Origin of the sequence: Acetivibrio ethanolgignens (genome assembly GCF_001461035.1) — a bacterium.
In the GTDB taxonomy this organism is placed as follows: domain Bacteria; phylum Bacillota; class Clostridia; order Lachnospirales; family Lachnospiraceae; genus Velocimicrobium; species Velocimicrobium ethanolgignens.
In genome coordinates this window covers 1-56,273 of the sequence record NZ_LNAM01000101.1, presented here as the reverse complement: position 1 = coordinate 56,273, position 56,273 = coordinate 1, and the positions used below count along the sequence as shown (strand labels likewise).

The window sequence follows — 56,273 nt, the reverse complement described above, 5'->3', positions numbered from 1 at the left end:
TGTCCGCTCACTTCCACTTCTGGCTACATTACTGTCATAAATAGCCTTCTGTCTGTCATAGGAACGGTAGCCTGATACTGCAAACAGCGACAGCTGAGCCTCCTCGGACGCTTTAAAAAGCTCCTCTAAAGCCTTCGCCGCATCCTCTCTCAAAAGCTTCTTTTCCTTGTAACCGGAAAAGCTAAAGGGTACTGAAGGTACTACAAGATTCTCAGGTACATAATCCGCCGGCAAGGCAAATTCTTTATTTATCAGTACGGTTGTACTGTCCTTCGTTGTATCAACAAAAGCACCCCCTGCCTTTTGTTCTGATGACACACTGCTATCTATCATGCCTTCTATTCTCTCCCAATCATCCTCATTATAATAATATTCCTCATTCTCAGGATTATTACTTGCATGAGACTGGGTGGCGTAGGTTCCATAGGCAACAATGCTCAGCATACACAGGGAAGCCATAATTACAATAGCCCTCTTCATCTTATGTTCTCCACATTTTCCACATATTGTAATACACTGCTTTAAGTATACCATATATAGGAAAAAAATCCAGAGAAATTTCACATTTTTTTAAATACCTGTAAAATTTTTGTATTAACAGGTCTAGCAACCTATTTATAATTACTTAAAAGGGTATGTTTCATATCCCATAGCTTTTGGGAAAGATCCACATAAACCTCCTGCGGATTTACCAGACGACGCGTCTCATCCCAAAGAGTATTCAATTCTTCCTGACAATAGCTACGGATTTCCATTACATCCGGTTCCTCATACACACACTGTCCACTTTTAAATACCGGCTTAAGAATTTCTCTCACCTCAAAGCCTCCTGCAGGAAGCAACGTCTTTTTCCAGGTAGCAATTGGGTCAAACAAAAGCAGCTCTTCTGATTCAGAAATTTCTTCCCCAACCAGAGAAATTAAATCTGCCTTGATTTTCCTTGTCTCTTTATCATAGATACGGAATACCGTTTTATTTCCAGGATTAGTTATCTTCCAGGTATTCTCGGAAAGCTTAATCTTTGGAACAAACTCACCATTTCTTTCAATAGCAGCCAGCTTATACACACCGCCAAAGGACGGACAATCCTTAGAGGTAATCAGATTGGTTCCAACACCCCAGGAATTAATCGTAGCTCCCTGTGTCTTTAAGGAATCTATCAAATACTCATCTAAATCGCTAGAAGCACAAATTGACGCCTCTGCAAAACCAGCGTCATCCAGCATTTTTCTTGCCTTTTTAGAAAGGTATGCCAGGTCACCGCTATCCAGACGGATACCATACATTTTTGGCATTTTCCCTGCCTCACGAAGCTCTGTAAATACTTTAATTGCATTCGGTACACCAGACCGAAGAGTGTCATAGGTATCCACCAGTAGAGTAGTATTATTTGGATACAGCTCTGCATATTTACGGAATGCTGTCAATTCATCCTCAAAGCTCATAATCCAGCTGTGTGCATGGGTTCCCAGTGCTGGGATACCAAATTCCTTTGCACACAGTACATTGCTGGTACCGATACATCCGCCAATCACTGCCGCTCTTGCTCCCAATGTACCCGCATCCGGTCCCTGGGCACGGCGAAGCCCAAACTCCATAACCGGCTCACCCTTTGCTGCATAGCAGACCCGAGAAGCCTTCGTTGCAATCAGACTCTGGTGGTTAATGATATTTAAAATTGCAGTCTCTACCAGCTGGGCTTCCATAATCGGTGCTACCACCTTAACCAACGGTTCCATCGGGAAAACCACAGTCCCCTCTGGTATCGCATAGATATCTCCACTGAAGTGGAATCCGGCCAGATAACTCAAAAAATCCTCATCAAATATGCCAAGACCTCTCAAATAAGCTATATCATCATAATCAAAATGCAGCCCCTTAATATAAGCAATCACCTGAGACAGTCCTGCACAAATGGCATAGCCGTTGCCAGATGGATTGTTTCGGTAAAAGGCATCAAAAACTACCGTTTCATTGGTCTGGTTTTTAAAATAGCCCTGCATCATCGTAAGCTCATAAAAATCTGTTAAAAGTGTTAAATTTCCAGTCATATCCTTGTCCTCTCTTTATAAAAGCCTGTTTCGCTTTGTTTTATATCATAATGCCCCTTGACAAGACAGATGTCAAGTGAAAAATTTTTGACAATCCTTTCCTGTAAAAAGCCTTGCTTACCCCAGCTCTAAAGTGGTATACTTTCTGTATTACTTAATATGGAGGACATTATGCGTACTATATTCGTTGTCATTTATTTTATTTTTGTTATGATTGTCAGCCTGCCGCTATATCTTTTCGTTTATCTTATAGGAAAAAAAGATCCAATGAAAATGCACAAAGTAAGTCAGAGTATCGTCTCTCATTTCCTCAAAATCATTCTCTTCCTTGCCGGAGCAAAGGTTACAGTAAAGGGTTTGGAAAATGTCCCAACCCATGAGGCTGTATTATATGTGGGCAATCATCGCGGCTACTTTGATATTCTGCTCGGTTATACCACAGTCCCGACACCAACCAGCTTTGTTTCCAAAAAGGAGATGCTTCATTTCCCTTGTGTAAACCGTTGGATGAAGTTTTTAAGCTGCCTGTTCTTAGACCGCGACAATGTCCGTGAGGGACTTAAGACTATTTTGCAGGGGATTGAACAGATAAAAGCCGGCTACTCTGTCTTTATTATGCCGGAGGGCACCAGGAGCCAGGGAGCTAATCTGCTTCCATTCCATGAGGGAAGCTTTAAGCTGGCCCAGAAATCCGGTTGTGCCATTATCCCTGTTGCCATGACTCATACCGATGATCTTTGGGAAAACCAGTTTCCATGGATGCGAAGTGCAAAGGTCTCCATTACCTATGGAAAGCCTATTTATATGAAGGATTTAGAAAAAGAAGAACAGAAGTTTATCGGTGCCTATGTGCAGAAAATTGTGGAGAAGATGCTGGAGGAGGAGAATTCTGGGTTATCGCAGGAATATGTTTGTAAAAAAATGTAATGCTTGCAGTAAATACATTCCTGCAATAATCCGTTACCAGTGAAATAATAAAAAAACAAAAAGCAACAGCACCTCGCGCGCTTTTACGCACGAAACCTGTTGCTTAAAAAACTGTATGCAAATAAGACAGAACTACCTACCTGTCTGTTAAAATTGTCCTACTGTTTACGAACCAAGTCAAATTAAACATCCTTTTCCTTTTAGAAACTGCTCTATATACATACTTTTAAATATACTGCTTTATTATACACGGTAAGGGCAGAAAAGTAAACTGGCCAAAGGGATAAAATTTTTGATTTGAGAGGTTTTTTATCTAACTTACAAGATTTTTTCGGTTTTATTCTGTTTATTAACATTCAATTCATTTATTATATAAGGCATGGACGCACCAATTCGCATAACTACAATTATATATTTGCATTTTAGCAAACAGCTATTGCAGTTTATCCCATTTTGTGGTAAATACCAATGCCTGATTTGGAAAGATTTTTTAAAAGACACCATTTAGAAATAGAGGATATTCTTTATATATACCGCCGTGACAGAAAAAGTGTGATTTGCTCTGAATCCGGGGAGGAAGCATCTTCCGCTATCCCGATGCATGAATTACTGGCATTTCTGCCGGAGGGGGAATTTATATCTATTTCCAGAAACGCAATCGTGCACCGTGACAAGATTCTCAATATCAGCCATGATGGTGTTTATACCATGGCTGACGGGAAAACCTTTCAGGGCAGGACAAGATACTTAAGTACACACAGACGGCTTAGGCGGGAGATGAATTTTGATGCCCCCCTGCCCCGGGAGAATTCTCTTCCCCCATTAACCTTTTACGAAAAATGCAGTATCTTAGACGATATGCCCGTTGCGTACTGCATAATTGAGCTTGTATTTGATGAGGGCGGTCACGGCGTGGACTTTGTTTTCCGTTACTGCAACAAGCACATGGAAGTCGTGGAGGGCATCCCTGTGGAAGAAATGTTAAACCGTTCTTTTTATGAGGTGTTCAAAAATGGGGACAGAAAATGGCTGGTTTCTTACGCAGATGTAGCCCTAAACGGCTCGAAACGCACACTTTACGATTACAGCCCGGAAATCAGCAAAAACCTGACCATCTACTGCTACCAGCCACAGCCGGGGTTCTGCGCCTGTGTGCTGGTGCCGGAGTAAGCCACTTTTACTCCGCTTTATCCTTCGTATAAATTAGCGACTCAATCCTTTCAATCTATCAGTAAATAGATAAAATATCTCAAAACGAAAAAGGTGTATGGATTTGATTTTTCTTTTGCATACACCTTTTTGGTTAACATAACTGCTCTAACGCTGTTCTTTCCTATTCTGTTTTATAACAAATTATCTCTGTCCTGCTTATTATACAAGAACCTTCGCACTTCCATAATCTTATCTTTGCCCTCGTCATCAATAACTACATACCAGACAACAAAGTTTTTCACATAAATACGATAATATGAATACCGTCTTTCTTTCATTGAATGATAAGGCTCAAATGCTTCTGCCACAGGCTGTCTCTCCAATATGGCTTTTTCTACTGCATCAATCAAAGCATTTGCTGCCTTCTCATTATGCAGTTTTTCCTTAATATAGACTATCTTCTGCTCCAAATCCTCATAGAACAGAGGTAAATATCGCAGCTTATACTTTGCATCACCCATTTACCCTCCTCCGAAGATTTGAGAACACCTCCTCATGTGTATACCTTCTGTTATCTTCCATGGCTGCTCTGTCGGCCTCATCAAGTGCGTTTTCCACACCATCTGTTAATCTTGAGTATGCTTCCAGACTTAAAACAACCATGGCACCATAGCCATTCTTAGTTAAATACACCGGGTCTCCTTCTCCCACAGCCCTCTCTATATCCGGAAACTTATTTCTTAAATCTGAAACGGGTCTGATCTGTATCATAAGAGCCTCCTTATCAAAACTTTATCATAATTTTATCTGCATTTTTATTATACCCTAATATGGCTGATTTTACAATGATTATATCCTTCCCGGTAATACTCGCTTGGCAGCTCCTATTCATACTCCTTCTGCGCTTTATCCTCCATTTTCCTGCAAAAAAGCCAAATACAATGTGCTATCATATTGGAAACTAATCTGTGTTCATCTGTAATGCGTCTGCTACAGGCTTTACGGTACTTTAATGGTTCGGGCTTACCAGTTCCAATTAAAAGCCCATTGCGGTCAATATCTTTAATAAGCTCATTGATACGCTTTACCATTTTTTTAGAATTATCGCCCTTCGTAGTCCTAGCTTAAAAGCTATAATAGCAACACTCTTTTCGTTTCTTGAAAATCAAAACAAATCGATAAACCAAAATTTAAATTTTCTTCTTGGCATTTTGTCCTTTTAATGGTACAATAGATAGGCTAGAATATTTCAAGGGGGTTCATTAACCATGAATATGTATTTGCTGCCATTTATGGCATTTTCCTTAAGCCCGCTTATGATCACCTTGATTGTGATTACCGTCGTGCTTGCTGCTATTTTAGTTGCTCTGTGGTTCTACGGTAATAAGCTGCAAAAAAGACAAGCTACCGCTGAGGAGCAGATGGAAGCTGTTGCACAGACTGTTTCTATGCTGGTTATTGACAAAAAACGAATGAAGATAACAGAGGCAGGACTTCCCCAAATCGTTATCGACCAGACACCTAAGCTGTTTCGCCGCTCCAAGGTGCCGATTGTAAAAGCTAAAATCGGTCCAAAGATTACCTCCTTTATCTGTGACGAAAAGGCTTTTGACATCATTCCAGTAAAAACAGAGGTTAAAGTAGTTTTAAGCGGTATCTACATCAAGAACGTAAAAAGTGCTCGTGGCGGTCTTGAGCAACGTCCGGAGAAGCAGGGCTTCTTTAAGCGTCATTTTGGAAAAAAGAATAAATAAAACATACATCAAAAGATGGGCTGCCATACTGGTATGGTAGCCCATCTTTATTTTATTCGATAGGAAAATGCGTCCTATACGAATAAAAAACGCTCCGCTAAGGATCGCACTGCGGCGGCGTGGAAGATGTCGCTTTCGCGACCCGCCGCAGGCGGAGAGTTTGCTTTGCAAACTCTGTGTTCCTACCTCTCCACAATCTTTATCTTAATCACACACTCTGACACATGATTATAATTAACATCCAAGGTATAGCGAATATCTACTACTATGCCCTCTGGAAGCTCTGTGACCGATACTGAGTTTGTATCTATCCCAATCATCAGATTACCTACCGGTGTCTGATAGCAGGTCATCGTCTTTTTTCCTTTTTCAAAGGTCATGACCACATTGTTGAAGCCACTTTTGCGAAGCTCTACGGCATCTTCTGAAAATTTCAGGGTGTTTTTCGTGATACCACCTTTTATGCCGCCTTCATCCTCTGTAAGCTCCTCGTACAGCACATAATGCTTTCCATTTCTAAAATAATACTCACCTGGAGAAATCATCTCCAGAGCCTCATCTTCATTAATTTCAAACTGAAGACCGGCAATTGCTATTAAAACCTCTTTTTTCATCTATAGCTCCATTAGTATTTTTCAATATTAATATCCTGTGTTGTAATTACCCGGCATGGAAGTATCGTATTGGCAAAGGCCTTGAATCGCTCTGCACCGTCACTCACATAAAACTCATGCTCCGGCAGGGAAGCTTCCTCCATGGCCTCTCCGACCGTCATCCGGCTTTCGCATAGCAAGTCCTTTTCCTTCAGCACCTTTCGAAGGCTAATAGCCGTCTCATAGGCTGGATTTACGAGTGCTACGTCTTCACCAATTACCTTTTGCAGAGTATGGCGGATAAGCGGATAATGGGTACATCCAAGCACCAGTGTATCAATGCCATAGCCCTTCAGCTCACTAAAATACCGGTCAGCTACCTCTACCATAATAGAGTCATACAGCCAGCCCTCCTCGACAAGTGGCACAAAGAGCGGACATGCCTTTGAGAATACTTTAAGCTCCGGATTAATGCCCCGGATATATTCATTATAAATATTACTGTTTACAGTTCCAATCGTACCGATAATGCCAATTTTCCCATTTTTCGTCGTCTTTGCTGCCACCTTGGCTCCCGGCTTCACCACACCAATGACCGGAATATCATTTTCCCGGCTCAAGGTTTCTAGAGCAAAGGCACTGGCGGTATTACAGGCAATAACAATTGCCTTTACCTCCTTTGTCCGTAAAAACTTGGCAATCTGTCTGGAAAATCCAATAATTGTATCCTTTGACTTGCTTCCGTAAGGCACCCGGGCAGTATCTCCAAAGTAGATAATCCGCTCTCCCGGAATCTGCCGCATAATTTCTCTGGCAACCGTAAGCCCACCTACACCGGAGTCAAAAACACCAATCGGTGCATCGCTTCCCATAAAAAGTACCTCCTAACGCACAAAAGCCAGGTCAATCAGCTTATTTACCAGTTCCTTTTTACCAATTCCCTTTGCTTCCCAAAGCATCGGATACATGCTGATGGCAGTAAAACCAGGCAAGGTATTGATTTCATTAAATACAACCTCGTTTGTATCCTTTTCTACAAAAAAGTCAACTCTGGATAAACCAAAGCCATCTACTGCACGGAAAATATCAACAGCAGCCTTACGGATGGTCTCCTCAACTCCCTCTGGAAGCTCTGGAGAAATGATCGTCTTAGACTCTGTATTATTATATTTTGCATCATAATCATAAAAATCAGCTGCCGCCAGGATTTCACCTACACCGGAAGCCTTTGGCTCATAAGCACCAAGAACAGCACATTCCACCTCACGGCCTAGGATGGTTTCTTCCACCAAAATCTTTTTATCATGCTCTGCTGCCAGCTCTAATGCCTTTATAAGCTCTTTCCGGTTAGAAGCCTTAGAGACGCCACAGGAAGAGCCTGCATTGGACGGCTTTACAAATACCGGATAGCTCTGTGCTTTTTCCACCCGGGCAATCACACTGTCCATATCTCTAAGCTCATGCTTGTGCACCGGCACATATTTTGCCTGGCGGATATGTAAGGTGTCCACAATAACCTTGGTATAAAACTTGTCCATGGACACAGCAGAAGCCACTACGCCGCAGCCCACATAGGGGATACCAGCCAGTTTTAAAAGCCCCTGAACCGTACCATCCTCTCCATACAGGCCATGAAGTGCCGGAAATACCACATCCACCTTAACTACCTGAGCTTTTCCTTCCTCCATGAAAATAATACCCTTATGGGAAGCATCTGGAGAAAGCACTGCTGTTGTCTTACTGTCTCTCCAGACACCAGACTTCACATCCTCAAGACAGGCAGCCTTTAGCCATCTTCCATCCTTTGTAATACCAATCAAAATCACTTCATACTTTTCTGTATCTATATTGGAAATAATCGTTGCTGCTGATACGCAGGATACCTCATGCTCTGAGGACTGTCCTCCGAACAGCACTGCAATAGTTTTCTTATTCACGCTTAACCTCTTTTCTGCATAGCTTCCTTTTTCAGACTTTTGCCGCTACGCTGGCTTTCAAGTCTGTATTCTGATTGTACTCTTAAATAGAAAAATAATCAATAACCTTATTTAGGTATTCCACGATTTTTAACTTGAAAAATATCTGGTCTTCTTTCTTCTGGCAAAGGCTTTCATATTCCTCCTCTGTCAGAACCTCCTTAAATTTTTCCTTATTTTCTTCAGTAATCTCCTGCTTTGTCTCGTCCACAAAGCACAGAGTCGGGAACATAACACACCACCAGTTTCTCCCTTCTGCTTTACCAAGAAAAATCCGCAAGGCCTCATATTCTCCCGCCGGAAATACCAAATCACCATACTGCTTTACCGGAAATACAGCCTGTCCTAGAGATGCCGTAGCTTTGTAGGAAAAACCATTCTCCTCAATTACCTCCTGCGAAATCACCTCCAGCTCGCCCAGATTATCACCAATGATTTCTCTTGCTTCTTCTACGCTCTCTGCCCCGTCAAGCTCTCCCCGCAGCCTTTCTACTACTGCATCCTTAACCTTCAATTTAAGCTCCTGGTCACAATCCCTGTCACTGTCAGCAATGACGTGCAGGCGGATAATTTCCTCTGCAATCGCCTCCTGATAGCTCACCTGGTCTCTCCTTTCCTTATGAAAAAGTAATAAAATACCTATAATGAATGCCACAAGTAGCCAGAAAATTTTCTTTTCCTTCATTTATGTACGCCTCCTTAGCTTCTCTTTAAGGAAAATTCTTTCCAGCTATTTGCATTTTATACCCTGCTTGTGTATAATAGACTTATATTTTACGCTGAGGAGGTTTTTATGGATACTATCAAGCTTCGTGCCTATGCAAAAATCAATCTTGGACTGGATGTTGTCCACCGCCGGGAAGATGGCTATCACGAAGTCCGCATGATTATGCAGACTATCAGTCTGCATGACCGTTTAAACATCCGTGCCTGTAAAAAGGACGATATTTCCATAAAAACAAATCTTTCCTATCTTCCAACCAATGAAAATAATCTGGTGTACAAGGCCGCCCTGCTTTTAAAGGAAGAATTTGGTATTAGGGAAGGCGTTTCCATCCACCTGGACAAGCATATTCCTGTCGCAGCAGGCATGGCCGGCGGCAGTACTGATGCAGCAGCAGCCCTGGTTGGTCTAAACCAGCTGTTTCAGCTTGGTCTTACAAAAGAAGAGCTAATGGAACGTGCTGTCCGGCTGGGAGCCGATGTTCCTTACTGCATCCTTGGCGGCACCGCTCTTTCCGAGGGCATCGGTGAAGTTCTGACTCCGCTTCCTAAGCTGCCGGAGTGCTTTGTTTTGATTGCCAAACCGCCAATGCATGTATCTACCAAATTTGTATATGAAAATCTAAGCCTAGATACCCTGCCGTCCCATCCGGATATTGACGGTATGACAGAGGCTATCCAGACCGGACAGCTTGAGGGTGTTATAAGCCGGATGGAAAATGTGTTAGAATCAGTTACCATTCCAGAATATCCGGTTATCGGCCAGCTAAAGGATATTATGAAAAATGCAGGAGCAAAAAATGCATTAATGAGCGGTAGCGGCCCCACTGTGTTTGGTATTTTCACAGAAGAAGCCGCCGCAAACAATGCCCTTAAGCTATGTCGGAAACAGAATCCTTCTAACGTGGTGTTTCTTGCAACAGTGGTATAGAATCTACCTGCTTCATCAAAAGCAGCTTATCACCAGGATTTACTGCCTCTGTTTCCAGCTCATTGAGCTCCATGATACTTTCTAATGTTGTATTAAAAGCCTTTGCGATATCCCAAAGGCTTTCTTTTTCGCTTGCGATATAGCCTACCAGTCCCGGAAGCTCACTAAGCTTATCAAGAAGACTTCCCTCTTCCTTTATTTCGGTAATAATCTCTTCCTTTAACGAATCAAACACCAATGCTTCCAGCCCAAGAGAAGCCTTTACCTCCAGCTCATCTGCACTCACCATCAGCGTAGAAAGCTGCTCTACAAAAGGACGAATATCAAAGGTAGAATCCGGTTTTATATTTTTCACTTCAATTAGCTGTTCAAAAGGAATACTCTGCTTCATTGAGTTGACCGGCCGCAGGTCATCCTCTGTAATATAAAGTACCTGCACCTCCAAAACACCCTCAACCCTGATACCACTTTCCTCGATTTTCTCTTCATCCAGCTTTACACTGCCGGAGACATTGCACACCTGCAGAATCGGAAGCTGCCCCTGCTCCAGCCGAATATTCTCAGAAAGCCTTAACTTACTGGCATTTTTCATCAAAAGATTTTTATAATGTGCCTCCTTTTTTACCGGTGAAAGTATCTGGGTTGTCGAATAAAAATCCTCCAGAAGCTCTATTTCTTCCTCTTCATAAAGCTTGATATCCAGCTCCAGCACAGCTTCTATATCCAGTGTCCTCTGCTCCCCATCTTCGTCCGGCTTGACTGCAATATCCTCTGACAAAATGGAAATCCCTATATCACCAATCATATCCTCCCTGCAGCCACTGCATTCCAGCATACTGCTTACAGAGACAACAACTGTCCAATAATCCAATGGTGTCTCCTGGCTTTCTCCGGCATACAGAAGAAAAAGCTCCAAATCCCCTTTTATCGAAAGCTTGTCGCCAAGCAGACGAAGCTCCAGATTCCGCAGCTCCAGATTCCTATACAGCAAATCCTCAATATTCGGTTTTCCCAACGGCAGACTCGCCTCATCCTTTACCCGGAGAGTATCCTTCTTCACAATCGGTGCATTTGTAATATGTATTGTCTTATTCTTTGACTGGATGCCCTCCTCCCCTTCAATCCCGGTTGCTGTTTCCTCTTCGTAGCCGGTCTCAGCACAGAAGTTCAGTGTCAGAATCGCTCTTACATTTAGTTTTCTGGAATTAATCAGGGAAGCTGTCATGTCCTCTAATTCCCATTTTACAGCAATGGTTTCCCCGCCATCAATTTCATCCATATTGACAATTTCCTCAAAAGGAACCTCTCCTGTAATATGGTGTACCGGACGTTCTCTATCCTCACTGATGTATAGAAGATTAAAAACAAGCTTTCCCTTTATCTGAAAGCGACCATTCATTGGTACCACGTCTGTAATCACTACATGCCCCTGTTCCTTTACTATCCACTCGACATCCGGCTTTACATCCGGTACGTTAAAATCATCATCCAGAGTCAGCTGCACCATACTGCTGCATTTTACCTGGTTCATGTGAATACTTCTCTTTAACAGCTCCATATTATCCCTCCTGTTCCTTACACTATATTCCAAAGAACACAAAAAAAGAACCGGCACACATCTACCGGTTCTGATTTATATCCAAAGCAGCTACATCAAAGAAAGGCATACATCCTTTGTCAGCACATCCGTATAACTATAAGACACCATCTGGCTGGTCGCCTCGACGTCATTAGCTACCTCTACCAGAAAAATACTTGGATAAGTCTCTGTAATAATGCCTTCAGTCACATCAATTTTATGTCTTCCTTTGTTCGATTTAATACGCACCCTGCTCCCAATATGAGCATTTACTACTTTTCTTACCTGTCCTACGTCCAGCTGTCTCATGATATGCCTCCCTCATTCTGGTTTTACTCAGTCAACTATATCATAAGAGACAATATTTGTCAATAGAATTTTCAGAAAATTCAGCTCATTGTATTTAGTTGTGTGTAATATTATGCACAACATCCTCTTGATTTTCAGTTTCTTTTAATGCAAGATTTTGTTTTCTTAATTTTCTTTCTTTTTATTCCATAGTTGTATTGCACAATTTTCCATTTCATTTTTGTGCATATTATACAATTTTTTTTGCACTTTCAGCTTTTACGTCACAATATCTTGTCAACTTTTTGTTTGATATCCACAAAATCTTGTAGCCTATTGCGGCAAGCTGTCTAACAAACAAAGTGCCCCATAACCAAACAGTGGATTTGGGTAACCTTCCTCCTCCGGCAGCTGCCTGGCTCCGTTAATTAAATAGGCACGAATCTTTTCTCCATACAGATAAGGATCATTTCCCTGTACAATTCCCCATTCCATTAAAAGTGCCGCCGAGCCTGTCACAAAAGGTGTTGCCATAGAGGTTCCGCTTTTTACTGCATAGCCGCCGCCAGGAGCTGTAGACATAATTCCTACCCCCGGAGCTGTCAAATCCGGCTTTACCGTCCGGTTGTCCCGGGTAAAGCCACGCCCGGAAAAGGGGGCATAGCTGTTGGTTCTTCCATCGTAGGCTCCAACAGAAATCGCCCTATCTGTCGTTGAAGGTATCGTAAGGGTTGTTTCTTCTGTCGGTCGTAAAAACCGGGTATCTGCTGAAAGCTGTCCACCTGCCGGAAGCCACAAATCAAAGGTACCCTCAATTAGCCTTCGCGGAAAAAAACGAATTTTCCAGATGCCAGCATTCATCCTCTGCCTTACCGGAATAAAATCAAAATACAGCTCCTGTAAAGGATTGTAGGGAACCGGTTCTCCATAATACATAAGAATTTCCGTCTGCTCCAGTGTAAATCTCTGCGTTCCTAGAACACGACTGATTCTTCCGCTTTCCTGCCCGCCAGGGCTTACAAGCTCCACATCGTAATCATCATAAAAGTTTTTCCACAACTGCAGGTTGATGGAACTGGTTCCTTCAGCTACTGCAAATTCTACCTCGGTAATTCCTGCCTGATTTAGAAAATCCCTGCCGACCTTTCCGCTGACATGCCGCCCTGCAACTCCATCATTACCAGTTCCAATACAGATTACATTTTTCCAAATTGCTGCCATTGTATTCAAATAGGTCTCTAAAAGTGAACGTCCGCTATGGGAGCCATAACTGTTTCCAAAGCTTAAATTAATAGCGACCGGCCGACCTCGCTGGGTTGCCACTTCAATAATCCAGTTTACTGCCTCCATAAGCCTTGTAGTTCTTGGGAAAGAATCTCCCTCCGTATTTCCCAGCTTTACAACCAGAAGCTCACTTTCCGGTGCTACACCTGTATACTGCCCCCGGCTTGCCCTTCCATTGCCACCGCAGATACCGGCTACATGGGTGCCATGCCCTGACAAATCCACCGAGGGCACCAGTTCAAGAGCTGCCTGTCGGCTTCCAGCCGCTAAAGCCTCATTAATCCGTTCTTCCGTATATAAGGTACCCACCGTGTAGCCCGGCGGCGGCCCCAGTGTCTCCTGCGATATTGTCTGATCCCACAGCCCCAGTATCCGGGTGCTTCCATCCTCTCTCCGGAAATCAGGATGGCTGTAGTCAATTCCCGAATCAACCAACCCCAATATAACACCCCTTCCGGTCAACTGATAGGGCGGTCTTGTTAGCGGAACAATACAAGAGACTGCTTTTCCCTGATTCACAGCGAAAAACAGTCTCTTTGGTTTTTCAATAAAAATAATTTCTTCGTAGCCTACCAGTTCATCTATCCTATCCTCTGCGACTATCACTACTGCATAGCCACTCATCAGAGTAGTAACCTCTGCCGAAAGCTCTCTTTGAATCCTCTCAAGACTTCCCACATACCGTACAATCAACTCCCAGCGTTTCTCTTCTGGCTCAAAGCCCACCTCTAAATCCAAAGTCTTTTCTCTTTCCCGATTAGTCACATTAAGGGCCAGACTCAGCTGGTTATCAATCTTACCACTATCCATGAAGGCTCCTGTCTGTTTTCTTCTATTGTATGCATCCCTTCATATTAAAAATACCACCTACTATTCTAAACAAAATTATTTGTTATTTTTTACTACTTATAGTAGCATATTAATATATGATCTAAGTATATTCCTTTAGGAGGCAACGAAAATGCAACTAATGTATTATATCTTGAAGTCTATCAAAAAATATTAGAATCCATTCATTCTTTAGAATATATAGAAAACACCCCTCTTCCATCTGAACGCTATCTTTCGGAACGCTATCATGTAAGCCGTTCTTACTATCATTCGAGGAGATAAATATATCTTCAAGATAGATTTTCCAAAAGATATGACTGATAGGGCTGTCCTGTTACCAGAATAACACAAGAGACTGCTTTTCCCTGATTTACAGCGAAAAACAGTCTCTTTGATTTTTCAATAAAAATAATCTCTTCGCAGCCTGTCAGCTCATCTATTTTGCTACTACACTAGTAATTCTCCGCATGAACCTCGAAATAGCTTTGGGAATAGCTGCATACCTGACATACCTCTGGTGCTTTAGTTCCTACCACAATATGTCCACAGTTTCTGCACTCCCATACCTTTACCTCACTTTTAGCAAATACAGCCGCTGTTTCTACATTCTTCAGCAGTGCCCTATATCTCTCCTCGTGATGCTTCTCAACTGCACCTACCATACGGAATTTGGTAGCCAGTTCAGGGAAGCCCTCTTCCTCTGCAGTCTTTGCAAAGCCTTCGTACATATCTGTCCATTCATAATTCTCTCCAGCCGCGGCAGCTTCAAGATTATGAGCTGTATCTCCGATACCTCCCAGCTCTTGGAACCACAGCTTTGCATGCTCTCTCTCGTTTTCTGCAGTCTTAAGGAAAAGAGAAGCTATTTGCTCATAGCCTTCTTTTTTTGCCACAGCTGCAAAATAGGTATACTTATTCCTAGCCTCTGATTCTCCTGCAAAAGCAGCCTCAAGATTCTTTTCAGTCTGTGTTCCGGCGTATTTTCCATCTGCATTGCCCTCCTCTAGCTTTTCAAAAACAGTTACCGGCTGTTTACAGATTGGACACAGAAAATCTGCTGGAAGCTCCTCTGCCTCATGTACATAACCACATACCTTACATCTCCATTTTGCCATTTCTTTTTCTCCTTTCAACTGAATTGTCATACTTTTATCCTCATAGAATGTATGTAACATCTTTTCTGCCATTTCACTTAACGGCTTTCCATAGAACTCTTCATACAATTGTATAATCTCCGGGTTCTCATGACTCTTGCGGAGGGTCATTTTCTCGTCTTGGTCATATAAGCCTGCAATCCTGTCCTTACGAACCTGCTCTGCATCCTTCATTAAATCCTTAGGCTGGCCGCCTCCACCGATACAACCGCCAGGACAGGTCATTACTTCAATAAAATGATATTCTTTTTCTCCTTTCTTAACGCGTTCTATCATCTTACGGGCATTCGCTGTTCCATAAACAACCGCAACGTTAATCTCCATGTCTTTTATCTTTAGAGAAGCTTCCCGTATTCCATCATAGCCACGCACTGGCTCTAATTGAAATAATGGATCCGGTGCATTTTCTCCGGTAATGTATTCATATGCTGTCCTCACAGCTGCCTCCATCACGCCGCCGGTATTTCCAAAAATTACAGCAGCACCGGAGCCCTTTCCCATAAAACGGTCATAGGACGAATCCTCCAGACTATCAAAATCAAGTCCCTCTTCCTTTGCCCAAAGTGCAAGCTCCCTTGTTGTAATGACAAGGTCCATATCACGCAAATCAGGCTTTCCAAGATAGTCTGCAGCATCTCGCATCTCTTCTCTTCTGATTTCATATTTCTTGGCTGTACATGGTGTCAATGCTACGTTGACTATTTTATCAGGGTCTAATCCCATTTTCTTTGCAAAATACGTTTTTATTGTTGGTCCTTGCATACCAATTGGACTTTTTGCTGTCGATAAATTTGGCAAAAGCTCTGGATAATAAAGCTCTGTAAACTTTATCCACGCAGGACAGCAGCTGGTAAACTGCGGAAGAGGCTTATCCTTTTTTACGATTCTTTCAATCAGCTCACTTGCCTCTTCTACAATAGTAAGATCTGCTGCAAAGTTTGTGTCAAGGACATAGTCAACACCTAATTTTCGAAGAAGGCTAATCATTCTGCCTTCCACAAAGGAACCAGCAGACATACCAAATTCCTCTCCAATCGCAACCCTTACCGATGGTGACGTGCTCACAATTACGATTTTATCCGGATTCTTTACTGCTTCCCTGACAGCTCCATACTCATACCTCTCAGTAATGCTATTTGGTGGACAGACATTAGCACATTGTCCACATTGAATACAGACTGCCTTTCCCCCTGTCTGGTCAAAGGTATAGGTTCCATGTACACCAATCTTCTGCGTACAGACCTCTCTACACATACCACACTTGATACATTTGTCCTCCTTTCTTATAATACTTGGATTGCCTTCCTCAATTGGAACCCTGACATCTAAAGACATATGTTTCATTTATTGTACCTCCTTATCCTTTTCTTTAGTTAAGCCTTCTGTGGAGAAACAGCAATGAGTAAAAAGCCCAACTTTAGCTCTGACTGCCATCTCTCCAATCTCTTAGACTTGCTGATAAACTCTTTCTGGCTTTCCTTTCACTGCGTTCGATTCGGTCTTTGCAATTTGAATCACTTCGTTTTCCCATGAAAGATAGAATTCCTCTATGTATTAATTATAGCATAAAAACTTAGTAAAATCCATTTATTCTTGTGTAATTGGCTGAGAAGCACCTATAAAATATGTCTTTTTATGATATACAACAATCGTATCTGTTGGTGTATCTAATTTTGAGACGAACAAAGAAAAAGCCACTCCTGCTGCTTAGGCAATCAACCTGCAGAAGAAGTGGCTTTGTAATCATTTAGTCCTTTTTTTATTTGTAATAAATACCCTTATCACGAAACTCTGTTTTTATTACAATATACGGATAGCTTGGCTTTGGCGATATCGTCTGTTCCTTATCCGGTCCCAGCAGATTTGTTTCGACATAGACAGCCTCTGGAGTCTCCTCCAGCCGTTCTACCACGATACTGTAACCACCAGTCGGCTGCTCGCCATAGCCTGCCACCAGATACAAGTCTTCTCCATCGGCATAGCTGATTTGGAATTCACCTTCCTTTTTTTCCTCTATCATGCCCTTTAGCTCCTCCGGTATGGAAAGCTCTTCAACTATGGTATATTCTAGCCTTTCGCCTTTTTCTTCCTTCTGTTTTTTTAATCCGCAGCCAGTAAGAAGAACTCCCGTTGTAAGGAAAAGACCAGCTGTTAAAATCCACCGTATAAATTGTTTCATAAAATACTCCTAAATATTCTTTTGGTGTCATTTTATGAAAAAATGGAGTTTTTATACCAGCTCATTTACCATAGCTTCAATCCTCTTCATAAATCCTGCCGCTTTTTCTTCAGCATCTTCTAAGGAGGTTCCTACAATACCAAAGTAGAACTTAATCTTTGGTTCTGTACCGGAAGGTCTTACGCACAACCACGCATTGTTTTCCAGCTCATAATAGAGTACGTTAGAGGCTGGAAGGCCGGTTTTCGTTACCTCACCACTTACCATATCCTTTTTGGTATCCAGCTTATAATCCCTGGCTGCTAAAACCTTATAACCGCAAACCTCATCTGGTGTATTCTCTCTTAAGGTGTTCATAATATTCTGAATCTTCTGAAGTCCCTCGATACCGCTTAAGCCAATAGCCTTAACACCTTCCTTGTAGTAGCCGTACTTTTCATACATGGCAAGCATAGCATCCCAGAGAGTCATATTTTTTGTCTTATAATACGCGGCTGCTTCACAGAGTGCTGTTGTCGCTACGACTGCATCCTTATCTCGTGCATGGGTTCCGATAAGACAGCCATAGCTCTCTTCAAAGCCAAAGAGATACTCTCCCTTTCCACTGGTTTCAAAGCCTAAAATCTGCTGTCCGATATACTTAAAGCCGGTCAGCACCTCAATTAAACGGATACCATAGTGCTTTGCAATAGCTGCTGCCATATTAGAGGTAACGATGGTTTTAATCAGTACTCCATCTGCCGGAAGACTTCCATTAACCTCTTTTTTCTGTCCAATGACATAGTCTGCCAGAAGACTTCCTGACATATTACCAGTCAGAGGAATATAGCTTCCGCTCTTTGTATCCTTTACATAAACACCAAGACGGTCGGCATCCGGGTCTGTTGCCAGTACTAGGTCAGCATCCTTTTCCTTAGCAAGCTTCAGTGCCAGAGTAAAGGCCTCTAAAGCCTCCGGATTCGGATAGCTTACTGTTGGGAATTCCCCATCAGGAAGCTCTTGCTCCGGTACTACATAAACATGGGCAAAGCCCATTTCCTTCAGCATCCGGCGTACTGGAATGTTGCCGGTTCCATGAAGTGGTGTATAAACAATCTTTAAATTATCACGCTCTGCTTCAATACTGTCCCAATGAATGACCTGCTTTTTCAGTTCTTCGATGTATGTATCATCAATGTCTTTTCCTATTACCTGGTACAAGCCCGCTGTCTGGGCAGCTGCCTTGTCCATCGTTTTCACTGTATTATAATCGGTAACTGCCTTTACCTCATCCATGATACCACTATCATGAGGAGGAGTAATCTGAGCACCGTCCTCCCAGTACACCTTATAGCCGTTATACTCCGGTGGATTATGGCTGGCGGTAATGTTGATACCGGCTGCACAGCCTAATTTTCTTACTGCGTAGGAAAGCTCCGGAGTCGGTCTGAGGCTTTCAAATACATAAGCTTTGATTCCATTGGCACACAGACAGAGTGCCGCTTCATCTGCAAATTCCGGAGACATCCGTCGGGAATCATACGCAATCGCTACACCCTGTGCCTCCTTACCCTGCTTTTTAATATAATTTGCAAGTCCCTGGGTTGCCTTTCTTACAGTGTAGATGTTCATACGGTTTGTTCCTGCTCCGATGATGCCACGCAGTCCCGCAGTTCCAAACTCCAGGTTCGCATAAAAGCGTTCCCTGATTTCATTTTCGTCTGCTGCGATACCTCTGAGCTCATCCTTTGTGGCTTCGTCAAAATACGGGTTAGAAAGCCACTCCTCATACATTTTTTTGTAATCCATCCTATATCCTCCATTCTTAATTAGATTCTTTTTTCACCATATCCGGGAAGTTTAGGGTAACATCGCTTCCATCATCTGTTATCTCACAGCTATAGCTCCGGGTAAGGCAGCCCGTCTGGCTGAAGGTAATCACATGGTTGCCGATTTCCTTGGCAAAGGTAACCGGTACCACTCCCTTATAGGCACCATTCCAGTAAAGCTTTGCCCCCACCGGTGCTGAAATTGTAATTACATGGTCCTCATCCACCAGGGTTGTCCAAAAGCTGTTAGCACTGCTTTCCGTACTCTCTGAAGCTTCTTCTATATCAGAACTGTCACCTTCTGTACTATCCGGGCTGCTGTCAGTATCTGATGGCGTTATCGTTACACCATCTGTCGTACCTGACGTATCTGCTCCATCTATGGATAGGCTGACACAGATGACAGGAGTCTTTTCCTCTATAGTAAGTATTCCCTGGAAGGTTGTATAACCCTCCATTTCTACCCGGATTTCATAATCACCGTAGTTGAGCCTAAGCTTTTTACTGTAATCCGTTTCAATTCCATTGATATACAGCTTAGCTCCCTCCGGATCTATCATAAATACTGCTTTTCCAACTCTCTCTTCATCTACACGGAATTCTGACATATCAAGGGTATATTCCTCATTCCGCTTAATTGTCACTTCCTTTGTGCCGGTAAGCTCTCCATTTTCCATCTTTACCTTATAGGTACCTTCTCTGGCAGCTATCAGCATATCTTTTGTTACAGGCATTATAATACCATATCCGACTTCTATCGTACCTCCTAAAAAGGCATCATAATTTGCCAGACGGATATAGCCGTGCCCCTTTGTAATGATTACGGAATAGACCTGGTTGCCAATTCCCTTCATCATAAGCTCATCTCTGGCATTGATATCTATAAGACCCAGTTCCTCACCAGCTCCTGTGACAAATAAGTCTTTTTCATAATAATAAAGCTTCTGGGCTATCGTTACTCTCTGATTCGTCATGTCAAATTGAAAACGGTTAATACCACCGTATTCCCAGGCCTCTTTATTGATTTCTACTTTTGTGAGCTTATAGCTGGCCTGATAGTAATAAGCATTGACTAATTCACCTATCATAAGCCAGCTAATCAGCCGCTCCTTGTCATAACGGTCCACTACACGGGTGCCGCCGGTATAGGTAAGAGTTCTGTCAATATCTGCATCCGTATCATAAATAGTGATTGTGCCTTCAATTTCATCAATTTCCTTTACGATACCAAGTATTTTGGTATCATAGCCGTCCTTTATTTCCTCTTTGGCTGGCTGGCTTTCTATGGGAGCAGCCGGCTTACTGCTTTTTTTCGTTGTATTTGCAATGGCAATGGCTGCTGCAAAGATAATGATGATAACCATTCCCCCCAGGAACCAAAAGCCTTTCCCTTTTGTGGACATAGAACTCTCCTTCTCTTTCGGAGGCAGGCCTTAAAAAACCCTTCGCATTTTTTAAGCCTCGCTCCGCTCGGCAAATAGAGTTCACCAGAAAACGCAAATTTCATGCAAGCATGATTTACGTTTTCTGGTGAACTCTGCCTGCCTCTGCGTTATACGAACATTATACCCCAATTGGGGTTAAAAGGAAAGAGAAAACACGTCTTTTAGGAACATCTTTTTTTCATTCTCCAGTTCCCGTACTGCCTCCAGTTTTTCTACATCCTTAATGGCTATCCAGGATTTTTTGTTGTTGTAATAATGATTCAATATTTTCCAGTATTTCTCCGGATAGGATAGCAAAATCCCCAAAAGCTCCCACTGTATCTCAGACAGGGTCTTCTGTTTATTGTACTCCCGCAGCATCCGTTCTCCCATGGCTTGCTTCCATTCATTTTTTTCCATTACCTTCCTCATAAAATAATACAGATCCATAATCTGCAAGCCTATTCCGCCTTTATCAAAATTAAGGGTAGCAATTCCTCTGCTGGTAAATAAAAGATTATGATAGCTGTAGGAGCCATGCACTAGTGTCACATTTTTCTGTACCTCTTCCAAAAGCTTCTCCAAAGGAAATTTATTCATCTGCTCCAGCGTATTCTGTGCCTGCTCAAAAAAAGCCGGAAACGAATTTAAGATGTTAATTTCAAATTCATTTTTCTGCTTCTTGCTACGAATATAGCTATAAACCCTTTTCAGCTCCCGCGTACGCTTTTCCATCGTTTCTGCCAAGTGAAAGGCTTCGTTGCAGACGGGAGGCTCTAAGAGAGTTGTTTTTTCTAAAAAACGATGCAATCTTGCCAGATTGCCCGCTGCTGCCAGAAGGGCCTCTCGGTCTCGGGCACTGCACTCCTCACCCCGGTACCATTCCTTTAAAAGATACCGTTCTCCCATTGTATCCTCTGTCACCAGAAGTTCCTCCTTATTTCGTACCGGGCGGTCTGTCCTCGGATAACCACACATCATCAGAAAATCTGCCACCTGTTCCTCGTACCCCAGTCGGCGGTCACTTCCCTCTGCTTTTTTCAAAAGATAAAGATTTTCATCCGTTTCCAGCAAAAATCCACTCCTGATACGACTCATGCTATGTATATCTATATCATAATGGCTCAAAATCTCTTCAAATCGTTCCTCCAACCAAAAAACCTCCCGCACATAATATTCACTTTAAATATTATGTACGGGAGGCGTTTTTCATGCCTTTTTCTAATGGGCAACATAGCTGTGCTCCACGCCTTGCCTTCTTTTCTTCCTTATAACTATATGGCACCACCATATCAAAGGCCGCTTGATTATTAAATGCATCTGTCATAGCCTATACCTTCCCTCTATATTCCTCTGCCAATGAAAGTAATATCTCCTTCTCATTCTTTTCGGGATTCTTAAGCACCTGTGCCAGAAGTTCTGCTAGTATTTCTCCCAGTTCCTTTCCCGGTGCAAAACCATGCTTAATTAAATCCTTTCCATTCACCTGAAGCTCCTTCAAGCTCAAGCATTCTCCAGCCTCCCGGATCTCCTGGTAGATTTTTTCTGCCCTGGAAAGCTTTGAAAGCTTTTCCTTCCAGGTCTTCGGATTCTGCCCCAATATATCCGCTCTCTGTAAAAGAAACAAATCCTCCATCAAATCTGTACCAATTTTGCTGGCTGCCCTGCGCACCGCCACCGGCTTATCATCAAAGCAGTAATCGTGCCATTTTACCAGACGGGTTACCATATCAATCGTATAGTTATCAAATTTCAACCGACGCAGTATTTCTCTTGCCAGCCTGCTTCCGGTTTCATCGTGACCGTAAAAATGGTCAATTCCCTTTTCATCCCGGCTTTTCACCTGTGGCTTTCCACAGTCATGCAAAAATGCTGCCCAGCAAAGAATAGAATACCCTTTCTTATCCTCCTGATTTCCCTGCTCCTTCCAGATAGCCTGTACTGCCTCCAGCACCTTTATGGTATGACCGCCGACACTATAAATATGATGCGGATTATTCTGCTCTGTTATTGCCATAGCATCCCACTCCGGTAAAATCACCTGAGTCATCCCAGTTTCAAGGGCTGTCATCAAAAATCCCGGATTCTGCGAGGTCAAAAGCTTATCCAGCTCCACCCGGATTCGTTCGGCACTGATATTTTTCAAGGTCTCTGCCTTTTTGCAAATGGCCTTTTTTGTATCCTCATGAATAGAAAATCCTAGCTGCCCAGCAAACCGCACAGCCCGAAGCATTCTCAAGGCGTCCTCGTCAAAACGTTCCTCAGCTTCTCCAACACAGCGGATGATCCTCCGCTCCATATCTCCCATGCCATCAAAAGCATCAACAATCCCTGTTGCCGGATTATACGCCATAGCGTTAATCGTAAAATCGCGTCTTTTTAAATCTTCAATCAGATTTGTGGTAAATTCTACACTTTTTGGATGACGGCTGTCCTCGTATTCTCCATCAATCCGGTAGGTTGTAACCTCAAAGCCCTCTTTTTCCAGCATAACAGTAACAGTCCCGTGCTGGATTCCCGTGTCAATGGTCCGTTTAAACAGCTCCTTTACCTGCTCCGGCCGGGCCGAGGTGGTAATATCCCAGTCTCCCGGAATCCGGCCTAGAATCGTGTCACGGACACAGCCGCCGACGGCGTATGCTTCAAAGCCATGTTCCATAAGAGTAGTAATAATATATGCCACTTTATCCGGAATTTCCATTACCACCTCAAACCCACCTTTCTTTTTCTTATAGATTTACAATACTCTTAGTATGCCTTGCCCCAATATACCATGGTTTTAGCAGGCTTTCCGCAGCAGATACAGGTATTTGCAATCTGCTCTTGCTTCTCTGGAAATGGCATACAACGAGCAGTTGCAGAAGTGTCCTCTTTAATCTTATTTTCACAAGCCTCATCACCACACCACATAGCCTTTACAAAGCCCGGCTTTTCAGTGATGGTCTGCTTAAACTCTTCGTAATCAGTAGCCACGTAGGTATGTGTATCCCTATGAGCTCTTGCACGCTCCAGCATATCATTCTGCATTGTTTCCAGAATCTCAGAAAGCTTTTCATTTACCTCATTTAAGGATACAACCAGCTTTTCTCTGGTATCACGTCTTACAATCACACACTGGTTTGCCTCGATATCCTTTGGTCCCAACTCAATACGGACAGGAATACCACGCATCTCCTGTTCACTAAACTTCCAGCCAGGACTCTTGTCTGAATCATCTACTTTAACGCGGAAGTTAGAGGATAATACGCCCTTAAGTTCAGCTGCCTTTTCCAGAACGCCTTCCTTCTGCTGCATAATCGGAATAATCATAACCTGAGTAGGCGCAATTTTTGGAGGCAGTACCAGACCGGAATCGTCTCCGTGTACCATGATAATCGCCCCAATTAACCGGGTCGTCATACCCCAGGAGGTCTGGTGTACATATTTTAGCTTATTATCTCTATCGGTATACTGAATACCAAAGGCTTTTGCAAAACCATCACCAAAGTCGTGGCTTGTCCCGGACTGCAGTGCCTTACCATCGTGCATCAGTGCTTCAATCGTATAAGTTGCCTCTGCTCCTGCAAATTTTTCCTTATCTGTCTTTCTGCCGCGGATAACCGGTATCGCCAGAACCTCCTCACAGAAATCCGCATATACATTCAGCATAAGCTCTGTACGCTCCTTTGACTCCTCAGCAGTCGCATGAGCAGTATGTCCCTCCTGCCACAGGAACTCTCTGGAACGTAAAAATGGCCTGGTTTCCTTTTCCCAACGGACAACAGAACACCACTGGTTATAACATTTTGGCAGATCTCTGTAAGACTGAATCTCATTTGCGTAAAAATCGCAAAACAGTGTTTCGGAAGTAGGCCGAACGCAAAGTCTCTCCTGAAGCCTGCTTAAACCGCCATGGGTTACCCAGGCAACCTCAGGTGCAAAGCCCTCTACATGGTCCTTTTCCTTTTCCAGCAAACTTTCTGGAATAAACATTGGCATATATACATTCTCTACCCCTGTTTCCTTAAACCTTCTGTCCAGCTCCTTCTGGATATTTTCCCAAATAGCATAACCAGCCGGCTTAATTACCATACAGCCTTTTACGCTGGAATAATCAATCAATTCCGCCTTCTTCACCACATCGGTATACCATTGTGCGAAATCCTCTTCCATAGAAGTAATCTCTTCTACTAACTTCTTTTCCTGTGCCATAAAATGTAATCCTCCTTGTTTTTAAATAAACTTTTCCTAGAAGTCGAAATTCTCCTCCTGCATTTTTGCCCGGAGAGCTTTTTATTCGATAGGACGCACTTTTCCATCAAATAAAAAAATCGACCCCCCTGTAACAAGGGACCGAAAATCGGCGGTACCACCCTTATTAACTGTCCAAAGCAGTCTTTTGCTTTCCCAGTTCTCCTTTAGAACCTCCCAATGCGGGGATTCCTGTATGCGTTAACGCCGCAGCTACGCTATGCTTTCGCACAGAAGCTCCAAGGCAGGTTCCGAAAAGCCGCTGTAAGAATGTTCCACCTGTCATTCTCTCTCTTTAACAGCCCTTCTTTTCGTACTATCCCTTTTCATCGCTGTATCATATTGTTGATTTTAAGGGAATTTTTCACTATTGTCAAGCCAGATTATTACATTTGTCACATTATTTTCCTTGCAAATGTAACTAGGCTTTTCAGACTTTTTCTCCTATAATAAAGCCATCAAATAAATCAGGAGGTAATCATATGCGTTCACGTTTATCCAACATTTTGTGGGGTCTGTTCTTTATCCTTATCGGTATCGGCTTCGCAGGTAACGCTTTTAATCTTTGGGACTTTAATTTATTCTTTCCTGGCTGGTGGACCTTCTTTATTATTATTCCTTGTGGAATCTCCATCATCCAGAACGGGTTTCAGACCGGTACAAGCATCGGCCTTGTCATTGGTGTCATGCTTCTTTTATCACGCCAGGGCTTCTTTAACATGCGGCTTGTAGGCCAGTTGATTATTCCTGTTATTCTGGTTATTGTGGGTCTTGGTATCATGTTTGCCAATACCTTCCAGAAAACACCCAGGAACGGCCACTTCGGCCCCAACGGACAAAACTCTTCCGGAAGCTACGGAGGAGAAAGCTACACAGGTGCAAACAACTACACAGCAGGGAGCAACAGTGACTGGGAGCACAGTACCCATGCCAACGGAAGCGAAGCCTACACTTCCACCTTCGCCGCCCAGAATATAAATTTTGATAACGAGATTTTTCACGGTACAACTGCCAATGCCTATTTTGGTGCTGTAGACCTCCATTTGGAAAATGCCATTATCAATGAAAATGTAACTATTTATTGTAATACTACCTTTGGCGGTATCGAAATTTTTCTTCCGAACTACGTAAATGTAAAGGTTCAGAGCACTCCGGTTTTCGGCGGTGTAACTAACCGCAGACGTTACATGACAAGTCCGGATGCTCCTACCGTTTTTATTAACGCAACCTGTTTGTTTGGAGGTGTTGAAATAAAATGAATACTCAGCAGAAATTTGTCAAATATCTCGCAACAACCCTTGCCATCCTGTTAATTGCAGCTATTATCGGTGGCATTGTAACAAGTGTTTTATTCCTAACCGGTGTATATTCCCCAGACAGCCATTATCAGGGACACCATTCTGGCATCCTTATTACAGATTCCTTTGACAGCAGTAATAAGAACCGTGGCAGATATACTGCCACAGATTTTTCTGACCGTGAGCTTTCCTTCTCCGGTATTCAGAATATCAAGCTTGATGCTTCTATCTATTCTGTTTACTTAAAAAAAGATGATGTTAATGAAATTCAGGTAGAGCTTCATAATGTCTATAATGGTTATATCGTAAAGCAGGATGGAAATACCCTGATTCTGGAAGAGCCGAATAGCTTCAGAAATTTTTCCTTAAATAACCTGTTCGACCTTTTAGATAATGCCAATAAGCAACGTAACGCTTCTATCCATATTACCGTTCCACAGGACTTTACTGCAAAAGAAGTGGAGCTTAACGGCGGTGTGGGCAATATTGAGCTGGAAAAGCTGGCTATGGAACATCTGGATATTGATGCCGGAGTCGGCGATATTAAAGGATTCCAGGTCACTGCTTCTTCTGCTGATATTGACGGTGGTACCGGCAACATCAAATTTACCAGCTCAGCCTTTGGTAATGCGGAAATCGACTCCGGTGTAGGAAACGTCATTTTTAGCGGCACACTTCAAGGCCACACCTCTATTAACTGCGGTGTAGGCAATACCGAGCTTTCTCTTTCTGATTCTAGAGAAAACTACTATCTCTCCTTAGAGAAAGGCTTAGGCACAATGACCCTCAACGGAAACAAAATAAAATTTGACGATACCTATACCGAAAATCCGGGAGCTCCTTACTCTTTGGAGGTTAGTGGCGGTGTAGGCAATATCACCATAGACTTTGCAGACTCGTTTTAATAATAATCAGGGCGGCAGGTCCGAGAATAAACCCGAGAATACCAAACAGCTTAAGGCCAGCATACATGGCAATTATGGTAAATATGGGCTTTATTCCAATCCTGTCGCCTATTATTTTGCTCTCTATCAGCTGCCGCAGCACCTGGCAGATTACATAGCAGCTAAGGAGCACTGCTCCATGGAAAAGCTGTCCCTTAAAAACCTTAATAATACTCCATGGTATCAAAATGAGCCCACTGCCAATGGCCGGAAGGGCATCCAGTACTGCAATTACCGCACCAATCAGGAGACTATAGGGATTTCCTGTCAAGAAAATTCCAATTCCGCATACCAATATGGTAAATCCCATAATGATAAGCTGGGCCTTTCCATAGGCAAGACCGGTTTTAGAAAGCCTGGCCAGAACCCCTCTTCCCTTCTGATACCACACCGATTCTTCCCAGATAACCTTCAAGTCATCACTATCCCGCACAATCAGAAACGTCCCTAAAAATACAAGAAGCAAAATCCAGAGTGCCGAAAACAGCTTTCCTACACCAAATACCGTCTGTCTGGAAAGCTCCGGTAAAAGCCTTGTCCGAACCACGCCACCAGCCTGCTCCATCCCCAGCTCCATAAGTCTGTGGCATTCTCCTTTTTCAAGGCTGAAAAGCTCATCGCAATATCCACAAAATTCAGCTGCCTGAGTCTTAAAAAGCTGTTCGTAAACCGGGAAATCCCGTGCCAGTTTTCCGAGCTGGGAAAGTCCTAGCCGCCCCAGTCCAAGCACTAAAAACCCCAGGATACCAATCAGCATCGCAATTAAAAGTGTTCCTCCAATTCCCTTTGAAATATGGAGCCGTTTCTTTAAAAAGGTAACAGCAGGCAGAAGCATCCAGGCTATCAACCAGGAAAATAAAAAAGGAGCTACCAAAGGCAGCAGATATTTGAAGCCCAAATACACTGCTGCCGTAGTTCCTATCAAAATACAAATCTCCCGATATTCTCTTTTTTCCATGCAATCACCTCGACACTTTTCCTTTAGTATCTTCCGGTTGCCGGATTATTATTTATTTTTTTCCTTCAATACAAAAAACTCTGAAAATGGATATTTTTTCGGTATAGATTCAAAGGATAATTGCTTTCCCGTTATAGGATGATGAAAAGACAATTGCCAGGAATATAAGGCAATTTCTTTAAAACCAGCCCTTTCCTTTTCACCAGGATTATATTTTGTATCTCCCCAAATACCAGCCAAGTGTTGGGAAAGCTGTACCCGGATTTGATGATGACGTCCGGTAAAAAGTCGAACATTTAAAAGACTTAGACCTCTTTCTTCTTTATCCTTTACCGTCCCCAATACCTGATAGGAAAGCCTTGCCTTTTTAGCCTCTCCATCCTTCTCCCCTGCTATTATAGAAAGATTCCTCCGCCCATCCTTTTTCAGATAATCACAAAGTTCTGTATCCTTACCAATCTCATCAGAAAAATCACCGCATACCACAGCCAGATATTGTTTTTCCATCTGCCCGTTCTGTATCTGCCTACTTATCCCTGCCGCTGCCTTTGGTGTCTTTGCATATACCACAATGCCACCTACCGGCCTATCCAGACGATGCACAGCTGCTACATAAGGCACACCGCCCTCTGGCTCCTTTTCCCGCAGATAATTCTTGATTTTACTTATCATATCTATATCCTGAGTTCTATCGCTCTGGGATGGTACTCCGGCAGGCTTTTCGCATACAATAATATCCCTGTCTTCATAAAAAACAATAAGCTCCATGCTTCCTCCTCAAAATCTATTTTAATACCAAATCATAGCTCTCTTCTATCATTCTCTTAATTTTCTTCTTTGGAACTGTCCCATCTAATATTACTGTATTCCAGCGTTCCTGCTTCTGATGATAACCAGGTATAACCGCTTCATATCTACTTCTCCATAAATCCTTCCATTCGAGGTCAACCTTAATATTGATACACAAATTCCCGCCTTTTTCATAGATCCAAAGAAATACTTTTTTATTTTTCCGCACCCTTACCAGCTGCCAGTTATCATCATGAAAAGGAGCATCCTGATAGGTATCCGGAAAGGATAGTCCATATTTAATTACCCCTTCTCTTGTTCTCATTGTGCCACTCATTTCTTCGACAATTGAAAATTCAGAAATTTTCTCTCTTTAATTTCTCATAGACTCCTTCTACTGTATACACTGGCAGTTCAGAAATAATCTTAGCAATCTGCTCAATTAAGAATATATCCGTTTCCAGTTCCTCTGCAATTACTGTAACTGTCTTATTCTTTCCTATTTTTTTCTTGGTTTGAGAAATAACAGTAAAAAGCTCTCCTTGTTGAATTCCCTGCTGAATCCCCTGCTGAATTCCCTGCTGAATTCCCTGCTGAATCCCCTGCTGAATTCCCTGCTCAAGACCTTCCCGTAAAGCTGCTCTTTTATGAGCGTGAAGATCCTTTTCATACATTTCTCTGGCCTCACATTCCAGCTGCATCATTTCATCTTCATTTAATTCCTTTAAAACAGCAACAAATTCTCCACATTCCGGATGGTTCTTTTCAATCATGTCCAATTCCTCCCATGTTTGGGCCTTAAAAAGCTGAGCCCAGTGATAAATTTCCTTATGTTCCTCGTTACAGCCATTTTTTAGCTTATTTAATTCTATCACATAAATGGAGAGTTTGTCATCATAAGGTTGAAAGGTGGATGTATTTAAGAAACGATACTGAGAAAAAAAGTAAGGTTCATCCGCTGACAGATTAAAATCCAGAATACCGATATGTACCGTTGGATTAGCAGTTTCGTAATAATCCCCCCGGTTTAGTGAGGTAAAGCTCCGACACAGATAATAAAGAGAGCGTTCCGTCCAGCCCTCGATGCGGCTTACCTGCATTTCTATACCAATCTGCTCCCCATGATTAATACTAAGCCGGATATCCAGAATACACTGCTTTTCCTGAAGCCTTTCTCCAGGAATCAAGGGATTTAAAATCTGCAAATGAGTGATTTCCTCTGGCTTCCGATCCAGAACTGCAGCGAGAAAATGACGGCAGCTTTCCGTGGAACGTTGCAGGACAACATGAAACATGTAATCATTAGTTAACGGGTAACGAATTAGTGTCTTTTTTTCTTCCATAGGCAAAATCCTTTCTTTAAGTAAAAATTAGTTTGTAAAACTTCTGGAAAAAAAGCGGCGAACAGCCCGGTTAGCATCCAGAAATGAAAATAAGATAGGGAAATAATAAATATTTGAAATGAGAATATCATAAAAGCGTAAATCTGTCAACAGGTAGACGGTAGGACGAAAGAATTAATTTTTGGGTTGTAGCCTTGTTTTGGAGTTGTTAGTCATTATGACATCCTCCCACACTTACCCTCTCTACAAACGTGGTCCAGCTTCCTGGACACACTAAAGAAAAAAAAGACTGTCTGAGCGTGTCATGACATATTGTAACAACACTTCCAAACAGTCTCATTTTAGGTATTGCCTTAGATCATTTCATTGCATCTGAAACTTTCATCCTGATTTCTTGCGGTATTTGTTCAGAATAAACAGGTTCAAAAATTTCTTCTTTTATTCCAATACTGATATTATCGCCTTTCAGCTGATGAGACACAAACAACATATCCACACCGCTGTCTATCATCTGATTTGCAATTTTCCGTCCCAGATTGTCGTCCTTCCAGCTGTTCGTATAAGCACGAAAGGAAGACTCGAATGCAATCCCTCTTTTCTGAAGGAGTTCTTTCATATTCTCCTCATATACATCCAAAAGCTTCTCCATTGCCGAATTTGGGTATCCGGCGATCATTCCTATCTTTTCGTTCTCTTCGATATTAGCAGCAATAATAGATGCCAGATAGCTTGCTTCGTACTCTTTGATATTAATCAATGCAATATTACTATGTTCACACTTGTTTCCATTGATAATGCAAAATGTTGTATCTGGATATTTTGAGGCAACGATATTGACTGCCTCACTAAACTGCATACCAGATGCCAGAATGAGATCATAACCGTTATCTCCATATCGTTTGAGCATCATCTCAAATTCAGCTTCCTGAACATTGAATTCACATTTGATGTCTATTCCATATTTTTTCCGGCAGATTTGTACACCTTCATAATTCATGTCATTCCAACTCAAATCTCCAGTCTCACCGGGAAACAATACAACAATCTTACTGTCTTTTAGATTTTTTTCTGTATCTTTGTTGTTTCCACGACAGCCAACAATGTAAAGCCCTGCCAGCATCACGATAAACACGCTTAACACAAAATGTCTTCCAATATTCTTCTGCAGCCCATCCCACATCTTATCATACCCTCCTCAGACCTGTACACAAACTCTGTTTTTACATTACTTTATCTGTATACGGTTTGCGATGAAGGAATCTTCCTGCTCCCTTCTCTCCAAGGAACTTGTGATCTTTTACAATTATTTTTCCTCTCTGCATTACCAGAGAAATATCGCCCTGAATCACGGTTCCCTCATAAGCGGTATAATCACCGGCACCATGCATATTGGATTCTTTAATCTGCATAGAAGCATCCGGATCAATCATGACAAGATCCGCATCTGTTCCCGGCTGAATCGTGCCCTTTTCCGGCATCAATCCATAAATCCGACACGGATTGGTACATAATAATTTTACCAGCTGGTTGATCGTAATTCTTCCTTTTCTGACACCTTCTGAATACATCAGCATCAGGCGCTCTTCCACTCCCGGAGCCCCGTTTGGGCATGCCGTGAAATCATCTTTTCCCATCTGCTTTTCAATCCCATAGTTAAACGGACAATGATCTGTTGCAACGACCTGAATCGAACCATCTGCAAGCCCCTCCCACAGAGCCTCACAGTCTTCTCTTGTTCGAAGAGGCGGTGACATGATATATTTCAAACCATCTTCTCTCTCATAACATTCTTCTGTTAATAGCAGATACTGTGGACAAGTCTCTACAAGAATATTCTTCTGTCCTCTTCTTCTGGCTTCACGAACGGCCTCAAGGCTTTCCTTACAGGAAAGATGCACAATATAGACCGGTGCATCACCCGCTATATGAGCAAGTTTCAATACTCGTTCGACTGCCTCTGCCTCTGCAAGATTTGGACGGCTCTTTGCATGATAAATCGGTGCTGTTTTTCCCTCTTCTTTATATTTCTTCTTCAGGAATTCAACCACGTCATGATTCTCACAGTGGAAGGCCGTAATCCCGTTGATCTCTTTCATCTTCATAAGAATCTGAAGAACATCTGCATCATTTAATTTAAATCCATAGGTCAAATAAGCTTTTACACTCGGAATTCCATCCTGCACCATTGTCTCCAGCTCATCCAAAATTTCCTGGTCGACATGCTGCGCCACACCATGCAGGCCATAATCAATCACAGCCTTTCCTTTCGCCAGTTTTTTATAGACATCAGCCTGATAATGCAGCGGAATCCCTGCCGGTCCAAATGCCATATGATCCACAATAGAAGTAGTTCCTCCGCAGGCAGCTGCCACGGTACCATCATAGAAATCATCTACCGCTCTTGCGATCCCCACATCCAAATCCATATGTGTATGTACATCCACCGCACCAGGCAGCACATATTTTCCTTCTGCATCAATAATCTTTGCATCTTCTGACTTCAGATTTTTACCGATACACACAATTTTTTCATCTTCAATCAGAAGATCGGATAAATAACTTTCATTTTCTGTAACAATCTGTCCATTCTTCACTAATATCTTCATAAACTCAGCTACCTCCTTTTTATTTTTTAGTTATTTTCAATCACAAGAAGTCCGCACAGCTTGCTTTCCGACTCACCCGGAACGGCCTTTACCATCGTCACTACCTCATCTTTCGAATACAAAGCACATCCCATATCTAACCAGACTTCCCCCTCAGGAGCCGCAAAAGCTTTTTGGTAACATAATGCCAAACGTCTGCTGTCCGGTTCATTGTCACCTGTTTCCTGATAATGATACACCATCTTTCCCCGATCATCAAATACTGCCACATCAGAAACTGCCTCTATAATCTGTGTATAATCCGAAAACCATTCCTGCATCGTTTCTGTGCTTGAGGAATCACCTGTAAGCATAGCTTCTTTTAGCTGCTCTTCGACAGTCCGCTCTGCGAACTTGGCGACATTCAATACCCAGAAATTAATATTGATATCAATTCGGTTGATTGTATCTGACATCTCATTCTTTTTATTTTCAATCACCATAATTCTTGATGACTCATAAGACTGGACACCAATGCTAAAGCCCAGTACGATGACCATTACTGCAAACATGATGACCAGTTTCTTCCGGACTGACATTTGATTTCCCTCGTTTCATATAATTTGGGATTCTGCACCAGCTTCCAGATTATTTTTTCTACCGCATCATTCACCTTATCTTCACTCCATTGTTTGCGATAGCTGTAGTTATGCCCATCCATCCGTTTCCGATGCTTGCATTACGTCCAAATCGGGAAAGCTTAAATACCAGCACAAGCTGTACATCATCTAAGCTCTCAAATTTCCCGAATCAAATATTGCATTTATCATATACTTCTATGTTCACCTCTGTCACCTGCAATTCTTATTCCTATTTTTCACATAATACTATACGTATGCTATCGTCCCAACTAAATATTATCATTTGTTCCAACTCTATTCAATATCTATTCTTCACAAATTTTCCAGGAATTATTTTTATTTCCGTCATTAAGCATTCCTCACAGACACTGTGTTTTCACCATCGCCATAGAGCTTTTCCCTTTCTTTCTGCAGAATTGGGAACTTCTTAACTGTCTATGAAACGGAGGTTTGTGTCATGAACAAGCATACAGAAAAACTACGCAAAAACTACATTGAAAATCCACCTGAAGGCATGACTTCTGAGGAAATCCGCTCAATGAGTGATGATGACCTTCTGAATATGGATTATTTCCTAAACGAAGAAGACTTTGATTTCGGCGAAGAAGGAGAAGAAGGATTCTACATCTTCTAATCATAATCGTCTTCTTTGTGTGCCCACCTTCCGACGGGCTATTTTCCTTTCGAAGTTCTCCGAGAGGAGAGCTTTCCTGCAAAGCGAAAAAAGTGTTGGTACAATACCAACACTTTTTTCTGTCGTCTGAATTTTAACAAATCTACAATCCAAAATTCCAAATCATCCACACAGACCTATAGTCTAGTAAAAACCAAAGCAGGACAGATGGTTTTGCTCGGCTAGGTCTTTTCCTGGAATGATACGAAATTCGCTCCTGTCCATATACAGCATGAGGCTTACCTGCCCCTTTTAGCTCAATATTTTCTTTAAATCCTCTTCCGGTGTACTGATTGGCGAAATATTATAATTTTCTACCAGATAGCTTAAAATATTCGGTGAAATAAAGGCCGGAAGCGTAGGTCCCAAATATATATTTTTAATTCCCAGATGTAAAAGGGTTAAAAGGATGCATACCGCCTTCTGTTCATACCAGGAAAGTACCATGGATAGCGGAAGCTCGTTGACAGAGCAGTTAAAAGCTTCTGCGAGGGCTACAGCTACTTTGATGGCACTATACGCATCATTGCACTGCCCCATATCCATAATCCTTGGAAGACCTCCGATTTCCCCCAAATCCAAATCATTAAAACGATATTTTCCACATGCCAGAGTGAGAATAATAGAATCCTTCGGCGTTTTCTTTACAAACTCGGTATAATAATTTCTTCCAGTTCTAGCACCGTCACAGCCACCTACCAGGAAGAAATGAGAAATCTCTCCCTTTTTCACAGCTTCAATAACCTTATCTGCTACAGAAAGAACCGTTCCATGAGAAAATCCGGTTATCACTGTCGTTCCACCATTGATACCGGTAAACTGGGTGTCTTCCTTATAGCCTCCCAGCTCGAGAGCCTTTTCAATCACTGGTGTAAAGTCCTTATCTTCCCCGATATGCACCATCTCCGGATAAGAAACTACCTCTGTTGTAAATACCCGGTCAGCATAGCTTTCCTTAACCGGCATCAGACAGTTGGTTGTATAGAGAATCGGTGCCGGAAGGTGAGCAAATTCCTTCTGCTGATTCTGCCATGCCGTTCCAAAATTCCCCTTCAAATGCGGGTATTTCTTTAACAGTGGATAGGCATGAGCCGGTAGCATTTCACCATGGGTGTAGATATTAATTCCTTTACCCTCTGTTTGCTCCAAAAGCTTCTTTAAATCATACAGGTCATGACCGGTAATTACAATAAATGGTCCCTTTTCTATCATTAGAGACACCTTTGTTGGTACTGGTGTTCCATAGGTCTGTGTATTTGCTTTATCCAAAAGCTCCATGCACCTTAAATTAATCTCACCAACCTCAAGAACGATCGGAAGCAGCTCCTCCATTCCCATGTCATAGCCAACCACAGACAGGGCCTTATAGAAAAAGGCATCCACCGCTGCATCACTATATCCCAGCACCAGAGCGTGATAAGCGTAAGCTGCCATACCACGGATACCAAATAAAATCAAAGATTTTAAAGAGCGGATGTCCTCATTGTCTGTCCACAGCTTCTCCATGTCATAATCATCTGTATTTCCACATCTTGCAGCACAATCCGCACAGCCTGGGGAAATTCGCTGTTTCTCTCTTTGCACCTCATCAATCAACTGCTGAATCGTTTCATCGTTAAAGCTTACATTTGTAATCGTTGTAAACAAGCCCTGGATAATCAGCCTTGTTGTTTCTTCCGTATGAGGATTGCTGCTGCAGGTTTTTGCAAGACCAATCAAGGCCCCTGTCAGCTTATCCTGAAGTCCGGCTGTCCGACTTGTTTTACCACAGACTCCGGCATTTCCGGTACAGCCGCTGCAGCCTGCCGTCTGTTCACATTGAAAACAAAACATTTTATGTTCCATAGAAATAACTCCTCCTTTTTTAAGTCTATTCTACTCAAAAAAGCGGAGGAGTTATGTTGTTTTTCCAACACTGGAAAAATTTTTAAATTTTCAGCATACGATACCCCACACCCACATGAGTCTGGAAATAAACTGGGCTGGAGGAATCCGGTTCTATTTTTTTTCGCAGGGTTGCCATAAAGACCCTAAGAGAAGCCACATCATTGTCCCAGGCGCTTCCCCAGATTTCTCTTGTAATATAGTTATGTGTTAATACCTTTCCTACATTTTTGGCAAGCAAGCATAAAAGCTTATATTCTGATGGAGTCAGGTGCAGCTCCTTGTCTTCCATATACACACAGCCTGCTGCATAATCAATTTTCAGACTCCCATTCGTAAAAACAGAGGCCTGTATCATATCACTTATCCCTGTATCATTAAGACGCCGAAAGGTCACACGAAGTCTTGCTAAAAGCTCCTCTACGGAAAATGGCTTTGTCAAATAATCATCAGCTCCGGCATCCAGGGCTTCTATCTTATCTGAATCTTCACTTCTGGCACTAATTACAATAATCGGTGTCTTAGTCCAAGTACGGATTCGTTCGATTACTTCTATTCCATCCATATCCGGTAGCCCCAGATCAAGTAAAATCACCTCTGGGTTGTAGGAAGCAGTCTCCCGGATAGCAGCCTCACCTGTCGCTGCTGTCTTAAAACGGTAATTATGAGTCTCTAGCGTTGTCGTAATCAGATTGCGAACTGCTGTATCATCCTCAACTACCAGAATTAACGCTTTATTCATGTAATGTAACCTCCTCTATCGGCAGCGTAAATGTAAATACCGAGCCATGAGGCTCATTATCCTTTACATAAATACTTCCCCCATGAGCTGTAACAATAGATTTACATAGAAAGAGTCCCAGTCCCAAGCTTCGCCGGCTGTCTGCCACCTTGGAATCCGCCGTATAGAACATATCAAAAATACTCTCTTTTTCCTCCTCTGAAATCCCTTTTCCATTGTCACTTACTGTCACAACTGCCAGTTTTCCCTCCTGATGAGCTTCTATTACTATTTTTGAACCCTCCGGGGTATATTTTATCGCATTATCTACCAGATTGATAATCACCTGGATAATCAACCTGGCATCTATTTTCACAATTAAAAAAGCATCGCTGGACTTCATTTGTATATTATGCTCGCAGGATTTTCTGTCTATATGGTGCAGAGCCTCAGCAATCACCTCATCTAAAAGCTCCGTTGTCGGACGAAGCTTCATCGTTCCATCCTCCAGCCGCGTTACAGAAAGAAGATTTTCCACCAGGGTAATCAGCCAAAGAGAATCATCATAAATATCCTCATATAGCTGCATCCGTTTTTCTTTACTTATATTATCTTCATTAGAAAGCAAAATACCTGCATTTCCTGAAATCGAGGTCAGCGGTGTCCTAAGATCATGGGATATGGACCGTAAAAGATTGGCCCTCAGCTGCTCATTCTGAGCCAAAAGTGCCGTTTCCGTCAGCTGCCTCGCCTGAGATTTCACCTGAGCCGTCATAGAACTGGTCAAAAAGGCTGCAATCAGCATAATGACAAAAGTCGCCGGATATCCGGTATCATAGGCATTAAAACTGAACTGCGGTTCAATAAATAAAAAGTTAAATAAAAGAACACTAATAACCGAAGTTACCATGCTGTATATTCTCCTTGAAGTCGTCACCGCCGTAACCAGCACTCCCAGAATATAAACTGTAATAATATTTGCTTCACTAAACCCGATGCTGTAAAACAGAAAACCAATTCCTGACGAAATCATAAGAATAATAACACTTTTGAAAAAATCAACCATCTTATTATCTCCCACTTTTTTGTTCTTCTATTTTATCTCATTTTCGAATACACTTCCAGCCTCATTTTTATCCATATCTGGCATCTCCTCTTCAGAAAATGTCACATCCTCTAAAAAGCCTCCCAGCCTTCCAATCACATAAAAGCCAAAGGCACCCAATCCCAGTATTATCAAAGTCAAAAGCAGGGTTTTCATAGCCTTCGCCCCCTTTTTATAAATGAAAGCATCTATGTATATTTTTATTTTTTCCGATTACGAGAATGGTTTCTCCTTCAGAAAAGCTGTATTCCGGCGTCAGCTCTGGATTTAGATATCCATCTTTTTTAACAGCTATAACATTTAACTGGTATCGCTTTCTTATGTCTATCTGCTGCACGCTCTTTCCTATCCACTGTTCTGGTACCTCTACTTCAAAGATGGAATAATCAGCATTCAGTTCAATATAATCAAATACATGATTCGAGCTGTAGCGGATAGCAGTCCAGAGTGCCAGCTGCTTTTCCGGATAAACGATGTGGTCTGCTCCATTCCTGAGAAGGAATTTAGCATGTACATCCCTTGCTGCCCGGGATACTACAAGCTTCGCTCCCAGCTCCTTTAAAAGAGACGTTGTCTCCAGCGAGCTCTGGAAATTATCTCCGATTGCCACGATGCAGACATCAAAATTATTAATTCCCAGAGATTTTAAAAAATTCTCATCTGTACTATCGCCTATCTGGGAATTCGTTACAAAGGGAAGAGCCGCCTGTACCCGCTCTTCATCTTTATCCACTGCCAATACCTCATGTCCCATCTCATCCAGCTTCCTTGCTGCATGTCTCCCAAATCTCCCCAATCCAATCAGTAAAATCGATTTCATACTAAAAGCTCCTTTAACCAACGTTTATTTTTTCTTCTGGAAAATGTGAATGATAGCTTCCTTTTTTGGAAATGACTGCATACACCAGAGTAAGACATCCGACTCTTCCAAAAAACATCAATCCTATTAAAATAATCTGTGATATAGCTCCCAGCTGGGATGTAATACCTAGAGACAGTCCCACGGTTGCAATAGCCGAAGCCGCTTCAAATAAAGAAGACAAAAGTGGAATCCCTTCAATTCCGCAAATCAGCATGCCTCCTGTCAGGAATAAAAGCATATAAATAGCAAAAATAGCTACGGCATTATGTACAGACTCCGAGGAAAGCCTTCGTCCAAAGCATTCCGCTGTATCCTTTTTTCTAAATACCGCTGTCATAGTCATCGCCAATACCGCCAGTGTCGTTACCTTGAAGCCTCCAGCCGTCGAACCGGAGGAACCACCAATCAGCATTAGAAAAATTGTAATCAGCTGTCCCGGCTCTGATATTTTACTCAAATCAATCGTATTAAAGCCCGCTGTTCTAGGCGTCACTGAATGGAACAAAGAAGCCAAAAGCCTTTCTAAAAGGCTCATATCCTGCCATTTTTTCTGTCCAAATTCAATAAAAAAGAAATAGAGTGTTGGCAAGGTAATCAATACTACCGTAGTCAGAAGCACTACCTTGCTCTGCATCCTGTACTTTCTCCACTGAAAGCGGTTTTTCCGTATATCCTCCCAGGTCAGGAAGCCAATACCACCAATAATAATCAAAAGCATAATTGGCACATTAATAAAAGGATTGGCCGAAAAATACATGAGTGAGGTCTTACCCTGAATCTCTCCCATCAAGTCAAAGCCGGCATTACAAAAGGACGATATGGAATGAAACAGTGAGTACCATATTCCCTTAAGCCAGCCAAATTCCATACCAAAGGACAAATACAGACTTATCGCTCCTATAAACTCTATAAAAAATGTCGTCTTCAAAATAAACACTGTCAGCTTTACAATCCCACCTACTCTATGGGCTGATATGGCTTCCTGCAGTGTACTTCGCTGCATCAAACCAATTTTTCTACCAGAAAGCATAGCAATCGCAATCGCTACGGTTACTACCCCCATACCTCCTATCTGAATCAGTAAAAGAATAACTGCCTGTCCAAAAAAAGACCAGTACTGTGCCGTATTGTGAAGCACCAGCCCCGTCACGCAGGCTGCCGAGGTAGCAGTAAATAATGCATCTAAAAAGCTGGCTCCCTTTAAATCATTAGTCGCTATCGGCAGCATTAAAAGAAAGCTCCCAAGCAATATAACAAGAAAAAAGCCCAGTATAATCAACTGAAAAGATGAAATATACCGGTTCAGCTTCTGAATTCCCATAATACACGCTCCAAATCTCATTTCGTGTACTTATTATAATCCCGATTGCATTAAGTCCATATTAACGTTTTAGAAATAGTATTAAGATTGTATAAAGAAAAATGAGAATAAAATAGACGCTAAATCTAACAGCCGTTGAATCCTCCGCAATCAAATGGTACAATATAATAATAAACCATTTGATTGCGGAGGTTCCTTATGGCACTTGAAAATAAATTAGGTCTTGATGATTCTTCTGCCCTTGCCCGCGAAGAAGAACGCATAAGCAAAAGAAAAGCTATTGAGCTTTTTGAAAACAGCATACTTGATAAGCTAGAAGCAGGTAAGTTTTCTTCTTTAAGAGCAATTCATAAGTATTTGTTTGAAGATATTTACGATTTTGCCGGTCAAATCAGAACTGTTAATATAGCCAAGGGCAATTTTAGATTTACACCGCTGATGTATTTAGAAGCAGCACTTGAAAATATAGATAAAATGCCACAGTCCACCTTCGATGAAATCATTGAAAAATATGTGGAAATGAATATTGCCCATCCTTTCCGAGAAGGCAATGGTCGAAGTACTCGTATTTGGCTTGATTTGATTTTAAAAGCTGAAATCGGTCAGGTTATTGATTGGAGCAAAGTAGATAAAGACGATTACCTGATGGCTATGGAACGCAGCCCTGTCAAGGATATTGAAATAAAGCACATTCTGAAAGCTGCACTTACCGATGAGGTAGACAGCCGTGAAGTCTATATGAGAGGAATTGACCACAGCTATTACTATGAAGGCTACACAGCCTTCAAGGCAGAAGAACTCTAATTAAGGGGGTGGTTGTAAATTGCAACCACCCCCTTGTTATCAACTACCTCCAGCCACCATGACACCCAATATATACTAATACAGCTGTTTTCCTTCTTTTGCAGAAGGTATATTTGCATACTCTCTGTTGTCAAAAATAACTGTACCATCCTCATAAATTGCCAAAAGATGAGAACCTGATTCTTCCCCAAAAAATTGTTCTATATACCATTCCATTTCTAAAAATAAATCTCTTTCCTTCCCTTTTCCGAAAAATCCAATATGGTAATCTTCATTTTCAAATAAAATCCTGCCATTTTGATACAGAGTTAATATCCGCTCCTTTTTATCATAGATAAAATGTAACTCTATTCTTTTTATATTCTCGTCAATTATTTCTTTCTTTGTAAAAATAGTTCTTTTTAATCCCCTATAATTCAAAATTTCCCTAACTTGACTCATTACTGGCTCTTCTCTTGTCATTTTGATTTCTCCATCTGAAGCATGAGCTGTAATTACTGATGTATTTCCTTCTATATTGAATGCAGTAATCTTATATACTACAAAAGAAAAAAGAAATATACTTCCCCAAGCGATAACTATAATACATCTTTTTTTCCATGACCAGCTCTGTATTTGCTCTATTTGAGAGAAAAAAATTGTGATACCCAAAAATATCAGCCACATCCAGATCATCTCATACTGACGTTTACCTGTTAACGGTATGATTTTACATACTGCCAACAGGTCTATAGTAAAAATTCCTATTAACGCTATATCTATAGCTTTTTTTAAAGAAAATTTCATTTTCTTCGTTTACCTCTTTCCCTATACATAATCGCCTCACTCAAAAGTCGTCCTCTATTTTCTACTTTTTTAAGCTTTTCTCTCTATCTATTATACTTATTTTCCCCCTTGGTGCGGACTTCGGGTACAAATGATGGAGTTGAGGGTACAAGTGATAATTTTAGCCCTCATAAGGAAGTATTACCGACGTTGAAAAGGTTTCCCCGGTGTAATCCATTCGTATTTCTCCTCCGTATTTTTCCAGAATTTTTTCAATATTAGAAAGCCCCAAACCATGCTTATTCTTATGCTTCTTTGTCGTTTTAAATCTTCCATCCTCAAAAATCAGCTCACCATCAAAAGAATTTTCAATTAGAATAATTAAATTCCCCATGCTACAGCTTATCCGCAAATCTAGCCTTTTATCTTCTGCTTTCAATGTGGCTGTAATGGCGTTATCCAGCAGATTTCCCAGTATAACAGTCATATCATAGGCTAAAATATTTAGCTCTGGCGGAACACAGACGTCCACCGCTATTTTTGTATCCGTATCATACAGCTGTTTTAGCTTAAAATTAACGATACTATCAATTACAAAATTATTCGAGCTGGAAAAGCCTTCTCCTGTCATTTCAACCAGAATTTTCCCGACATAATCCTCTATTTCATTTCCTCTGCCATTTTTATACATAGCAGACAGCATAAGCAGATGATTTTTCATATCATGCTTTAGTGCCCTTATGGACTCATTCGACTGCTTCATAATTTCAGCCTGATTCTCATAAGCGATATTCTGCTGCTCTAACATATACTTCTCATTCTTTACAGCTATGGAATTATAAATTTTTTCATCAATTAATATCATGGTTATATTTACTAGAATTAAAACAGCTCCACTAATAAGGACATTGAAAAGAGTTAAATTATCCTTTTCCAGAGAAATTGCGAATAAATACAAAGTTCCAAACAGAATAATAATAAAGGCAGCATAATAAGCAGAAGGTATCGGAAAATCCTTCCTCCTTGCATTTTTATATCTATTTAGTAAATAAGCAGTAAGCATCGTTACCGTTCGTATTAAAATTAACCCTATTCCCGAATGAAAGGTGCTGTCTTTAAGTGCCGAAATATCCATAAAACCAATACTCACTGACATTACTATTTCTATTACAAATAATATGGCATAAACAAAGGATGAAACCACTATTTTTTTCTGCAAAGAACTCTTGTAATTAAAGGAAATCCCAAAGAAAAAGCTTATAGTAAAAATCAGTGTTACCAATGGAATTTTCGTAATAAACGGCAGCACTGAGGATACGATAAAATACAACAAATACGTCAGCCTTTCTATCCTTTTATCATAGGCATCTTCCTTAAAAAAAGTATGAAAAAGCTTGTATATGGCAAAAGTAAATATGGGATTGGTTACTATATGAACTAACTCATACTCTGGCATTGTGTTTCTCCTTTTCTACGTCTATCAACATGCTTCGGATATTTTTAAGATTTCGTTGACTAATCGGAATTTCCACTCCGTTTTTCATAAATGCACTTTCCCTCGTAATACGTTCTATTTTATCAAAATTAACCAAAAATGACCCATGAGGTTCAACAAACATCGGTGATAGCTTCTCCCTTATACCTTCCAGGGTTCCATAAAACCAATCCTCGCCTCGGTTAGTTACAATTCTGATTTTCTTTCTTCTGCTTTCAAAATACAAAATATCCTTTGCATCGACCCTTACCACATCATAACCTTTTTTATATTCAAAAATTTGATTATCCAGACCGAACAATTTTATGGCAAGCCTTAAACACCTTTCTATTTTTTCATGATCAAGAGGCTTCTTTATAAAGTTCAAGGGCTGGACATCAAAAAGCTTTTGTTCATATCCATCCTTTGAGGTTATAAAAACAATCTTACTTATGTAATTATCAAATTCATTTCTTATTTTACTGCCTACCTCAATGCCTGTTGCCTCTCCCAACTCAATATCTAAAAACACCAGATCAAAGCTATATTCCTTTTCCATAAAATGAATGAGCTCTTCCCCGGAATAAAAAACCTCTATTTCCATCTCCACAGTACTTGTTTTTCCAAAATCAAATATAACCTTTTCTATTTCTGAACAAATATAGGCATCATCATCACAAATTGCTATTTTAACCACTTAATCTCGCCCCTTCTTCCGTTATAATCTCATTATACCAGAACCAAAAACATATTCCAGCATAATTCCATTGCAAATCAGCACGAATTATGCTGGAATTGTATGAAAAATTCCAAAAAGCTATGTAGTTATTTTCTCGTGTTTTGTCTGAGTATTGTTTCTGTACTTCTGCCAGCCTCCACCCAGGCTAATGCCGCTGAGGGAGAAACGCTCCTTACCTTGAAGATTGGTGATACTATCTATGAAAATGTCACCTCAGGTTCGGTGATTACCGGAGATTTTGATATTAAAGATCTGGAATTCTGGGTGCAATCAGTCAATGGACATCCCCTTGAAAATGTAGGAAATAAGTCCACCGCCACCGATGCCCAGGGAAGAAATCCTCTTGAAATTGGGACAAATAAAGAAACGGATAATTTATGGACGGTCACCCTCATCTATCATGCCGTGGATGACCCGGTAGAAGCAAACAGGGAATACGGCTTTGAGGTAGCTGGTATTGTATTTACGAATTCTAAGGATGCTACCGTAGAAGTTCCTACCGTTTCAAAAATCACCAGCTTCAAGGCTTCTTCCATGAGCAAAGCCCTGAAGCTGACCTGGAAAAAGAAAAGTGTAGATGGTTATCAGATTCAGTACAGCTTAAACAAGGATTTTAAATCAGCTAAAACCATTAAGGTATCTAAGAGCAAAACAAGCTATACTATCAAAAGCTTAAAAGCGAATAAAAAATACTATGTACGGATACGCGGCTATAAAAATTATACCGATGACTTAAATAATGAGCAGACTGTATATGGTAAATGGGTTAGCTTAAATAAGCAAACAAAGTAAAGAACAACGAAAGCCCCAGAGTTTAAGTCTCTGGGGTTTCCGTTGTTCTGATTATTATCTTTTATTATACTTAAAATACCGGAATTACTGCTCCTGCATAGGTTTCATTAATATAATTTCTTACCTCGTCCGACTGGAAGGCTTCGATAATATCCTTTACCTTCTGGCTGTCCTGAGTGCCATCCTTAACAGCAATGACGTTTCCACGAAGAGTAATTTTTTCACCTACAATTTCCTCTATGTAAAGTACATTAGAGGTGTTTCCAAGGTCTGCCTCAAGTGCATAGTTACCATTGATAATAGCTACATCCACATCCTCTAACATTCTTGGAAGTCCGCCAGCCTCGATTTCTGTAAACTGGAAGTTGTGAGGATTCTCTGTGATGTCAGCAGGTGTGATTTTTCCCTCCTCCGGAACGGCAATCAAACCGGTTTCAGCCAGTACTCGTAATGCTCTGTCCTCATTGTCCTCATCATTTGGAACTGCAATGGTTGCTCCATCCGGAAGAGAAGTCAGGTCAGCTATGCTTTTAGAATAGATACCCATTGGCTCAGCATGAATAGAAGCTACAGAAACCAAGTGCATATCTCTTTCTGCATTCTGTCCATCCATGTAGCCTAAGGTCTGGAAATAGTTGGCATCCAGTTCGCCCTCTTCCAATGCGGTATTTGGCTGAACATAATCGGTATACTCAACAATTTTTACCTCATAGCCCTTTTCCTCTAAGAGCTTTGCTGCAACCTCAGTAATATCCTTGTGAGGCACCGGGGTAACACCAATCACGATTTTCTTATCGTCCTCTGCTGCCTTCTGTGAACCACATCCAACACAGCTCACTGCGAAAATAGCTGCTAATGCAAGTGCAAGTACTCTCTTTTTCATAAACCATTCCTCCTTAACAAGTCTAACCTGATAATCTGCTATATAAATGATTGCCCAGTGCCTGGAGGCCCTGTACAAAAATAATGAGAATGACACAGGTTACAATCATCATGTCCGTTTCATAACGCTGATAGCCGTATCGAATCGCCACATCCCCCAGACCGCCGGCACCGATAGCTCCACCCATGGCAGAGTAGCCGATAATACTGATAACAGTCAGTGTAATACCGGATACGATAGACGGTACAGCTTCCTTAATCATTACCTTAAATATAATCTGGGTATTAGAGGCTCCAAAGGATTTTGCTGCCTCAATAACTCCCTTATCTACCTCCCGCAGAGCGGACTCTATAACTCTCGCTACAAAAGGAATCGCAGATACCGTAAGGGGTACGATAGCCGCTCCTACTCCATAGGATTTGCCTGCAATCGCCCGGGTAAACGGGATAATGATTACCATCAATATAATAAATGGAAAGCTTCGGAAAATATTTACCAGAAGGTCTAACACCGTATACACTGCCTTATTTGGCTTTAATCCATCACTTGCAGTAACTGTCAGGATAATCGCCGGGATAAAGCCCAGGATAACTGACAGCCCAGTAGATGCAGCTACCATAATAAGGGTTTCCTTACATGCAGTTAAAATAATATCAGCCATTAGGAAAGCACCTCCCATAAAATATCTTTTTTCTGAAGGTAAGCCGTCACTGCTTCCTTGTCCTTTTCTTCTATATTAATAACCAGGCTTCCCAAAATCTCATGACGGAATTTCTCAAGCTTACCGCCAATAATGGAAAAGTCGATATCAAGCTCCTTTGCCATTTTGGTAATGACCTGATTTTCAGAGGATGTACTAGGGAAGTACAGACGGATATTAATTCCCTCCTCCGGATAAAATTCATCCTCTTCCTCATCACCCAGAAATTTCTTTAAATGCGTATCCGGGCTTAGGAAGATGTCTCCCGGCTTGCCCTCCGCACGAATTTTTCCGCCATCAATCAGGGCAACCCTCTGGCATACCTCCTTAATAACCTCCATCTGATGGGTAACAATAACAATGGTAATTCCCAGCTGCTCATTAATCTTTAACAGCAGGGATAAAATATCCTTTGTTGTCTTTGGATCCAGTGCAGAAGTGGCCTCATCACATAAAAGGATAGCCGGGTCTAAAGCCAGAGCCCTTGCAATCGCAACTCTCTGCTTTTGTCCACCAGATAACTCCGATGGCTTTGCATATCGTTTTTCAGACAATCCAACCAGTTCTAACAGCTTATTAACCTTTTCCTTAATCTCATCCTTACCAGCACCCCAGACCTCCAGAGGAAGGGAAACATTTTCAAAAACGTTTTTCCGGTTCATAAGATTAAAATTCTGGAAAATCATACCTAAATCCTTACGAAAGCTTCTAAGCTCCTTCGGACTTAAATCCTTTACCTCCCGGCCCTTTACCTTAACACTTCCGCCAGTATAGGTTTCCAGACCATTGATACAGCGAAGAAGGGTAGATTTTCCCGCCCCGCTGTGGCCAATCAAACCGTAGATTTCTCCTTGATTGATGTGTATATTGATGTCCTTTAATACAGAAACATCGCCGAAATGTTTTTCTACATTGGTAATTTCTATCATTGCGTGCCACTCCCTGCTGCAATTTATAAATATTTCTTTAAAGTCTCTGTCTTATCTGTCTTTTCCCAAGGCAGAGCCAAATCATTTCTCCCAAAATGTCCATAGGCAGCTGTCTGCTTATAAATCGGACGGCGTAAATCCAACATCTTAATAATGCCTGCCGGCCGAAGATCAAAGTTTTCACGGATAATCTCAATAAGCTTTTCATTGGAAAGCTTTCCTGTACCGAAGGTATCTACCATAATAGAAGTCGGCTGTGCTACACCAATCGCATAGGATAGCTGAATCTCACACTTGTCAGCCAGGCCTGCTGCTACGATATTCTTTGCAACATAACGGGCTGCATAGGCTGCAGAACGGTCAACCTTAGTACAGTCCTTACCGGAAAAGGCTCCGCCGCCGTGGCGTGCATAGCCGCCGTAGGTGTCTACGATAATTTTACGGCCAGTAACGCCGCTGTCTCCATTTGGTCCGCCGATAACAAAACGGCCAGTTGGATTAATAAAGTATTTTGTCTCTTCATTTACCAGCTCCTGAGGAATCACTGCATCAATTACATACTTCTGGATATCCTTGTGAATCTGCTCTTGGCTAATCTCAGCCGCATGCTGGCTAGAAATAACAACTGCGTTAATATGCACCGGTTTACCATTTTCATCATACTCTACCGTTACCTGAGATTTTCCATCCGGACGAAGATAAGGCAGTGTGCCGTTCTTACGAACCTCTGTAAGCTTTCTGGTCAGTTTGTGAGCCAGAGAAATCGGATATGGAAGATACTCCTCTGTCTCATTGGAAGCAAATCCAAACATCATGCCCTGGTCACCAGCTCCAATTGCTTTGATATCGCTGTCAGACATGGTATGCTCCTTTGCCTCTAATGCTTTATCTACACCCATCGCGATATCGGCAGACTGCTCATCCAGTGCCACGATAACACCGCAGGTGTTGGCATCAAAGCCTTTATCGGAAGAATCATACCCAATCTCACGAATAGTATCCCGGACAATTTTCTGAATATCTACATAGCCCGTTGTTGTAACCTCTCCCATAACAAGAACCAGACCGGTTGTAATCGCTGTTTCACAGGCAACCCGGCTCATTGGATCCTGCTCCATCAGTGCATCCAACACTGCATCTGATATCTGGTCACAGATTTTATCCGGATGTCCTTCAGTAACAGACTCCGATGTGAATAATAACTTTTCCATAAATTAAAATCCTCCTTTGTGCTTTATTATTTCTCTTGAAGGAGCGATTTGCTAAAAAAGAAAAAGATCCGTATAAGACGGATCTGATTATTCTACCAAATCCTCTTATTGTTCGATTGCTCGCTTAGATTGGCACCTTCCGCTATGCGGGGTTGCCGTGGTTTCACAGAGCCTTAACTCTCCACCACTCGGAATAAGAGAAATAATAATATAAATTTGTTAAAAGTGTAAATACAGCATACACGTTTTTGCTCCATACGTCAACCCCTTTTTTATAAAAACTTTATTACCCCTTTTTTTGTGAGTATGGTATACTTATTTCATATATAGCAATAAATGTACAAATGGAGACGAATAGAATGAAAATTAAAGAACGTCTTATGGTGGCATTTCTCATCATTATAACTATACCAATCATTATGATTGCGGCTGTAGGTGGTGCTATCATCAGTCACCAGATGAATGTCATCGAAAAATCCTATAATGTAGAATCCAATACCATACAGATTTTAATCAATCCTATCCAGGTATTGAACCGGATGACCCGCGGTATCTGCAACAATATCGAAACCTGTGCCAAGGTTTCTCCAGAGAAGCTGGAGGATAGGCGGTATCTGGATGAAATTAACCGGGAGCTCAAGGAAAAATATTCCTATCTGGTGCTCCGTAAAAACGGAAGCTACGTCTATATTGGCGATGAAGCTGAGTTTTCCCCTATTGTAGAAAATATGCCGGCTTATGGTTCCGACAGCTCCGGCATCGACGGCGGCTACTATTTAAGCGGCGACCATCCATCCTTAGTAAAACAGCAGGATTTTTTAACCGCAGACAATAAAAAGGCTACTATATTTGTAATTACTGATATGGATACTATACTACCACAAATGCGATCCTCTGCAACACAAATTGCCCTTTCCTTTATTTTGATTATCTGTTTTACAGCAACCATTCTGACCCTCTGGATTTACAGCAGTATTCTAAGGCCCCTGAATACCTTAAAAACCGCTACCATTTATATGCGTGAAGGCAATCTGGATTATGAGGTAAAGGCAGAGACAGACGATGAAATTGGCGAGCTTTGCGAGGATTTTGATAAAATGCGTATCCGCTTAAAGAAGCTGATGGAAGAACGGCTTCAATACGAGGAGGAATCCCGTATCTTGATTAGCAACATTTCCCATGATTTAAAGACACCACTAACAGCAATTAAAGGCTACGCAGAAGGTATTCTGGACGGTGTCGCCGATACCCCTGAAAAAATGGACAAGTATTTAAAAACCATTTATGCCAAGGCAAGTGATATGAGTTCTCTTGTAGATGAGCTTTCCCTATATACTAAAATTGACTGCAATGCTGTTCCTTACAATTTCACCCATCTGAATCTGGAGCAATATTTTTCAGACTGTGTCAACGATTTAGCTTTTGATTTAGAGGTTAAAAACATTGAAATTGGCTATTTTAACTATGTTGACAAAAACCAGGAGATTCTGGCTGATGCAGAACAGCTAAAGCGTGTTGTAAATAATATCGTAGGAAATTCCGTAAAATATATGGATAAGAAAAAGGGCTTGATTAATATAAGAATCCAGGATGGCGGTGATTATGTTCAAGTGGAAATCGAGGACAATGGAAAGGGTATCAAAAAAGAGGACTGTACCAAAATCTTTGAACGCTTTTATCGTACTGACGCCTCCAGGAACTCTTCCCAGGGTGGCACCGGACTGGGGCTGTCCATTGCTAAAAAGGTCATTGAAGACCATGGTGGACAGATTTGGGCGGCGGGAAAGGAAGGCGTTGGTACCAACATCTTCTTTACCTTGAAAAAATGGAGTAAACAACCAGATTTATCAGAGGAGGATATTAAGAAATGAGCAGAATACTGATTATTGAGGATGAACTTGCCATTGCAGAGCTGGAAAAGGATTATCTGGAGCTTTCCCAGTTCGAGGTAGTTATTGAAACCAGAGGTGACAGCGGTCTTGAGCTTGCAATGAAGGAAAACTTTGACCTGATTATTTTAGATTTGATGCTTCCAAATGTGGATGGTTTTGAAATCTGCCGCCAGATTCGTGAGGAAAAGAATACGCCAATTATTATGGTTTCTGCCAAGAAGGATGATATTGACAAAATCCGTGGACTTGGTCTGGGAGCCGATGACTATATGACAAAGCCATTCAGTCCAAGCGAGCTTGTAGCTCGGGTTAAAGCTCATCTGGCCCGTTATGAACGGCTGATTGGCTCCGGTGTGAAAGAAAATGAAATCATAGAAATCCGCGGCATCAAGATTGACAAAACAGCCCGCCGCGTCTATATTAATGGAGAGGAAAAAACCTTTACGACAAAAGAATTTGACCTTCTAACCTTCCTGGCACAGAACCCAAACCATGTATTTACCAAGGAGGAGCTTTTCAAGGAAATCTGGGATATGGAATCCATCGGTGATATTGCAACGGTAACTGTCCATATCAAGAAAATACGGGAGAAGATAGAGGCCAATACTTCAAAGCCTCAGTATATAGAAACCATCTGGGGTGTCGGATACCGCTTTAAGGTGTAGAGGCAAGATAAAAAGCCTTGAACACCGCATAAACACTAGATAAAATCGCTTTTGTTATATGGTAATATATGATAAAATATTACCAAAAATATTACCATAGGCTGAAATTCACGAAGTAAAGGAGAACGCTATGGAAGAATTAGTATTTAATTTTGATGAAAGCGAAGTACCAAAGAAGAAAGACCTTTAAGACATTGGCAGAAGCAAGAAAGTGGCTTCATCAAATAGAAGTACAAAAGGCAGAAGCCAAAGAGAAAAAGGTCATTTACAAAAATGAGGGTATTCGTTTGGTGGATGTGGCGGATGAATTTCTGGAACTGAAACGCAAGCAAGCCAAAAAGGGAAAGATTAAAGACAGTTATGTTGAACAACTCCGCATACAGACAGACCATTTCAAAAGGTTCTTTAATGGTGAGCGTACCACATTTGTAAAGACCATACAGACCGCACAGATTGGAGCATATTTTGAATTTGAAGAAAAGCAGGGAATTTCAAGGAAGTCAATCGAGAAATACAAAACCCATTTAAAGCAGATTTGGGCATATATGCTGAAAGATAAAGTAAGGTATGGTGTAAGTGAAAATGTTGTTGAGGGTGCGGAAATTTCTGCACCGAAAAAGGAATATAAAGCCTCTGCACTTGATTACAAGCAATTAAATGAACTGATTTATGAAGCCACCACAATGGAAGACCCGAGTTTTTTGTATCTTGTTGTTATGTCTATGACACAAGGACTTAGACGAGGGGAACTGTGTGGCTTGATGTGGAAAGATATAAACTGGGAAACCAAAAGAGTTGCCATTTGCCATAATCGTGTGCAGTTGGTAACGAAAGATACAGTAAAACTGCCGAAGTGTGAAAAGGTTCGAGAGATTGAACTGCATAACGCTGGCTATACCACATTAAAGATATATAAGGAATGGCAGGAGGCTATACTTGGCAGACCAGTAGCACCCGAAGCCTTTGTTTTACAGTGGGAAATAAATTTATTACAAAACTATGTATGCCACACTGGAAAAGTATCTCGCAAGTGGAAAGAAATTTATAATTATCTCAATAAATGCCGAGTGAAAGCCAAAAAGGAAGAATTACCTTATGGCAGAATACACGACGGAAGACACACATACATTACTTTGCTATTACACGGAATTGAAAAGGACGATAAGAGCATAAGTCGATCTTTTAATTACTATACGCAACGTGCCCTTGTTTTTCATATGTACCAGACTGCATTACATTTTTCATATAATGCACACGTCATCCAATGCCGTAGCCGTTCATTATTTTTCAATAATCAAGTCGCCCTCACTTGGTTCGGCATTATTTTTGAGGTTGTCCGCCGTGGACATTTAACATTTTGTTTGCTTTGGGTGATGTTTTTTCTTATCGTACACCCATTAAAAAAGTTCTGAGGTGGTGAAGCACATCAGAACTCTATATAAAAAACTTTACAGTTTGAAACTGTCGATTGTCTTTGTAATTGCTTCACCAACTACACCCACCCAAGCGGTGGCTTTTTTAATTTATTTACTTGTCAAAAACAATATGACCGATAGAGAACAGTTTGGAGCAAAAACTTTTATAAAATTTGAAAAAAATTTTTGAAGTTCCGATTTTATCAAAAATTGATTTTTGAACGGCGGTATTTTGAAGGTTTTAGCGTTGTTTTGGGGCTATTTTTGAACAAAAAAGGCTATACAGAAGAAAATTGATTTTTAAAGATATTTTTGCCCGAAAAGTATCAAAGGCAGACCGAAGAGGAACGATAACTGAGCCCCAACTTTGCTGGCAAAGTAAAGGGGCTTATACCTTGAGGCAAGATTTAGAAGTACAGACGGTCTTGCTCCAAGTATTTGAGAGGAGGGGGAATTATGGCAAAGTTTAGTTTTCATTGTCAATGCTATAAAGCAGGGCAACTTGGAGGGATTGATAAGCATAATCGCAGATTAAACAAGAATTATATCAGCAATCCCGACATAGATACGGAACGAAGCGGACAAAACCGCATTTATATTGCACCGAAGCAATCTCTTTATAAAGATTGTAAGGAACAAATAGAAAAGCGAGTTGTGGCAAGCGGTGGCAGAATTACCAAAGCAAGTAATTGGATTTGTGAGGCGATATTTTCATACCCCGAAGAATTACCACTTGAACGCTTGGACGAATACAACGATTTAATTATAAAATATATGAATGCAAAATTTAATAATAATGTAGTGAGTGCGGTGTGTCATTTGGACGAGGGAGGCGGTGTTGACGGAAAGGGCGGACTTCCACATTTGCATTTAGATATTTTAATGATTACCGAAGACAACCGACTATCAGCCAAAACACTTATAACAAGAGATTTTATAACTTCGATGCATCGAATTATGCCTATCATACTCAAAAAACATGGTTTTAATATTGACGAATACGAAGAAACCGAAGAAAAGAAGCAGGGCGGATTGTCTGCAAAGGAATATAAGAAGAAAATGGAGCAGGAAAAAGAAGAACTTAGCAAAAAATTAGATAATATGGTAAAGGAATACAACGAATTGGCAGACCGATATAATAAACTCATTGATGATAAAGCCGAATTGGAACGAAAGAACAAAAAAAGGGCTTATGAAATAATGTATCAGCAGGAACATAGCCGATGAATCTGATTGTAAATACAGAGATATTTGATATAATTTATGTGAGATAAATTTTTAGTAGTAGAAAACCTAATTTTATAAACTACCAATTACTATATGTATTTTACCTTCTATTTTTTGCAACTTACCTAAAATCTTAAGACAAATAAAATGTTTCATTGTATTATTTCATCATCAACAGGAAAGGAGGTCGGAGAATGAAAGTAAGTGTAGAACTTTCATCTGAATACAATGAACCTTATGCAATTATTTATGCTGATAAGGTAACGGATGAAATTCAGAAAATGATAGATATACTAAGTGCTAATGAAACTCCGATAACGGCTTTGCAGAATGAGGACAACATAGTGATTTTGCAACCAGATGAAATATACATGGTTAGGGTCGAAGATGGAGATACGATAATTTTTGGAGAAAAACAAAAATTTCGTTCACGAAAGAGACTTTATGAACTTGAACAACAGTTGGGAAGACAATTTATGCAGATATCAAAATCAACATTAGTAAATTTGGCTTATATGGATAGTATTGAAGCAGGATTTAATGGCACACTTCTTTTGAAATTAAAGAATGGTTGTAAGGATTATGTATCTAGAACATATTTGCCCGAATTTAAAAAGTATCTAGGCTTGTAGGAGGTAAGGTAAGATGAAAGAAATGATGAAAGATTTAATAAAAAGTACAGTTATTAGTATAGGAATAGCAATGGTAATTTTTTGTTTTGTCGGTATGGTATTAGATATAAGCAATGGTGGAAGCTTTAGCTTAGAGAATTACCAATTCACAAAGATGGTTGTTGGATGCGTGCTTGTAGGTTTGGGATTTGGAGTTCCATCTATAGTATATAGAAATGATAATTTTCCTATGCCGATAAAAGTCATTATTCATATGGGAATAGGATGCATAGTTTATACGATGGTTGCTTTTGCAGTTGGTTGGATAGGAGGTACAACAATTATTCAGAATGTTATTATTGCAGTAATTCAATTAGCAGTAGCCTTTATGATTTGGTTTGCGTTTATGGTCTATTTTCGTAACGAAGCAAAGAAAATTAATGACAGAATTCAATCCAAGAAAGGCTAAAAGTTTAAATTTACAAAGATAGTATGCTTAATGTGTGGTATCTTTTTCTTTGCCTAAAACTCCGAAATATTTCCACAAAATTCATACAAAATATGAGTTGCTTTTGGGGTGTTATGAGTTATAATTTTTATATCAGCGAAATGGTAATATTACCACTTTTGAAAAGGCGGGGCGAATATTACCCAAAATATTACCACAGAAAAAATAAAGTAGTTTAGAAAAAGTGTGAAAAACAATTTTCTGTATAGCCAAAATCTTGTGAAAAGCCTTAAAACACCCCGAAAATAAGATAAAAAGGCTATACAGAGAAGAAAATAGCGGTGGGGTGTGCTATATCGGTTTAAAGTATAGGAGGAGTAAGAGATGCAAGATGAAACCAAATGCCTGCATTCAGGCTATACACCAGAAAACGGAGGACCTGGCGTCATGCCGATTGTCCAGAGCACTACCTACCGTTTTGATTCTACCGAGCACATTGGACAGCTTTTCGATATGCCAACTGCCCATATGTATTCCCGTTTTTCCAACCCTACCGTGGAGTGTGTGGAAAAGAAACTGGCAGACTTAGAGGGCGGTGTGGGAGCTATGTGTACCTCCTCCGGGCAGGCCGCATCCCTTTTATCCATTTTAAATTTATGTTCTGCCGGGGACAGCTTTATCAGTACCTCCACCATCTATGGAGGCACCGTTAATCTTTTTGCTGTTACCCTGAAAAAATTTGGTATTGAGTGTATTTTCGTAGATGCAGAAGCTGATGAAGAGGAGCTTCACAGGGCCTTTCAGCCAAATACCAAGGCAGTTTTTGGAGAAACCCTGGCAAACCCGGCCCTGGCTGTTTTAGATATTGAAAAATTTGCAAAAATCGCTCATGACCACCAGGTGCCATTGATTATTGACAACACCTTTGCAACCCCAATTTTATGTAAGCCAATTGAATTCGGTGCTGACATTGTTATCCATTCTACTACAAAGTATATGGATGGTCATGCCCTGCAGGTTGGCGGTGTTATCATCGACAGCGGTAATTTCGACTGGACTTGCGGCAAATTTCCTGAGTTTACCGAGCCGGATGAATCCTACCATGGAGTTGTCTATACCCGTGATTTCGGAAAGCTGGCCTATATTATCAAGGCTAGAATGCAGCTAATGAGAGACTTTGGCTGTTATCCAGCGGCACATTCTGCTTTTCTTTTAAATCTCGGCCTGGAGACTCTGGCTGTCCGTATGGAACGGTACTGCGAAAACGCGAAAAAGGTAGCCGAATATTTCAAGGCCTCCGACAAAATCGAAGAGGTTCACTACTCTGCCCTGCCTGGAGATAAATACTATAACCGTGCAAAAAAATATCTGCCAAAGGGCAGCTGTGGCGTTATCTCCATCGTTATCAAGGGTGGCAAGGCCAATGCTGTTAGGTTTATGGATGGCTTAAAGCTCGCCTCCAACGAGGTACATGTTGCTGATATCCGCACCTGCGTTTTACATCCTGCCAGTGCTACCCATCGGCAGCTGACAGATGAACAGCTGATTGCCGCAGGAGTAAATCCTGGTATGATTCGCGTTTCTGTCGGCCTGGAAAATGTGGATGATATTCTGGCTGACATCGACCAGAGTCTGGCACAAATTTAATATTCTATAAAAAAGTGTCTTCGACACATCAACTCCCCTAGCCCCTCATTCATGAGGGGAATT

57 protein-coding genes, 1 riboswitch and 1 other annotated feature are annotated in these 56,273 nt (G+C 41.3%); of the genes, 17 read left to right on the top strand and 40 right to left on the bottom strand.

Annotated features, from left to right (window positions below):
- The coding region (locus ASU35_RS05640) for a D-alanyl-D-alanine carboxypeptidase family protein (RefSeq protein ID WP_207644124.1) at window positions 1–480 on the bottom strand (480 nt) is incomplete at its 3' end.
- Window positions 481–611: 131 nt separating this feature from the next.
- A complete protein-coding gene (locus tag ASU35_RS05635) occupies window positions 612–2,051 on the bottom strand; it encodes a nicotinate phosphoribosyltransferase (RefSeq protein ID WP_058352072.1) in 1,440 nt (479 codons plus the stop codon).
- Window positions 2,052–2,222: 171 nt separating this feature from the next.
- Here ASU35_RS05635 and ASU35_RS05630 point away from each other — a divergent pair, with 171 nt between their 5' ends.
- Complete coding sequence (locus ASU35_RS05630; protein ID WP_341416198.1) at window positions 2,223–2,978, top strand: lysophospholipid acyltransferase family protein; 756 nt, start codon at window positions 2,223–2,225, stop codon at window positions 2,976–2,978.
- 468 nt (window positions 2,979–3,446) lie between these two features.
- Entirely contained in the window at window positions 3,447–4,148 is a 702-nt protein-coding gene (locus ASU35_RS05625) for a LytTR family transcriptional regulator DNA-binding domain-containing protein (RefSeq protein WP_058352071.1), read from the top strand.
- Window positions 4,149–4,321: 173 nt separating this feature from the next.
- On the opposite strand, the gene ASU35_RS05620 is transcribed toward ASU35_RS05625, so the two are convergent.
- The 3 genes from ASU35_RS05620 to ASU35_RS05610 form a co-directional block, all read right to left on the bottom strand.
- Window positions 4,322–4,651: a type II toxin-antitoxin system RelE/ParE family toxin gene (locus ASU35_RS05620; protein ID WP_058352070.1), complete on the bottom strand. Its 330-nt coding sequence runs from the start codon at window positions 4,649–4,651 to the stop codon at window positions 4,322–4,324.
- Window positions 4,644–4,901: a type II toxin-antitoxin system Phd/YefM family antitoxin gene (locus tag ASU35_RS05615; protein ID WP_058352069.1), complete on the bottom strand. Its 258-nt coding sequence runs from the start codon at window positions 4,899–4,901 to the stop codon at window positions 4,644–4,646. Before ASU35_RS05615 ends, ASU35_RS05620 begins: the two co-directional genes overlap by 8 nt.
- Before the next feature lie 113 nt (window positions 4,902–5,014).
- Window positions 5,015–5,221, bottom strand: a complete 207-nt coding sequence (locus ASU35_RS05610; RefSeq protein WP_083504153.1) for a type II toxin-antitoxin system YoeB family toxin — start codon at window positions 5,219–5,221, stop codon at window positions 5,015–5,017.
- A 177-nt stretch (window positions 5,222–5,398) separates the two neighbouring features.
- Here ASU35_RS05610 and ASU35_RS05605 point away from each other — a divergent pair, with 177 nt between their 5' ends.
- Window positions 5,399–5,884: a hypothetical protein gene (locus ASU35_RS05605; protein WP_242861209.1), complete on the top strand. Its 486-nt coding sequence runs from the start codon at window positions 5,399–5,401 to the stop codon at window positions 5,882–5,884.
- Window positions 5,885–6,066: 182 nt separating this feature from the next.
- Here the strand turns inward: ASU35_RS05605 and ASU35_RS05600 are convergent, their stop codons facing one another.
- The 4 genes from ASU35_RS05600 to spoIIR form a co-directional block, all read right to left on the bottom strand.
- A complete protein-coding gene (locus ASU35_RS05600; RefSeq protein WP_058352068.1) occupies window positions 6,067–6,498 on the bottom strand; it encodes a YwiB family protein in 432 nt (143 codons plus the stop codon).
- Between the two features lie 11 nt (window positions 6,499–6,509).
- Window positions 6,510–7,349, bottom strand: a complete 840-nt coding sequence (gene murI, locus ASU35_RS05595) for a glutamate racemase (RefSeq protein WP_058352067.1) — start codon at window positions 7,347–7,349, stop codon at window positions 6,510–6,512.
- Between the two features lie 12 nt (window positions 7,350–7,361).
- Window positions 7,362–8,414, bottom strand: coding sequence for a D-alanine--D-alanine ligase family protein (locus ASU35_RS05590; RefSeq protein WP_058352066.1), 1,053 nt, complete (start codon window positions 8,412–8,414; stop codon window positions 7,362–7,364).
- An 82-nt stretch (window positions 8,415–8,496) separates the two neighbouring features.
- Entirely contained in the window at window positions 8,497–9,138 is a 642-nt protein-coding gene (gene spoIIR / locus ASU35_RS05585) for a stage II sporulation protein R (protein WP_058352065.1), read from the bottom strand.
- A 108-nt stretch (window positions 9,139–9,246) separates the two neighbouring features.
- On the opposite strand from spoIIR, the gene ispE reads away from it, so the two are divergent.
- Window positions 9,247–10,107 (top strand): 4-(cytidine 5'-diphospho)-2-C-methyl-D-erythritol kinase, encoded by an 861-nt coding sequence (ispE, locus tag ASU35_RS05580; RefSeq protein WP_058352064.1) that lies wholly within the window; start codon window positions 9,247–9,249, stop codon window positions 10,105–10,107.
- On the opposite strand, the gene ASU35_RS05575 is transcribed toward ispE, so the two are convergent.
- The 3 genes from ASU35_RS05575 to ASU35_RS05565 form a co-directional block, all read right to left on the bottom strand.
- A complete protein-coding gene (locus ASU35_RS05575; RefSeq protein ID WP_058352063.1) occupies window positions 10,076–11,665 on the bottom strand; it encodes a DUF3794 and LysM peptidoglycan-binding domain-containing protein in 1,590 nt (529 codons plus the stop codon). The genes ispE and ASU35_RS05575 overlap by 32 nt on opposite strands.
- A gap of 90 nt (window positions 11,666–11,755) precedes the next feature.
- Entirely contained in the window at window positions 11,756–11,995 is a 240-nt protein-coding gene (locus ASU35_RS05570; RefSeq protein WP_058352062.1) for a Veg family protein, read from the bottom strand.
- A gap of 312 nt (window positions 11,996–12,307) precedes the next feature.
- Window positions 12,308–14,068, bottom strand: coding sequence for a S8 family peptidase (locus ASU35_RS05565; RefSeq protein ID WP_058352061.1), 1,761 nt, complete (start codon window positions 14,066–14,068; stop codon window positions 12,308–12,310).
- A gap of 129 nt (window positions 14,069–14,197) precedes the next feature.
- On the opposite strand from ASU35_RS05565, the gene ASU35_RS20690 reads away from it, so the two are divergent.
- A complete protein-coding gene (locus tag ASU35_RS20690; RefSeq protein ID WP_083504154.1) occupies window positions 14,198–14,371 on the top strand; it encodes a GntR family transcriptional regulator in 174 nt (57 codons plus the stop codon).
- Window positions 14,372–14,541: 170 nt separating this feature from the next.
- On the opposite strand, the gene rbr is transcribed toward ASU35_RS20690, so the two are convergent.
- The 8 genes from rbr to proS all read right to left on the bottom strand — a co-directional run bounded on the left by rbr (window position 14,542) and on the right by proS (window position 24,845).
- Window positions 14,542–16,587, bottom strand: coding sequence for a rubrerythrin (gene rbr / locus ASU35_RS05560; RefSeq protein WP_058352060.1), 2,046 nt, complete (start codon window positions 16,585–16,587; stop codon window positions 14,542–14,544).
- A 415-nt stretch (window positions 16,588–17,002) separates the two neighbouring features.
- Window positions 17,003–17,422, bottom strand: a complete 420-nt coding sequence (locus tag ASU35_RS05555) for a protease complex subunit PrcB family protein (RefSeq protein WP_058352059.1) — start codon at window positions 17,420–17,422, stop codon at window positions 17,003–17,005.
- A 51-nt stretch (window positions 17,423–17,473) separates the two neighbouring features.
- Window positions 17,474–19,210: a phospho-sugar mutase gene (locus tag ASU35_RS05550; protein WP_058352058.1), complete on the bottom strand. Its 1,737-nt coding sequence runs from the start codon at window positions 19,208–19,210 to the stop codon at window positions 17,474–17,476.
- A 16-nt stretch (window positions 19,211–19,226) separates the two neighbouring features.
- Window positions 19,227–20,633, bottom strand: a complete 1,407-nt coding sequence (locus ASU35_RS05545; protein WP_058352057.1) for a PEGA domain-containing protein — start codon at window positions 20,631–20,633, stop codon at window positions 19,227–19,229.
- A gap of 177 nt (window positions 20,634–20,810) precedes the next feature.
- Entirely contained in the window at window positions 20,811–21,806 is a 996-nt protein-coding gene (locus ASU35_RS05540) for a CotS family spore coat protein (protein WP_058352056.1), read from the bottom strand.
- 37 nt (window positions 21,807–21,843) lie between these two features.
- Complete coding sequence (locus ASU35_RS19155) at window positions 21,844–21,981, bottom strand: hypothetical protein (RefSeq protein ID WP_156059363.1); 138 nt, start codon at window positions 21,979–21,981, stop codon at window positions 21,844–21,846.
- Window positions 21,982–21,984: 3 nt separating this feature from the next.
- Complete coding sequence (locus ASU35_RS05535) at window positions 21,985–23,361, bottom strand: CCA tRNA nucleotidyltransferase (protein ID WP_058352055.1); 1,377 nt, start codon at window positions 23,359–23,361, stop codon at window positions 21,985–21,987.
- 41 nt (window positions 23,362–23,402) lie between these two features.
- Window positions 23,403–24,845 carry a proline--tRNA ligase gene (proS, locus tag ASU35_RS05530; protein ID WP_058352054.1) on the bottom strand — a complete coding sequence of 481 codons (1,443 nt, stop codon included), beginning with the start codon at window positions 24,843–24,845 and terminating at the stop codon, window positions 23,403–23,405.
- Window positions 24,846–24,978: 133 nt separating this feature from the next.
- Window positions 24,979–25,223: a binding site (T-box leader), on the bottom strand.
- A gap of 143 nt (window positions 25,224–25,366) precedes the next feature.
- Between proS and ASU35_RS05525 the strand changes: the two genes are divergently transcribed.
- Together ASU35_RS05525 and ASU35_RS05520 are read left to right on the top strand one after the other, a co-directional pair.
- Window positions 25,367–26,143, top strand: a complete 777-nt coding sequence (locus tag ASU35_RS05525; protein ID WP_058352053.1) for a LiaF transmembrane domain-containing protein — start codon at window positions 25,367–25,369, stop codon at window positions 26,141–26,143.
- Window positions 26,140–27,087 (top strand): DUF4097 family beta strand repeat-containing protein, encoded by a 948-nt coding sequence (locus ASU35_RS05520; RefSeq protein WP_058352052.1) that lies wholly within the window; start codon window positions 26,140–26,142, stop codon window positions 27,085–27,087. The genes ASU35_RS05525 and ASU35_RS05520 overlap by 4 nt, the downstream gene beginning before the upstream one ends.
- On the opposite strand, the gene ytvI is transcribed toward ASU35_RS05520, so the two are convergent.
- From ytvI to ASU35_RS05485, 7 genes are all read right to left on the bottom strand, one after another.
- A complete protein-coding gene (ytvI, locus tag ASU35_RS05515) occupies window positions 27,059–28,084 on the bottom strand; it encodes a sporulation integral membrane protein YtvI (protein ID WP_058352051.1) in 1,026 nt (341 codons plus the stop codon). The two genes, ASU35_RS05520 and ytvI, sit on opposite strands and share 29 nt — an antisense overlap.
- A gap of 48 nt (window positions 28,085–28,132) precedes the next feature.
- Complete coding sequence (locus tag ASU35_RS05510; RefSeq protein WP_058352050.1) at window positions 28,133–28,852, bottom strand: RluA family pseudouridine synthase; 720 nt, start codon at window positions 28,850–28,852, stop codon at window positions 28,133–28,135.
- Between the two features lie 16 nt (window positions 28,853–28,868).
- On the bottom strand, window positions 28,869–29,198 hold the full coding sequence (locus ASU35_RS05505; protein WP_058352049.1) for an MmcQ/YjbR family DNA-binding protein: 330 nt from the start codon (window positions 29,196–29,198) through the stop codon (window positions 28,869–28,871).
- Window positions 29,199–29,229: 31 nt separating this feature from the next.
- A complete protein-coding gene (locus tag ASU35_RS05500; protein WP_058352048.1) occupies window positions 29,230–30,216 on the bottom strand; it encodes an Rpn family recombination-promoting nuclease/putative transposase in 987 nt (328 codons plus the stop codon).
- A 358-nt stretch (window positions 30,217–30,574) separates the two neighbouring features.
- Window positions 30,575–31,396 carry a BMP family ABC transporter substrate-binding protein gene (locus ASU35_RS05495; RefSeq protein ID WP_058352047.1) on the bottom strand — a complete coding sequence of 274 codons (822 nt, stop codon included), beginning with the start codon at window positions 31,394–31,396 and terminating at the stop codon, window positions 30,575–30,577.
- 40 nt (window positions 31,397–31,436) lie between these two features.
- Entirely contained in the window at window positions 31,437–32,822 is a 1,386-nt protein-coding gene (hydA, locus tag ASU35_RS05490) for a dihydropyrimidinase (protein ID WP_058352046.1), read from the bottom strand.
- A gap of 26 nt (window positions 32,823–32,848) precedes the next feature.
- Entirely contained in the window at window positions 32,849–33,400 is a 552-nt protein-coding gene (locus tag ASU35_RS05485) for a hypothetical protein (RefSeq protein ID WP_058352045.1), read from the bottom strand.
- A 499-nt stretch (window positions 33,401–33,899) separates the two neighbouring features.
- Between ASU35_RS05485 and ASU35_RS19670 the strand changes: the two genes are divergently transcribed.
- A complete protein-coding gene (locus ASU35_RS19670; protein ID WP_172794604.1) occupies window positions 33,900–34,076 on the top strand; it encodes a hypothetical protein in 177 nt (58 codons plus the stop codon).
- 291 nt (window positions 34,077–34,367) lie between these two features.
- On the opposite strand, the gene hcp is transcribed toward ASU35_RS19670, so the two are convergent.
- The 6 genes from hcp to ASU35_RS05460 all read right to left on the bottom strand — a co-directional run bounded on the left by hcp (window position 34,368) and on the right by ASU35_RS05460 (window position 40,008).
- A complete protein-coding gene (hcp, locus tag ASU35_RS05480) occupies window positions 34,368–35,960 on the bottom strand; it encodes a hydroxylamine reductase (RefSeq protein ID WP_172794603.1) in 1,593 nt (530 codons plus the stop codon).
- Window positions 35,961–36,042: 82 nt separating this feature from the next.
- The gene (locus ASU35_RS05475; protein ID WP_058352044.1) at window positions 36,043–36,741 is read right to left on the bottom strand and encodes a response regulator; all 699 of its coding nucleotides are present in this window, start codon (window positions 36,739–36,741) and stop codon (window positions 36,043–36,045) included.
- Window positions 36,734–37,786 (bottom strand): sensor histidine kinase, encoded by a 1,053-nt coding sequence (locus tag ASU35_RS05470; protein WP_058352043.1) that lies wholly within the window; start codon window positions 37,784–37,786, stop codon window positions 36,734–36,736. The genes ASU35_RS05475 and ASU35_RS05470 overlap by 8 nt, the downstream gene beginning before the upstream one ends.
- Before the next feature lie 27 nt (window positions 37,787–37,813).
- Window positions 37,814–37,981 carry a hypothetical protein gene (locus tag ASU35_RS19150; protein ID WP_156059360.1) on the bottom strand — a complete coding sequence of 56 codons (168 nt, stop codon included), beginning with the start codon at window positions 37,979–37,981 and terminating at the stop codon, window positions 37,814–37,816.
- A 16-nt stretch (window positions 37,982–37,997) separates the two neighbouring features.
- Window positions 37,998–38,645, bottom strand: a complete 648-nt coding sequence (locus ASU35_RS05465; RefSeq protein WP_058352042.1) for a potassium channel family protein — start codon at window positions 38,643–38,645, stop codon at window positions 37,998–38,000.
- A 13-nt stretch (window positions 38,646–38,658) separates the two neighbouring features.
- A complete protein-coding gene (locus ASU35_RS05460; RefSeq protein ID WP_058352041.1) occupies window positions 38,659–40,008 on the bottom strand; it encodes a TrkH family potassium uptake protein in 1,350 nt (449 codons plus the stop codon).
- A 198-nt stretch (window positions 40,009–40,206) separates the two neighbouring features.
- Here ASU35_RS05460 and fic point away from each other — a divergent pair, with 198 nt between their 5' ends.
- A complete protein-coding gene (gene fic / locus ASU35_RS05455) occupies window positions 40,207–40,812 on the top strand; it encodes a protein adenylyltransferase Fic (RefSeq protein ID WP_058352040.1) in 606 nt (201 codons plus the stop codon).
- 75 nt (window positions 40,813–40,887) lie between these two features.
- On the opposite strand, the gene ASU35_RS05450 is transcribed toward fic, so the two are convergent.
- The 3 genes from ASU35_RS05450 to ASU35_RS05440 all read right to left on the bottom strand — a co-directional run bounded on the left by ASU35_RS05450 (window position 40,888) and on the right by ASU35_RS05440 (window position 43,748).
- Window positions 40,888–41,598, bottom strand: coding sequence for a hypothetical protein (locus ASU35_RS05450; RefSeq protein ID WP_058352039.1), 711 nt, complete (start codon window positions 41,596–41,598; stop codon window positions 40,888–40,890).
- Between the two features lie 160 nt (window positions 41,599–41,758).
- On the bottom strand, window positions 41,759–43,033 hold the full coding sequence (locus ASU35_RS05445) for a sensor histidine kinase (RefSeq protein WP_058352038.1): 1,275 nt from the start codon (window positions 43,031–43,033) through the stop codon (window positions 41,759–41,761).
- Complete coding sequence (locus ASU35_RS05440) at window positions 43,020–43,748, bottom strand: LytR/AlgR family response regulator transcription factor (RefSeq protein ID WP_058352037.1); 729 nt, start codon at window positions 43,746–43,748, stop codon at window positions 43,020–43,022. Before ASU35_RS05440 ends, ASU35_RS05445 begins: the two co-directional genes overlap by 14 nt.
- A 102-nt stretch (window positions 43,749–43,850) precedes the next feature.
- Between ASU35_RS05440 and ASU35_RS05435 the strand changes: the two genes are divergently transcribed.
- Window positions 43,851–44,582 carry a fibronectin type III domain-containing protein gene (locus ASU35_RS05435; protein WP_058352036.1) on the top strand — a complete coding sequence of 244 codons (732 nt, stop codon included), beginning with the start codon at window positions 43,851–43,853 and terminating at the stop codon, window positions 44,580–44,582.
- A gap of 70 nt (window positions 44,583–44,652) precedes the next feature.
- On the opposite strand, the gene ASU35_RS05430 is transcribed toward ASU35_RS05435, so the two are convergent.
- Genes ASU35_RS05430 through metK form a run of 4 tightly spaced genes read right to left on the bottom strand, consistent with a single transcriptional unit; the run spans window position 44,653 to window position 48,305 of the window.
- Entirely contained in the window at window positions 44,653–45,465 is an 813-nt protein-coding gene (locus tag ASU35_RS05430; protein WP_058352035.1) for a MetQ/NlpA family ABC transporter substrate-binding protein, read from the bottom strand.
- A gap of 22 nt (window positions 45,466–45,487) precedes the next feature.
- Complete coding sequence (locus tag ASU35_RS05425; RefSeq protein ID WP_058352034.1) at window positions 45,488–46,126, bottom strand: methionine ABC transporter permease; 639 nt, start codon at window positions 46,124–46,126, stop codon at window positions 45,488–45,490.
- Window positions 46,126–47,094, bottom strand: a complete 969-nt coding sequence (locus ASU35_RS05420) for a methionine ABC transporter ATP-binding protein (RefSeq protein WP_058352033.1) — start codon at window positions 47,092–47,094, stop codon at window positions 46,126–46,128. Before ASU35_RS05420 ends, ASU35_RS05425 begins: the two co-directional genes overlap by 1 nt.
- 23 nt (window positions 47,095–47,117) lie before the next feature.
- The gene (metK, locus tag ASU35_RS05415) at window positions 47,118–48,305 is read right to left on the bottom strand and encodes a methionine adenosyltransferase (protein ID WP_058352032.1); all 1,188 of its coding nucleotides are present in this window, start codon (window positions 48,303–48,305) and stop codon (window positions 47,118–47,120) included.
- 102 nt (window positions 48,306–48,407) lie between these two features.
- Window positions 48,408–48,505: riboswitch (SAM riboswitch) on the bottom strand.
- Window positions 48,506–48,664: 159 nt separating this feature from the next.
- On the opposite strand from metK, the gene ASU35_RS05410 reads away from it, so the two are divergent.
- The 7 genes from ASU35_RS05410 (at window position 48,665) to ASU35_RS05375 (ending at window position 56,210) form a co-directional block, all read left to right on the top strand.
- On the top strand, window positions 48,665–50,176 hold the full coding sequence (locus ASU35_RS05410; RefSeq protein WP_058352031.1) for a sensor histidine kinase: 1,512 nt from the start codon (window positions 48,665–48,667) through the stop codon (window positions 50,174–50,176).
- Window positions 50,173–50,862, top strand: a complete 690-nt coding sequence (locus tag ASU35_RS05405) for a response regulator transcription factor (protein ID WP_058352030.1) — start codon at window positions 50,173–50,175, stop codon at window positions 50,860–50,862. The genes ASU35_RS05410 and ASU35_RS05405 overlap by 4 nt, the downstream gene beginning before the upstream one ends.
- A gap of 194 nt (window positions 50,863–51,056) precedes the next feature.
- On the top strand, window positions 51,057–52,274 hold the full coding sequence (locus tag ASU35_RS05400; protein ID WP_147525388.1) for a site-specific integrase: 1,218 nt from the start codon (window positions 51,057–51,059) through the stop codon (window positions 52,272–52,274).
- A 459-nt stretch (window positions 52,275–52,733) separates the two neighbouring features.
- Window positions 52,734–53,504, top strand: a complete 771-nt coding sequence (locus ASU35_RS05390) for a plasmid recombination protein (RefSeq protein WP_058352027.1) — start codon at window positions 52,734–52,736, stop codon at window positions 53,502–53,504.
- Window positions 53,505–53,698: 194 nt separating this feature from the next.
- The gene (locus tag ASU35_RS05385) at window positions 53,699–54,136 is read left to right on the top strand and encodes a LytTR family DNA-binding domain-containing protein (RefSeq protein ID WP_058352026.1); all 438 of its coding nucleotides are present in this window, start codon (window positions 53,699–53,701) and stop codon (window positions 54,134–54,136) included.
- 13 nt (window positions 54,137–54,149) lie between these two features.
- Window positions 54,150–54,584, top strand: coding sequence for a DUF3021 domain-containing protein (locus ASU35_RS05380; protein ID WP_058352025.1), 435 nt, complete (start codon window positions 54,150–54,152; stop codon window positions 54,582–54,584).
- A gap of 363 nt (window positions 54,585–54,947) precedes the next feature.
- Window positions 54,948–56,210, top strand: a complete 1,263-nt coding sequence (locus ASU35_RS05375) for an O-acetylhomoserine aminocarboxypropyltransferase/cysteine synthase family protein (RefSeq protein WP_058352024.1) — start codon at window positions 54,948–54,950, stop codon at window positions 56,208–56,210.
- The last annotated feature ends 63 nt before the right edge of the window (window positions 56,211–56,273 follow it).

Bases quoted from the DNA above. Each gene is read 5' to 3' on its own strand.
- ASU35_RS05635 (WP_058352072.1), bottom strand. From the start codon at position 2,051: ATGACTGGAAATTTAACACTTTTAACAGATTTTTATGAGCTTACGATG.
- ASU35_RS05630 (WP_341416198.1), top strand. From the start codon at position 2,223: ATGCGTACTATATTCGTTGTCATTTATTTTATTTTTGTTATGATTGTC.
- ASU35_RS05625 (WP_058352071.1), top strand. From the start codon at position 3,447: ATGCCTGATTTGGAAAGATTTTTTAAAAGACACCATTTAGAAATAGAG.
- ASU35_RS05620 (WP_058352070.1), bottom strand. From the start codon at position 4,651: ATGGGTGATGCAAAGTATAAGCTGCGATATTTACCTCTGTTCTATGAG.
- ASU35_RS05615 (WP_058352069.1), bottom strand. From the start codon at position 4,901: ATGATACAGATCAGACCCGTTTCAGATTTAAGAAATAAGTTTCCGGAT.
- ASU35_RS05610 (WP_083504153.1), bottom strand. From the start codon at position 5,221: ATGGTAAAGCGTATCAATGAGCTTATTAAAGATATTGACCGCAATGGG.
- ASU35_RS05605 (WP_242861209.1), top strand. From the start codon at position 5,399: ATGAATATGTATTTGCTGCCATTTATGGCATTTTCCTTAAGCCCGCTT.
- ASU35_RS05600 (WP_058352068.1), bottom strand. From the start codon at position 6,498: ATGAAAAAAGAGGTTTTAATAGCAATTGCCGGTCTTCAGTTTGAAATT.
- murI (WP_058352067.1), bottom strand. From the start codon at position 7,349: ATGGGAAGCGATGCACCGATTGGTGTTTTTGACTCCGGTGTAGGTGGG.
- spoIIR (WP_058352065.1), bottom strand. From the start codon at position 9,138: ATGAAGGAAAAGAAAATTTTCTGGCTACTTGTGGCATTCATTATAGGT.
- ispE (WP_058352064.1), top strand. From the start codon at position 9,247: ATGGATACTATCAAGCTTCGTGCCTATGCAAAAATCAATCTTGGACTG.
- ASU35_RS05575 (WP_058352063.1), bottom strand. From the start codon at position 11,665: ATGGAGCTGTTAAAGAGAAGTATTCACATGAACCAGGTAAAATGCAGC.
- ASU35_RS05570 (WP_058352062.1), bottom strand. From the start codon at position 11,995: ATGAGACAGCTGGACGTAGGACAGGTAAGAAAAGTAGTAAATGCTCAT.
- ASU35_RS05565 (WP_058352061.1), bottom strand. From the start codon at position 14,068: ATGGATAGTGGTAAGATTGATAACCAGCTGAGTCTGGCCCTTAATGTG.
- rbr (WP_058352060.1), bottom strand. From the start codon at position 16,587: ATGAAACATATGTCTTTAGATGTCAGGGTTCCAATTGAGGAAGGCAAT.
- ASU35_RS05555 (WP_058352059.1), bottom strand. From the start codon at position 17,422: ATGAAACAATTTATACGGTGGATTTTAACAGCTGGTCTTTTCCTTACA.
- ASU35_RS05550 (WP_058352058.1), bottom strand. From the start codon at position 19,210: ATGGATTACAAAAAAATGTATGAGGAGTGGCTTTCTAACCCGTATTTT.
- ASU35_RS05545 (WP_058352057.1), bottom strand. From the start codon at position 20,633: ATGTCCACAAAAGGGAAAGGCTTTTGGTTCCTGGGGGGAATGGTTATC.
- ASU35_RS19155 (WP_156059363.1), bottom strand. From the start codon at position 21,981: ATGACAGATGCATTTAATAATCAAGCGGCCTTTGATATGGTGGTGCCA.
- proS (WP_058352054.1), bottom strand. From the start codon at position 24,845: ATGGCACAGGAAAAGAAGTTAGTAGAAGAGATTACTTCTATGGAAGAG.
- ASU35_RS05525 (WP_058352053.1), top strand. From the start codon at position 25,367: ATGCGTTCACGTTTATCCAACATTTTGTGGGGTCTGTTCTTTATCCTT.
- ASU35_RS05520 (WP_058352052.1), top strand. From the start codon at position 26,140: ATGAATACTCAGCAGAAATTTGTCAAATATCTCGCAACAACCCTTGCC.
- ytvI (WP_058352051.1), bottom strand. From the start codon at position 28,084: ATGGAAAAAAGAGAATATCGGGAGATTTGTATTTTGATAGGAACTACG.
- ASU35_RS05510 (WP_058352050.1), bottom strand. From the start codon at position 28,852: ATGGAGCTTATTGTTTTTTATGAAGACAGGGATATTATTGTATGCGAA.
- ASU35_RS05505 (WP_058352049.1), bottom strand. From the start codon at position 29,198: ATGAGAACAAGAGAAGGGGTAATTAAATATGGACTATCCTTTCCGGAT.
- ASU35_RS05500 (WP_058352048.1), bottom strand. From the start codon at position 30,216: ATGGAAGAAAAAAAGACACTAATTCGTTACCCGTTAACTAATGATTAC.
- ASU35_RS05495 (WP_058352047.1), bottom strand. From the start codon at position 31,396: ATGTGGGATGGGCTGCAGAAGAATATTGGAAGACATTTTGTGTTAAGC.
- hydA (WP_058352046.1), bottom strand. From the start codon at position 32,822: ATGAAGATATTAGTGAAGAATGGACAGATTGTTACAGAAAATGAAAGT.
- ASU35_RS05485 (WP_058352045.1), bottom strand. From the start codon at position 33,400: ATGTCAGTCCGGAAGAAACTGGTCATCATGTTTGCAGTAATGGTCATC.
- ASU35_RS19670 (WP_172794604.1), top strand. From the start codon at position 33,900: ATGAACAAGCATACAGAAAAACTACGCAAAAACTACATTGAAAATCCA.
- hcp (WP_172794603.1), bottom strand. From the start codon at position 35,960: ATGGAACATAAAATGTTTTGTTTTCAATGTGAACAGACGGCAGGCTGC.
- ASU35_RS05475 (WP_058352044.1), bottom strand. From the start codon at position 36,741: ATGAATAAAGCGTTAATTCTGGTAGTTGAGGATGATACAGCAGTTCGC.
- ASU35_RS05470 (WP_058352043.1), bottom strand. From the start codon at position 37,786: ATGGTTGATTTTTTCAAAAGTGTTATTATTCTTATGATTTCGTCAGGA.
- ASU35_RS19150 (WP_156059360.1), bottom strand. From the start codon at position 37,981: ATGAAAACCCTGCTTTTGACTTTGATAATACTGGGATTGGGTGCCTTT.
- ASU35_RS05465 (WP_058352042.1), bottom strand. From the start codon at position 38,645: ATGAAATCGATTTTACTGATTGGATTGGGGAGATTTGGGAGACATGCA.
- ASU35_RS05460 (WP_058352041.1), bottom strand. From the start codon at position 40,008: ATGGGAATTCAGAAGCTGAACCGGTATATTTCATCTTTTCAGTTGATT.
- fic (WP_058352040.1), top strand. From the start codon at position 40,207: ATGGCACTTGAAAATAAATTAGGTCTTGATGATTCTTCTGCCCTTGCC.
- ASU35_RS05450 (WP_058352039.1), bottom strand. From the start codon at position 41,598: ATGAAATTTTCTTTAAAAAAAGCTATAGATATAGCGTTAATAGGAATT.
- ASU35_RS05445 (WP_058352038.1), bottom strand. From the start codon at position 43,033: ATGCCAGAGTATGAGTTAGTTCATATAGTAACCAATCCCATATTTACT.
- ASU35_RS05435 (WP_058352036.1), top strand. From the start codon at position 43,851: ATGAAAAATTCCAAAAAGCTATGTAGTTATTTTCTCGTGTTTTGTCTG.
- ASU35_RS05430 (WP_058352035.1), bottom strand. From the start codon at position 45,465: ATGAAAAAGAGAGTACTTGCACTTGCATTAGCAGCTATTTTCGCAGTG.
- ASU35_RS05425 (WP_058352034.1), bottom strand. From the start codon at position 46,126: ATGGCTGATATTATTTTAACTGCATGTAAGGAAACCCTTATTATGGTA.
- ASU35_RS05420 (WP_058352033.1), bottom strand. From the start codon at position 47,094: ATGATAGAAATTACCAATGTAGAAAAACATTTCGGCGATGTTTCTGTA.
- metK (WP_058352032.1), bottom strand. From the start codon at position 48,305: ATGGAAAAGTTATTATTCACATCGGAGTCTGTTACTGAAGGACATCCG.
- ASU35_RS05410 (WP_058352031.1), top strand. From the start codon at position 48,665: ATGAAAATTAAAGAACGTCTTATGGTGGCATTTCTCATCATTATAACT.
- ASU35_RS05405 (WP_058352030.1), top strand. From the start codon at position 50,173: ATGAGCAGAATACTGATTATTGAGGATGAACTTGCCATTGCAGAGCTG.
- ASU35_RS05390 (WP_058352027.1), top strand. From the start codon at position 52,734: ATGGCAAAGTTTAGTTTTCATTGTCAATGCTATAAAGCAGGGCAACTT.
- ASU35_RS05385 (WP_058352026.1), top strand. From the start codon at position 53,699: ATGAAAGTAAGTGTAGAACTTTCATCTGAATACAATGAACCTTATGCA.
- ASU35_RS05380 (WP_058352025.1), top strand. From the start codon at position 54,150: ATGAAAGAAATGATGAAAGATTTAATAAAAAGTACAGTTATTAGTATA.
- ASU35_RS05375 (WP_058352024.1), top strand. From the start codon at position 54,948: ATGCAAGATGAAACCAAATGCCTGCATTCAGGCTATACACCAGAAAAC.